The organism is Actinomadura sp. WMMA1423 (assembly GCF_006547145.1).
GTDB lineage: Bacteria > Actinomycetota > Actinomycetes > Streptosporangiales > Streptosporangiaceae > Spirillospora.
In genome coordinates this window covers 7785794-7840798 of record NZ_CP041244.1, presented here as the reverse complement: position 1 = coordinate 7840798, position 55005 = coordinate 7785794, and the positions used below count along the sequence as shown (strand labels likewise).

General features: G+C 71.5%; 57 protein-coding genes and 1 tRNA gene (2 of these 58 only partly in view). 22 read left to right on the top strand and 36 right to left on the bottom strand.

The annotated features are described in order from the left end of the window. The 3 genes from FKD65_RS36400 to FKD65_RS36390 all read left to right on the top strand — a co-directional run. Positions 1-519, top strand: partial view of a bifunctional (p)ppGpp synthetase/guanosine-3',5'-bis(diphosphate) 3'-pyrophosphohydrolase gene (locus tag FKD65_RS36400; protein WP_240809768.1) — the 3' portion only. Its footprint begins 1260 nt before the window's first position; 519 of the gene's 1779 nt are visible here — the last part of the coding sequence; its start codon lies off the left edge, out of view; its stop codon occupies positions 517-519. Positions 520-551: 32 nt separating this feature from the next. Then, complete coding sequence (locus FKD65_RS36395; protein ID WP_141583417.1) at positions 552-995, top strand: universal stress protein; 444 nt, start codon at positions 552-554, stop codon at positions 993-995. A gap of 116 nt (positions 996-1111) precedes the next feature. After that, positions 1112-1939: a hypothetical protein gene (locus FKD65_RS36390; protein WP_141583415.1), complete on the top strand. Its 828-nt coding sequence runs from the start codon at positions 1112-1114 to the stop codon at positions 1937-1939. On the opposite strand, the gene FKD65_RS36385 is transcribed toward FKD65_RS36390, so the two are convergent. Further along, entirely contained in the window at positions 1920-2555 is a 636-nt protein-coding gene (locus FKD65_RS36385; RefSeq protein ID WP_141583413.1) for a hypothetical protein, read from the bottom strand. The genes FKD65_RS36390 and FKD65_RS36385 overlap by 20 nt on opposite strands. 170 nt (positions 2556-2725) lie before the next feature. Further along, a complete protein-coding gene (gene glnII, locus FKD65_RS36380) occupies positions 2726-3739 on the bottom strand; it encodes a glutamine synthetase GlnII (protein WP_141583410.1) in 1014 nt (337 codons plus the stop codon). Between the two features lie 404 nt (positions 3740-4143). Between glnII and FKD65_RS36375 the strand changes: the two genes are divergently transcribed. Beyond that, positions 4144-5262, top strand: coding sequence for a nitrous oxide reductase family maturation protein NosD (locus FKD65_RS36375; RefSeq protein WP_141583408.1), 1119 nt, complete (start codon positions 4144-4146; stop codon positions 5260-5262). A 52-nt stretch (positions 5263-5314) separates the two neighbouring features. Here the strand turns inward: FKD65_RS36375 and FKD65_RS36370 are convergent, their stop codons facing one another. Beyond that, positions 5315-6271 (bottom strand): DUF5937 family protein, encoded by a 957-nt coding sequence (locus FKD65_RS36370; protein WP_141583406.1) that lies wholly within the window; start codon positions 6269-6271, stop codon positions 5315-5317. A 75-nt stretch (positions 6272-6346) separates the two neighbouring features. Here FKD65_RS36370 and FKD65_RS36365 point away from each other — a divergent pair, with 75 nt between their 5' ends. From FKD65_RS36365 to FKD65_RS36350, 4 genes are all read left to right on the top strand, one after another. Next, positions 6347-7726, top strand: coding sequence for a S9 family peptidase (locus FKD65_RS36365; RefSeq protein WP_141583404.1), 1380 nt, complete (start codon positions 6347-6349; stop codon positions 7724-7726). A 124-nt stretch (positions 7727-7850) separates the two neighbouring features. After that, entirely contained in the window at positions 7851-8537 is a 687-nt protein-coding gene (locus FKD65_RS36360) for a DUF899 family protein (protein WP_141583402.1), read from the top strand. A 192-nt stretch (positions 8538-8729) separates the two neighbouring features. Further along, the gene (locus FKD65_RS36355) at positions 8730-9476 is read left to right on the top strand and encodes a hypothetical protein (protein ID WP_205718373.1); all 747 of its coding nucleotides are present in this window, start codon (positions 8730-8732) and stop codon (positions 9474-9476) included. A 33-nt stretch (positions 9477-9509) separates the two neighbouring features. Next, positions 9510-10094 carry a DUF1877 family protein gene (locus tag FKD65_RS36350; RefSeq protein WP_141583400.1) on the top strand — a complete coding sequence of 195 codons (585 nt, stop codon included), beginning with the start codon at positions 9510-9512 and terminating at the stop codon, positions 10092-10094. On the opposite strand, the gene FKD65_RS36345 is transcribed toward FKD65_RS36350, so the two are convergent. Then, positions 10091-11050: a YafY family protein gene (locus FKD65_RS36345; RefSeq protein ID WP_141583398.1), complete on the bottom strand. Its 960-nt coding sequence runs from the start codon at positions 11048-11050 to the stop codon at positions 10091-10093. The genes FKD65_RS36350 and FKD65_RS36345 overlap by 4 nt on opposite strands. 61 nt (positions 11051-11111) lie before the next feature. On the opposite strand from FKD65_RS36345, the gene FKD65_RS36340 reads away from it, so the two are divergent. Next, positions 11112-12248, top strand: a complete 1137-nt coding sequence (locus FKD65_RS36340) for an epoxide hydrolase family protein (RefSeq protein ID WP_141583395.1) — start codon at positions 11112-11114, stop codon at positions 12246-12248. Positions 12249-12308: 60 nt separating this feature from the next. On the opposite strand, the gene FKD65_RS36335 is transcribed toward FKD65_RS36340, so the two are convergent. The 11 genes from FKD65_RS36335 to FKD65_RS36285 all read right to left on the bottom strand — a co-directional run bounded on the left by FKD65_RS36335 (position 12309) and on the right by FKD65_RS36285 (position 22601). After that, positions 12309-14519 (bottom strand): tetratricopeptide repeat protein, encoded by a 2211-nt coding sequence (locus FKD65_RS36335; RefSeq protein WP_141583393.1) that lies wholly within the window; start codon positions 14517-14519, stop codon positions 12309-12311. 7 nt (positions 14520-14526) lie between these two features. Beyond that, positions 14527-14910: a hypothetical protein gene (locus tag FKD65_RS36330; RefSeq protein WP_141583391.1), complete on the bottom strand. Its 384-nt coding sequence runs from the start codon at positions 14908-14910 to the stop codon at positions 14527-14529. Positions 14911-15898: 988 nt separating this feature from the next. After that, positions 15899-15973 (bottom strand) — tRNA-Val (locus FKD65_RS36325). Positions 15974-16035: 62 nt separating this feature from the next. Then, positions 16036-16428 carry a nuclear transport factor 2 family protein gene (locus FKD65_RS36320; protein ID WP_141583389.1) on the bottom strand — a complete coding sequence of 131 codons (393 nt, stop codon included), beginning with the start codon at positions 16426-16428 and terminating at the stop codon, positions 16036-16038. Between the two features lie 68 nt (positions 16429-16496). After that, on the bottom strand, positions 16497-17606 hold the full coding sequence (locus tag FKD65_RS36315; protein WP_141583386.1) for a geranylgeranyl reductase family protein: 1110 nt from the start codon (positions 17604-17606) through the stop codon (positions 16497-16499). Further along, positions 17606-18241 carry a dienelactone hydrolase family protein gene (locus FKD65_RS36310; RefSeq protein WP_141583384.1) on the bottom strand — a complete coding sequence of 212 codons (636 nt, stop codon included), beginning with the start codon at positions 18239-18241 and terminating at the stop codon, positions 17606-17608. Before FKD65_RS36310 ends, FKD65_RS36315 begins: the two co-directional genes overlap by 1 nt. Beyond that, a complete protein-coding gene (locus tag FKD65_RS36305; RefSeq protein ID WP_141583381.1) occupies positions 18238-18657 on the bottom strand; it encodes a CBS domain-containing protein in 420 nt (139 codons plus the stop codon). Before FKD65_RS36305 ends, FKD65_RS36310 begins: the two co-directional genes overlap by 4 nt. A 63-nt stretch (positions 18658-18720) precedes the next feature. Beyond that, positions 18721-19626 (bottom strand): proteasome assembly chaperone family protein, encoded by a 906-nt coding sequence (locus FKD65_RS36300; RefSeq protein ID WP_205718372.1) that lies wholly within the window; start codon positions 19624-19626, stop codon positions 18721-18723. Between the two features lie 122 nt (positions 19627-19748). Next, positions 19749-20696 (bottom strand): CbbX protein, encoded by a 948-nt coding sequence (gene cbbX / locus FKD65_RS36295; protein WP_141583377.1) that lies wholly within the window; start codon positions 20694-20696, stop codon positions 19749-19751. Positions 20697-20737: 41 nt separating this feature from the next. After that, complete coding sequence (locus tag FKD65_RS36290) at positions 20738-21166, bottom strand: ribulose bisphosphate carboxylase small subunit (RefSeq protein WP_141583375.1); 429 nt, start codon at positions 21164-21166, stop codon at positions 20738-20740. 1 nt (position 21167) lies between these two features. Next, positions 21168-22601 carry a form I ribulose bisphosphate carboxylase large subunit gene (locus tag FKD65_RS36285; protein ID WP_141583373.1) on the bottom strand — a complete coding sequence of 478 codons (1434 nt, stop codon included), beginning with the start codon at positions 22599-22601 and terminating at the stop codon, positions 21168-21170. A 209-nt stretch (positions 22602-22810) separates the two neighbouring features. On the opposite strand from FKD65_RS36285, the gene FKD65_RS36280 reads away from it, so the two are divergent. Next, on the top strand, positions 22811-23842 hold the full coding sequence (locus FKD65_RS36280) for a LysR substrate-binding domain-containing protein (RefSeq protein WP_205718371.1): 1032 nt from the start codon (positions 22811-22813) through the stop codon (positions 23840-23842). Here FKD65_RS36280 and FKD65_RS44570 read toward each other — a convergent pair. Next, positions 23799-23975: a hypothetical protein gene (locus tag FKD65_RS44570; protein ID WP_168221293.1), complete on the bottom strand. Its 177-nt coding sequence runs from the start codon at positions 23973-23975 to the stop codon at positions 23799-23801. The genes FKD65_RS36280 and FKD65_RS44570 overlap by 44 nt on opposite strands. Positions 23976-24099: 124 nt before the next feature. Here FKD65_RS44570 and FKD65_RS36270 point away from each other — a divergent pair, with 124 nt between their 5' ends. Beyond that, positions 24100-25278 carry a trans-acting enoyl reductase family protein gene (locus tag FKD65_RS36270; protein WP_141583371.1) on the top strand — a complete coding sequence of 393 codons (1179 nt, stop codon included), beginning with the start codon at positions 24100-24102 and terminating at the stop codon, positions 25276-25278. Between the two features lie 229 nt (positions 25279-25507). Here FKD65_RS36270 and FKD65_RS36265 read toward each other — a convergent pair whose 3' ends face one another. Together FKD65_RS36265 and FKD65_RS36260 are read right to left on the bottom strand one after the other, a co-directional pair. After that, complete coding sequence (locus FKD65_RS36265; protein ID WP_240809767.1) at positions 25508-26644, bottom strand: GAF domain-containing sensor histidine kinase; 1137 nt, start codon at positions 26642-26644, stop codon at positions 25508-25510. Next, positions 26641-27297: a response regulator transcription factor gene (locus FKD65_RS36260; RefSeq protein WP_141583369.1), complete on the bottom strand. Its 657-nt coding sequence runs from the start codon at positions 27295-27297 to the stop codon at positions 26641-26643. Before FKD65_RS36260 ends, FKD65_RS36265 begins: the two co-directional genes overlap by 4 nt. Before the next feature lie 159 nt (positions 27298-27456). Here FKD65_RS36260 and FKD65_RS36255 point away from each other — a divergent pair, with 159 nt between their 5' ends. Next, positions 27457-28428, top strand: coding sequence for a phosphoribulokinase (locus FKD65_RS36255; protein WP_240809766.1), 972 nt, complete (start codon positions 27457-27459; stop codon positions 28426-28428). A gap of 378 nt (positions 28429-28806) precedes the next feature. Here the strand turns inward: FKD65_RS36255 and FKD65_RS36250 are convergent, their stop codons facing one another. From FKD65_RS36250 to FKD65_RS36225, 6 genes are all read right to left on the bottom strand, one after another. Beyond that, on the bottom strand, positions 28807-29865 hold the full coding sequence (locus FKD65_RS36250; RefSeq protein WP_141583367.1) for an ion channel: 1059 nt from the start codon (positions 29863-29865) through the stop codon (positions 28807-28809). Positions 29866-30059: 194 nt separating this feature from the next. Then, on the bottom strand, positions 30060-30410 hold the full coding sequence (locus FKD65_RS36245) for a hypothetical protein (protein WP_141583365.1): 351 nt from the start codon (positions 30408-30410) through the stop codon (positions 30060-30062). A 72-nt stretch (positions 30411-30482) separates the two neighbouring features. Beyond that, entirely contained in the window at positions 30483-30950 is a 468-nt protein-coding gene (locus FKD65_RS36240) for a peroxiredoxin (protein WP_141583363.1), read from the bottom strand. Positions 30951-30968: 18 nt separating this feature from the next. Beyond that, entirely contained in the window at positions 30969-31397 is a 429-nt protein-coding gene (locus tag FKD65_RS36235; RefSeq protein WP_141583360.1) for a DUF3052 domain-containing protein, read from the bottom strand. A gap of 359 nt (positions 31398-31756) precedes the next feature. Continuing rightward, positions 31757-32164, bottom strand: a complete 408-nt coding sequence (locus FKD65_RS36230; protein ID WP_141583358.1) for a YjbQ family protein — start codon at positions 32162-32164, stop codon at positions 31757-31759. 71 nt (positions 32165-32235) lie between these two features. Continuing rightward, positions 32236-32433, bottom strand: a complete 198-nt coding sequence (locus FKD65_RS36225) for a DUF1918 domain-containing protein (protein WP_141583355.1) — start codon at positions 32431-32433, stop codon at positions 32236-32238. Positions 32434-32757: 324 nt separating this feature from the next. Here FKD65_RS36225 and aceE point away from each other — a divergent pair, with 324 nt between their 5' ends. Continuing rightward, complete coding sequence (gene aceE / locus FKD65_RS36220; protein WP_141583353.1) at positions 32758-35547, top strand: pyruvate dehydrogenase (acetyl-transferring), homodimeric type; 2790 nt, start codon at positions 32758-32760, stop codon at positions 35545-35547. A gap of 133 nt (positions 35548-35680) precedes the next feature. On the opposite strand, the gene FKD65_RS36215 is transcribed toward aceE, so the two are convergent. Both FKD65_RS36215 and FKD65_RS36210 read right to left on the bottom strand, forming a co-directional pair. Beyond that, positions 35681-36055 carry a VOC family protein gene (locus FKD65_RS36215; protein ID WP_141583351.1) on the bottom strand — a complete coding sequence of 125 codons (375 nt, stop codon included), beginning with the start codon at positions 36053-36055 and terminating at the stop codon, positions 35681-35683. Continuing rightward, on the bottom strand, positions 36052-36582 hold the full coding sequence (locus tag FKD65_RS36210; RefSeq protein WP_141583349.1) for an ATP-binding protein: 531 nt from the start codon (positions 36580-36582) through the stop codon (positions 36052-36054). The genes FKD65_RS36215 and FKD65_RS36210 overlap by 4 nt, the downstream gene beginning before the upstream one ends. A 180-nt stretch (positions 36583-36762) precedes the next feature. Between FKD65_RS36210 and FKD65_RS36205 the strand changes: the two genes are divergently transcribed. Next, positions 36763-36966 (top strand): helix-turn-helix domain-containing protein, encoded by a 204-nt coding sequence (locus FKD65_RS36205; protein ID WP_141583346.1) that lies wholly within the window; start codon positions 36763-36765, stop codon positions 36964-36966. On the opposite strand, the gene FKD65_RS36200 is transcribed toward FKD65_RS36205, so the two are convergent. Continuing rightward, positions 36955-37751 (bottom strand): IS5 family transposase gene (locus tag FKD65_RS36200; protein WP_240810296.1). Its coding sequence is split into 2 segments (ribosomal slippage): positions 36955-37409 and positions 37409-37751, totalling 798 coding nucleotides; the frame shifts between segments, so codons are not numbered across the junction. The genes FKD65_RS36205 and FKD65_RS36200 overlap by 12 nt on opposite strands. 127 nt (positions 37752-37878) lie before the next feature. Between FKD65_RS36200 and FKD65_RS36195 the strand changes: the two genes are divergently transcribed. Next, a complete protein-coding gene (locus FKD65_RS36195) occupies positions 37879-38472 on the top strand; it encodes a DUF5753 domain-containing protein (RefSeq protein ID WP_141583344.1) in 594 nt (197 codons plus the stop codon). Continuing rightward, on the top strand, positions 38469-38795 hold the full coding sequence (locus tag FKD65_RS46730) for a DUF397 domain-containing protein (RefSeq protein ID WP_141583341.1): 327 nt from the start codon (positions 38469-38471) through the stop codon (positions 38793-38795). The genes FKD65_RS36195 and FKD65_RS46730 overlap by 4 nt, the downstream gene beginning before the upstream one ends. A gap of 31 nt (positions 38796-38826) precedes the next feature. On the opposite strand, the gene FKD65_RS36185 is transcribed toward FKD65_RS46730, so the two are convergent. Then, the gene (locus tag FKD65_RS36185) at positions 38827-40107 is read right to left on the bottom strand and encodes a pentapeptide repeat-containing protein (RefSeq protein ID WP_205718370.1); all 1281 of its coding nucleotides are present in this window, start codon (positions 40105-40107) and stop codon (positions 38827-38829) included. A 285-nt stretch (positions 40108-40392) separates the two neighbouring features. After that, positions 40393-40941, bottom strand: coding sequence for a hypothetical protein (locus FKD65_RS36180; protein ID WP_141583339.1), 549 nt, complete (start codon positions 40939-40941; stop codon positions 40393-40395). A gap of 757 nt (positions 40942-41698) precedes the next feature. On the opposite strand from FKD65_RS36180, the gene FKD65_RS36175 reads away from it, so the two are divergent. Continuing rightward, positions 41699-42973: an HNH endonuclease signature motif containing protein gene (locus tag FKD65_RS36175; protein ID WP_141583336.1), complete on the top strand. Its 1275-nt coding sequence runs from the start codon at positions 41699-41701 to the stop codon at positions 42971-42973. Between the two features lie 132 nt (positions 42974-43105). On the opposite strand, the gene FKD65_RS36170 is transcribed toward FKD65_RS36175, so the two are convergent. The 3 genes from FKD65_RS36170 to FKD65_RS36160 form a co-directional block, all read right to left on the bottom strand. Beyond that, on the bottom strand, positions 43106-43906 hold the full coding sequence (locus tag FKD65_RS36170) for a VOC family protein (RefSeq protein WP_205718369.1): 801 nt from the start codon (positions 43904-43906) through the stop codon (positions 43106-43108). Positions 43907-43968: 62 nt separating this feature from the next. Next, positions 43969-44379: a VOC family protein gene (locus tag FKD65_RS36165; protein WP_141583332.1), complete on the bottom strand. Its 411-nt coding sequence runs from the start codon at positions 44377-44379 to the stop codon at positions 43969-43971. A gap of 21 nt (positions 44380-44400) precedes the next feature. After that, positions 44401-44787: a helix-turn-helix transcriptional regulator gene (locus FKD65_RS36160; protein ID WP_141587302.1), complete on the bottom strand. Its 387-nt coding sequence runs from the start codon at positions 44785-44787 to the stop codon at positions 44401-44403. Positions 44788-45813: 1026 nt separating this feature from the next. On the opposite strand from FKD65_RS36160, the gene FKD65_RS36155 reads away from it, so the two are divergent. Then, positions 45814-46278: an iron chaperone gene (locus FKD65_RS36155; RefSeq protein WP_141583330.1), complete on the top strand. Its 465-nt coding sequence runs from the start codon at positions 45814-45816 to the stop codon at positions 46276-46278. Between the two features lie 276 nt (positions 46279-46554). On the opposite strand, the gene FKD65_RS45140 is transcribed toward FKD65_RS36155, so the two are convergent. Further along, the gene (locus FKD65_RS45140) at positions 46555-47202 is read right to left on the bottom strand and encodes a response regulator transcription factor (RefSeq protein WP_141583328.1); all 648 of its coding nucleotides are present in this window, start codon (positions 47200-47202) and stop codon (positions 46555-46557) included. Further along, positions 47199-47975, bottom strand: a complete 777-nt coding sequence (locus tag FKD65_RS45135) for a sensor histidine kinase (protein WP_141583326.1) — start codon at positions 47973-47975, stop codon at positions 47199-47201. The genes FKD65_RS45140 and FKD65_RS45135 overlap by 4 nt, the downstream gene beginning before the upstream one ends. 139 nt (positions 47976-48114) lie before the next feature. Between FKD65_RS45135 and FKD65_RS36140 the strand changes: the two genes are divergently transcribed. The 3 genes from FKD65_RS36140 (at position 48115) to FKD65_RS36130 (ending at position 51857) form a co-directional block, all read left to right on the top strand. Further along, on the top strand, positions 48115-48789 hold the full coding sequence (locus tag FKD65_RS36140; RefSeq protein ID WP_141583324.1) for an ABC transporter ATP-binding protein: 675 nt from the start codon (positions 48115-48117) through the stop codon (positions 48787-48789). Next, on the top strand, positions 48786-51083 hold the full coding sequence (locus FKD65_RS36135) for an FtsX-like permease family protein (RefSeq protein ID WP_141583322.1): 2298 nt from the start codon (positions 48786-48788) through the stop codon (positions 51081-51083). The genes FKD65_RS36140 and FKD65_RS36135 overlap by 4 nt, the downstream gene beginning before the upstream one ends. A gap of 153 nt (positions 51084-51236) precedes the next feature. Beyond that, positions 51237-51857, top strand: a complete 621-nt coding sequence (locus FKD65_RS36130; RefSeq protein WP_141583319.1) for a dihydrofolate reductase family protein — start codon at positions 51237-51239, stop codon at positions 51855-51857. A 69-nt stretch (positions 51858-51926) separates the two neighbouring features. Here the strand turns inward: FKD65_RS36130 and FKD65_RS45890 are convergent, their stop codons facing one another. Both FKD65_RS45890 and FKD65_RS36120 read right to left on the bottom strand, forming a co-directional pair. Then, entirely contained in the window at positions 51927-53930 is a 2004-nt protein-coding gene (locus FKD65_RS45890; protein WP_240809765.1) for a cell wall metabolism sensor histidine kinase WalK, read from the bottom strand. Continuing rightward, positions 53920-54699, bottom strand: a complete 780-nt coding sequence (locus FKD65_RS36120) for a response regulator transcription factor (RefSeq protein ID WP_141583315.1) — start codon at positions 54697-54699, stop codon at positions 53920-53922. The genes FKD65_RS45890 and FKD65_RS36120 overlap by 11 nt, the downstream gene beginning before the upstream one ends. 93 nt (positions 54700-54792) lie before the next feature. Between FKD65_RS36120 and FKD65_RS36115 the strand changes: the two genes are divergently transcribed. Beyond that, positions 54793-55005: the beginning of a L,D-transpeptidase gene (locus FKD65_RS36115; protein ID WP_141583313.1), read on the top strand. The gene runs 543 nt beyond the window's last position; 213 of the gene's 756 nt are visible here — the first part of the coding sequence; it begins with the start codon at positions 54793-54795; its stop codon lies off the right edge, out of view.

Genomic DNA, 55005 nt, shown 5'->3' with positions numbered 1-55005 from the left:
TTCCTTGACCGGCTCCGCGCCGACCTCGCCGCCGGCAACGTCGCCGCGTTCACCACCCGGGGCGACATCGTGCCGCTGCCCGCGGGCGCGACCGCGCTCGACTTCGCCTACGCGCTCGGCCCCGGCACCGGCGACCGCTGCATCGGCGCCGTCGTCAACGGGCGGCTCGCGCCCATGTCGGTGCAGATCCGCAGCGGCAACGTCGTGCAGATCCTCACCGACCCGGCGGGCGCCCCGTCCGAGGACTGGCTCGGCTTCGCCGCGACGGTGCCCGCCCGCGTCCACATCCAGCAGCGGCTCGCGCTGCGCCGCGCCGAGGAGGACGCCGACGCCGGCCGGCGCCGCCTCGTCATGGCGCTGGCGGGGCGGGGCCTGGACCTGCTCGCCGCCGAGGCGCGCGGCGACTCGCTCGCCGTCGCCCGCGACCTCGGCTACTCCGACGTCGACGCGATGTACGGGGCGCTCGGCACCGGCGCCCTCTCCCTCGACGACCTGCTGGCCCGCTTCACCCGGCCCTGAGCCGCCGATTACGCTGGTGCCGTGATGATCACATGAAGCCGTTCGAGTACGGCGTCGACGGCCCGAAGGTGATCGTGGCGGGGGTGGACGGCTCCGAGACGTCGCTGCGCGCCGGCGCGTACGCGTGGGGGCTCGCGCGCCGCGGCGGCGCCCGGCTCGTCGTCGTGCACGTCGCGCAGGTCGCCTCGGTCGGCACCCTCACCCCGGGCGGTGCCGCCGCGCTGCGCGAGACCGCCGACGAGATCTCCGCGGAGATCCAGCGCGAACTGGAGGCCGCCGCCGGGCGCGAGCAGGTCCGCTACGACTTCGTCGCCGAGATGGGCGACCCCTACACCGTGCTCGCCCGCGTCGCCGACGAGTCCCGCGCGGACGCCGTGGTCGTCGGCGCGTCGGCGCAGGCCGGGCACCGGTTGATCGGGTCCGTCGCCGTGCGGCTGGTCAAGGCGGGGCGGTGGCCGGTGACCGTCGTGCCCTGAGCGCGCCCGGTTCGGCCGCGCCTTTGGGGGAAGGGCGGGGCAGTGACGGAGAAGGACGAGGCCGCGACGGCCAGGGCCCCGGCGGCCAGGGCCGGGACGGACGGGCGGAGGCGGCGATGCCAGACCCTCTTCTGACGGAGATCGGCTGGGAGGGGTCCGCGCTGCGGCTCGCCGGGACCCTCAAGCCCGACGGCGCCGTCTCGGAGATCGAACTGCTGCTGCGCGAGCGCGACGGCGACGGCCTGCTGCGCGTGCCCGCCTCGGTCGAGAGGCGGGGCGGGCGCGCCGCGTTCGAGGCGGAGGTCGACGTCGCCTCCGTCGTCGGCGGGCATCCGCTGCCGGGCGGGCTGTGGGACGTGAGCCTCTCGGTCGAGGCGCCGATGGAGACCTCCGTCGTCCCGCTCGGCCGGGACCGCGCGCCCGACGTGGACGCCTCGCCCCTGCGGCGGTTCCTGCCGGGCTCCTGCACGGTGGTCGCCTACTTCGGCGCCGAGGGCGCCCTGGCGATCGACGTCGGCGGCCGCCCGCACGTCGCCGGGTCCCTCGCCGCCGACGCGCTGAGCTGGAACGCCGAGCGCGAGGAGGTCGTCGTCGCCGGGCACCTGGAGCTGCGGCGCACCGGCATGCCGGTCTCCGGGACGCTGCTGATGACCGAGCGGCGCACGCGGCACGTCTACGAGGTCATCGCCGCGCTGGAGGAGCGTCCGGACCGGCTCTGCTTCAGGGCCGCGGTGCCGGCGACGCGGGCGTTCATCGACGACCCGCTGCCCCGCGGGACCTGGGACGTCTCGCTGTGCCTCGGCTTCTCCGGGATGCACCGCGAGCTGCGGCTGCTGGCGCCGGACGAGCCGGTGGACGTGCAGGTGCGGCGGCGGCTGCGGCACGTCCGAGTCGTCTCCTCGGCGGCGCCCGGCCCGCTGACGATCAGGGTCGGGCGCGTCTGAACGGGCCGTCCCACGGGAACTGCCGGGAGGACGCCGCGACCACGGCGCACAGCAGCGCCACCACGGCCGACCCGCCGGCCAGGTTGATCCCGGACGTCGCGAGCGCCGCGTCGAGCCTGCCGTGGATGGTCAGCGGCAGGATCGTCAGCAGCAGCACCGCGATCCCGCCGATCCACGCGAACGCGCGGATCGGGTGCGCCGCCGACGACAGCAGCAGGTGCATGAGCGCGGTGGCCTGGATCGTCGCCGCCGAGGCGCACAGCGCGTAGCTCGTCGCGGCGGGCGCCGCGGAGGCGTGCCCGCCCGCGAACACCGGCACCTCGACACCGAACGCCGCCCGCAGCCCCATCACCACGGCGAACGCCAGGCCCCCGCCGACCAGGGCGGCGGACACCCCCGTCCACCACAGCGGGCGCAGCGGCGGGCCGGACTCCTCCCTGGAGACCTCCTCGTGGAACGCGATGAAGTCCTCGTACCGTTTGGGCGGCGCTTCCGTCGGGCGCCGCCGCGCCGCGGAGGGGCAGCGGAACGAGCGCTCCCACGGACGCGGCGCTGGGCGGCCGGCGTGCCTGCCCGGCAGGCCACCGGAGTTCCGCCCGAAGGATGAGTCGGGCATGTTGCCTCCCCCGGTGCGAACGTAGGAGTGCTACCCGGGCCCGTAGGGAGGAACTCGCCCAACCTCACCATTTTGCAGATGTTTGGCCGCGTTCTCCCGAATGGCAGAACACGGCGGAGCCCCGGGGAGCGCCGCGCTCCCCGGGGCCTCGAACCCGCTCGGCCGGGCTGTCAGACCAGGCCGGCCTTCTCCAGCGCCGCGCAGCAGGTGCCCGTGATCAGGCGGGCCACCACGTACGGGTCGACGTTGGCGTTCGGGCGGCGGTCCTCGATGTAGCCCTTCTTCTCCACCTCGACCTGCCACGGGATCCGCACCGAGGCGCCGCGGTTCGACACGCCGTAGCTGAACTCGCTCCACGGGGCCGTCTCGTGCATGCCGGTCAGCCGCCGCTCGATGTCGGCGCCGTACCCGGTGACGTGCTCCTGCGCCTTCTCGGCGAGCGCCTCGCACGCCGCGATGATCGCGTCGTAGCCCTCGCGCATGGCCTTGGTCGAGAAGTTGGTGTGCGCGCCGGCGCCGTTCCAGTCGCCCTCGACCGGCTTCGGGTCGAGCGTCGCGGACACGTCGTGGTTCTCGGCGATGCGGTAGAGCAGCCACCGGGCGATCCACAGGTGGTCGCCGACCTCGATCGTGCCCGCCGGGCCGATCTGGAACTCCCACTGGCCGGGCATGACCTCGGCGTTGATGCCGGAGATCTTCAGGCCCGCGGCCAGGCAGGCGTCCAGGTGCTCCTCGACGATGTCGCGGCCGAACACCTCGTCCGAGCCCACGCCGCAGTAGTAGAAGCCCTGCGGGGCCGGGTAGCCGCGCTCGGGGAAGCCGAGCGGGCGGCCGTCCTTGTAGAACGTGTACTCCTGCTCGATGCCGTACCAGGAGTCCTGCGACTCGTACTGCTCGGCGACGGGCCGCAGCTTGGCCCTGGTGTTGGTCTCGTGGGGCGTGCCGTCGACGAGGTAGACCTCGCACAGCACGAGCTTGTGGTCGCCGCCCCGGATCGGGTCCGGACAGGAGAAGACCGGCTTCAGCACGCAGTCCGAGTGGTCGCCGGGCGCCTGGTTCGTGCTGGACCCGTCGAACCCCCAGTCCGGCAGGTCGGCCCCGTCGGCGAGGATCCTCGTCTTCGACCGCAGCCGGGCGGTCGGCTCGGTGCCGTCGATCCAGATGTACTCGGCCTTGTAGCTCAACGTGGGTCCCTTCGTGTCTGCCGGGCCTTGCGGGTTCGGCCTCACAGAACGTGCCAACCTGGCATTTCACACCTGTTGCCCTTTTGTGAACGGCATGTAACGCGCGACGCGGCCCGCTGAGACGTTGCTCACAGGCCCGCCGCGCACCCCGTCCGCCTGCCGCGCCCGCGCGCCGCCCCGGCGCGTCCGGCCCCGCCCTGCGCGCCATCCAGCCACCCGAAATCGCCGGAAACCCGTCAATAAAACGAAGTCCAGCCATTTAATAAACGCGATCCCCTGGCCAGGTCGAACCCTCGCATGTTTCTTTAACTCCTCCACACCGACCGAACGATCACCACTGCCCGGGATGAGTGAAGATTCTTTTCACAGGCTCCGATCATGGAGCCGAAGAACGGGGGAAAGGGATGAAGCAGATATTCGCGGCTTCGGCGGCCACCGCCGTCGCGCTGACGGGGCTCGCTTCCACGGCGCCGGCGAGCCAGGCGGCCGACGGCGGCGGCACGCGGGGACGGGTCCACGTGGTGAGGCCCGGCCATTCGATCCAGCGGGCGGTCGACCGCGCCCGGCCCGGCGACACCATCCTGCTCAAGGCGGGCCACTACGCGGGAGGCGTCCTCGTCCGCAAGCGCCTCACCATCCGCGGCGAGGGCAACAGGACCGTCCTGCGTCCGGGCCACCGCGACCACTGCGCGAGGGCCAAGGCGCCCGGCATGGGGATCTGCGTGGTCGGCAGCCCGAGGCACCCGGTCAGGGGGGTGACGATCCGGAACCTGACCGTGCGGGGCTTCGAGGAGACCGGCGTCCACGGCATCTACACCGACCGCCTCAGCGTCCTGGCCGTCCTGGCCAAGCAGAACGGCGAGTACGGCATCGCCGAGTACCGCTCCACGCGCGGCCGGTTCCAGTGGAACTGGACCCTCGACAACAGCGAGGACGCCGGGCTCTACGTCGGCGACACCGCCGACGCGCGCGGCCCGGGGGGCGCCCGCGGGGGCGACCACGCCCGCGGGACCGTCGTGGCCGAGAACCACAGCTTCGGCAACACCCTCGGCGTCCTCGTCCGGCACGCCCACCACGTCGAGGTCTACGGCAACGAGATCGCCGGCAACTGCGTCGGCGTCGCCCTGGTGGACGACGGGCAGCCGGGCGGTCAGGGCCACAACAAGGTCGTGAAGAACAAGATCTTCAAGAACAACCGGACCTGCGAGGAGCACGACCCCGTCCCGGCGCTCGGCGGCACGGGCGTGCTGCTCTTCGGCGGCGAGGGCAACATCGTCGCCAAGAACATCGTGAAGTTCAACAAGGGGGAACTGCCCTACTCGGGCGGCATCGTCCTCTTCCCGGGCGTGGCCCCGGAGAGCGGCCACGCCAGGCCCGCGCGCCACAACCTGATCGCGGCCAACGTCGCGCTGAGGAACGAGCCCTACGACATCGTCGACAAGAGCGGCAGCGGGACCAACCGCTTCCGCCGCAACCTGTGCCGGACCTCGGACCCGGACGGCCTCTGCTCAGAGCACCACTGAACGGGGACGCCGGCAGAAGGACCCCGCTCCCGCGTCCGGGAGCGGGGTCCTCTCACTCCGGCGGACCGCCGCGTAGGAACCGCTCCCCGAGCGGCGTCAGCGCGTGGTGCACCGTCTTGCCCCGGCGCTCGCTGGTGAGCAGGCCCGCTCCGCGCAGGGCGGTGGCGTGCTGGGAGGCGGACGCCGCGCTGACCCCGAGCCGGGCCGCGAGCGTCCCGGTCGTGAGCTCTCCGTCCGCGCCCACCAGCCGGATCACGGCGGCGCGGGTCCGGCCGAACACCCGCGGCAGGGTGTCGCCCGTTCCGCTGATGGGCCGGGACGAGGGGACCACCACGACCGCCGGACCGGCGCCCGAGCCCAGGACGCGCGGTCCGGTGACGAACACCGAGGGCATGAGGAGGAGCCCGCGCCCGCCCAGGCGGACGTCGCCGTCGTACAACGTCTCGACCTCCAGGACCGGGGACGTCCAGCGGATGGCGGGGTGCAGGCTCCCGAGCAGGCCGCCGATGCCGTCACGGGCCATCGTCCGGGCATGGCGGGACGCCTCGGCGCACAGGTGGTCGCCGAGGTCCTGCCACGAGTCCGCTAGCGCGGCGCGGTGGAAGTCGCGCAGCCCGCGGACCAGCGTCCGCATGGTCTCCCCGTCCCCGCCGGCGAGGCGCGGCAGCCACGAGGCGGGGGGCCGCGAGCCGTGCGACCGCTCCAGTTCGGCGCGGATCCGCCGGGCGGGCGTGGACGCGACGGCGTCGAGCTCCGACTCGATTCCGGGCACTCGCGTGTAGGGGGTCAGGAAGTCGGGGAACCAGCGTCCGGGCGGCACCAGTTCGAGCAGCAGGCGGGACGGGCCGGTGAGCCTGGCGCGCGTCCGCGCCCGCCATGCGCCGGGAATCGGCTCGGGCCCGCAAGCGCGCAGGGCCTGGGCCCCGAGAACGGTCTGGGCGAGCGGCGAGAGGCCGGGAGTGATGCGAATCCGGGTGAGGTCCTCGTAGTCGAGCCAGAGCCGGAGCATGGGTCGGAGAATACGACATTTAACCTATTTCTGAAATCATTGCACCGGGCGGGGAACGTGCTGGAAGGTGCGGGCATGAACCGACTCCGCCTGTTGTGCCGCACCGTTCCGCTGATGGTTTTCGCCGCCGTGGCCGCGGTCGCCCTCCCCGCTCGCGCCGACGACGGCACGAGCGTCCGCGAGGGCGAGCTCGACGGGGTCCCCTACCGCGTCGAGGTCCCCGCCCGCTGGAACGGGACGCTGCTGCTGTGGAGCCACGGCGCGTACAGCCTGGAGTTCCCGGCGCCGTCTCAGGTCTCGCTGACGAACCATCCGGCCACCGAGCGGTGGCTGCTCGACCACGGCTACGCGCTCGCGGCCTCGCAACTGCGCGTCTCGCGCGGCTGGGGGGTGGTCGAGTCCGGACTGAAGGACCAGATCGACCTGCTCGACTGGTTCACCGCGAACGTCGGCAAGCCCCGGCGCACCGTTTCGGCGGGCTCGTCCGCGGGCGGGCTGACGTCGGTGCTCCTGGCGGAGCGCAACCCCGGCCGCTTCGCCGGTGTCGCCTCCCTCTGCGGAGTCCTCGGCGGGACGACGGGCCACTTCAACAGCGCCCTCGACACGAACTTCGCGGTCAAGACGCTCCTCGCGCCCGACCTGGACCTGGTGCGCGTCAAGGACCCGCAGGCCAACACCTCGGGCGCGCGCCGCGCGCTCGGAACCGCGCTCGGCGACGCGGGCGGCCGCGCCCGCCTCGCCCTCGCCGCCGCCCTCGCGGACATCCCCGGCCGCTACACGGCCCGGGCACCGGCACCGGACACGGTCGCCGGCCGGGTGGAGCAGCAGGTCTACTACGCCGCCTACGACCGGGGGGCCTTCTGGGGCTCCAACCGCGCCGACATCGAGAAGCTCGCCGGGGGCAACCCGTCCTGGAACACCGGCGTGGACTACCGGACGCTCCTCGCCCGCTCCAGCCAGAAGGACCTGGTGAAGCGCGCCTACCGCGAGGCCGGCCTGAGCCTGCGCGACGACCTCGCACGCCTGAACGCGGCACCGCGCGTCAAGGCCGACCCCGCCGCCGTCCGCTACCTCGACCGGTACGGCACCCCCACCGGCCGGACGCCCGCGCCGGTCGTCACCCTGCACTCGACGGGCGACGGCAACGTCCCGCCGGAGAACCAGCGGTCCTACGCCGCGAAGGTGCGCGACCCGGCGAACCTGCGGCAGCTCTACGTCGACCGCGGCTACCACTGCTCCTTCACCGCCTCCGAGGAGATCGCGACGGTGCGGGCGCTCCTCACCCGCATGGACACCGGCCGCTGGCCGGACACCCGGCCGGCGGCCCTCAACCGCTCCGCCGGGACGCTCGCCCCCGACTACCAGACGGTGTTCGACACGGACCCCGAGCCCGGCATGTACCCCGCGACCCCGTCCTTCACCTACCACCACCCGGGCCGCTACCTGCGTCCGTGACCGGTTCCACCCGTGAAGGCCGTGGTCCGTGGGGGCGGACCACGGCTTTGCGGGCGTCCGGCGATGAGTTCGGCGGCCGGGCCGAGTCCACCTGTGGAGACCCTGCGAGAACCTGGAGGACTTCATGACCGCCAAGGCCCTGCCACCCATCGTGGACGCCAAGACCTGGCAGAACTCCCTGGACGAGCTGCGCGTCCGCGAGAAGGCCGCGACCCGCGAACTCGACGCGATCGCCGCCCAGCGCCGCCGGCTGCCGATGGTCGAGATGCCCGCCTACACCCTGGAAGGCGAGAAGGGACCGGTCAGCCTGGCCGAGGTCTTCGAAGGCAGGTCCCAGCTGATCGTCTACAACCACATGTGGTTCCCCGGCGAGAAGTGGCAGTGCCCGGGCTGCACGGGCTTCACGTCCCAGTTCACGCGGCTGGAGTTCCTGGACGCCCACGACGCCAGGTTCGTCATCGTCACCCAGGGGCCGATCGACGAGGCCCTCGCCTACAAGCGCCGCGTCGGCAACAAGATGACCTGGTACTCCACGGCGAACAGCTCCTTCGGCACCGACGTGGGCGCACCTCCCGGAGGCGGCTTCGCCGTCAACGTCTTCCTGCGCGACGGCGACACCGTCTACCGCACCTGGCACACCACCGGCCGGGGCACCGAGCAGCTCAGCCACACGTTCCCCCTGATCGACCTGCTCCCCTACGGCCGCCAGGAGGAGTGGCAGGACGTCCCCGAGGGCTGGCCCCAGTCCCCCACCTACAGCCGCTGGCCCGGCTCCGAGGAGATAGCCGCCCACTACGGCCAGGACACCTGACCCCCGTGGGCGGTGTCCGGCCGCGTGTGACCGCTCACGGTCACTGAGTCGACCACTCTCACGGGCCTGCGGGGAAGGCGGCGTCGAACGAAGGCCGACCCGCCTCCATAGTTGAAGAACGGACGTGAGGACGGCACCGGGCCGCCAGATAATGAGGTGTCCGGTGCCGCGGCCGACTATAGCCTCGTTCGCATGGCCTTGGATGTGAGAGATGTTCACCAAGCGCTGGAGAAATGGGCCGGCTTCCCGGTCGAGCGGGAGCCGAGGCCTATCGTCCTGACCCAGATGAGCGTTGCGGAGCTGGAGAGGCTCAAGCGCGACACCGCGTGGCGCTCCCTGTTCGACGTTCCGGGAGTGCCCGAAGCGGAACTCCCACCCGAACTCCGCGCGGCGGCGCTCCACTACTACCGGGGCGAGGCACAGCCGTTGCCTGCCATCATCCGAGCGCCCGGGCCGTTCGCCACTGATCGGGGTCTGCGGGAGCTCCCCGCCTGGATGATGCATCCCCGCGACCGGAGGTGGCCGTTCATCGGGCTCGATCCCGAGTTCCGGCGGCAGATGACGTGGCGGCCGGAGAACCTCGCCGACTGGAGCCCCACCGAGGAGTCGTCCCTCGCGGCGGACGGCCGGACGCTGACCTACCGGTTCACAGGCACCCCCGCGGAATACGCGGCGTATCCGCACGCTGAGGTGTACGAAACGGAAACAGCGGTCCTGATCGATCCGGTCGAAGTGGATCTGGATGGTCCCGACCATGTTCGGTTGACCTACTCGGAGCAACGCGAGGTCGTCGTCCACCTGAGCGTCCCGCTGGGCAATCGCGTCCTCATCTGTGCCCCCCGGAGCAGCGTCGACAGTGAGTACGGCGGCGCTCCCCGGACGGTCATCACCGCCGTTCAGGACGTCCAGCCGCAGGGATACCGACCCTCCGGCCTCTGAGGGCGAGGGGCGCGACATGTTCGCCGGAGGGACATGGGCTTCTGGATGTGGTCGACCAGGTACGACGGTGCCGAGGTCGCGGCTCTGCTCGATCATCCGCACGGGTTGCACGCGGGCCTCGAGCGGCTGTCCAACGTCTGGGAGGACCTGCCCGTCGGCCTCGGATACGACCCGTCCGGCTCCTTGAGAAAGCTTGAGGCGGTGGACACCCACAGGGCCTGGGACGCCCTGCACGTCCTGGTGACCGGCCAGCCGAACGAGGACTACGAGCAGGCCTCCGGAGACCCGCCCGCCTGCGATGTCGTGATGGGCGGCCTCGTCATGAACGGGACCGGGGAAGGCTCCCTTTTCCGCGTACCGCGTCTCCTGCGCCCCGACCAGGTGCGAGCGGTGGACGCTTTCCTAAGCACCCTGGACCGGGACGCGCTGATCCGTGAGCGCCACGCGTTTCTGAAAGAGGTCCGGCCCTACTCGTTCGAGAGCTGGGGACGGCTGCCGAACGGCGAGGACGGGGACATGGTGGAGATGGGCGTCCTCGGAAGGGTCTTCGACGACGTCCGCGGCTTCTACGCCCGCGCCGCCGCCGCGGGCAACGCCGTCGTCAAGGAGATCTTCTAGCGAGTCGTGGCCCGCGACGCCTGGAGCCGGTCGGCCACGACGCCGATCCGCTCGACCAGCTCAGGCGGCTCGTGCACCACGAACCCGACGTCCATCAGGCCAACCCAGATGACGATCTCATCCAGGTTGTTAGCGCCGCACAGCAGGACGCAGGTCTCCTCGTCAACGGACTTCACCGTCCCCATCGTCGGCGGCATGTGCCCCGCCACGACCTCCGCAGAGGCGTGCATCGTCAAGCGCGCCTGGTACCGGTACGGCGCACTGGACACCGCCCGGGACAGGTAGGCGGCGAGGTCCTCGTCGGGCGGGTCGCGGGGGACGAAGCGCGGCCCGTTCGGCGTCCTCAGGCTCATCCGGTCGACCCGATACGTCCGCCAGTCCTCCTTGCCGGCGTCCCAGCCCACGAGATACCACCAGCGCCCCGAGTGCACGAGCCGGTGCGGCTCGGCCGAGCGGCTGCTCTCCCGCCCCTCGTGCGACCGGTAGTCGAACCTGAGCACCTCGTGGTCCCGGCAGGCCGCGGCGACGGCGGTCAGGACCCCGGCGTCCACCGGCGACGCCGCACCCTTCATGGGCACGGTCATCGACTGCAACGCGTGGACGCGATGCCGCAGCCGCGAGGGCAGCACCCGTTCGAGCTTCGCGAGCGCCCGGGCGGACGTCTCCTCGATCCCGGCGACCGTGCCCGCGGCGGCCGTACTCAGCCCCACCGCGACCGCGACCGCCTCGTCGTCATCGAGCAACAAGGGCGGCAGAGCGGACCCGGCGCCCAACCGGTAACCCGGCGCACCGGCCGTGGCGTCCACCGGATAACCCAGTTCCCGCAACCGCTCCACATCCCGCCGCACGGTCCGCGTCGTGACACCGAGCCGCTCCGACAGCTCCGCACCAGACCACTCCCGGCGTGTCTGCAAAAGGGACAGCAGCCTGAGAAGTCGCGCCGAGGTCTCCGCCATGCCCTCAATCCTGGGCCAACCTAGGACCGAACCCGTCCTAGGCGGCTCCTAACGTCGTCCCATGGCGAAGATCAACCCGTTCCGCATCGAGATCCCCCAAGCCGACCTGGACGACCTCCACGACCGCCTGGCCCGCACCCGCTGGCCCGAAGACCTTCCCGGCACCGGCTGGTCGTACGGCGTCCCGTCCTCCTACGCGAGGGAACTGGCCGAGTACTGGCGCACCGGCTACGACTGGCGGCGGCACGAGGCGGCCCTCAACGAGTACCCGCAGTTCACCACCGAGATCGACGGCCAGAACATCCACTTCCTGCACGTCCGCTCCCCCGAGCCGGACGCGCTCCCCCTGATCCTCACCCACGGCTGGCCAGGCTCGATCGCCGAGTTCATGAAGATCCTCGGCCCCCTCACCGACCCCCGAGCCCACGGCGGCGACCCGTCCGACGCCTTCCACGTGGTCGCACCGTCCCTCCCCGGCTTCGCGTTCTCCGGCCCCACCCGCGAGACGGGCTGGACCCTGCGACGCGTAGCCCGCACCTGGGCCGAGCTGATGACCCGCCTCGGCTACGACCGCTACGGCGCCCAGGGCGGCGACACAGGCTCACTGGTCTCCCCCGAACTAGGCCGCGTAGCCCCCGACAACGTGATCGGCGTCCACGTCAACGGCGCCCTGGGCTTCCCGACCTTCACCCCCGAAGAAGCGGAGGGCCTCACAGAAGCGGAGCAGGCCCGCCTGGCCATCTACACCGACCAGGACCGCGCGGGCTACGCCATGATCCAGTCCACCCGCCCCCACACCCTGGCCTTCGGCCTGCACGACTCCCCCGCCGGCCAGATGGCCTGGATCGCGGAGAAGTTCAAGGAATGGACCGACCCCGCCCACGACCTCCCCCACCAGGCCGTAGACCGCGACCAGATGCTGACCAACATCACCATCTACTGGCTGACGGGCACCGCAGGCTCCTCCGCCCGCCTCTACAAGGAAGGCGCAGCCCACTGGGGCAAACCAACCGAAAAATCCAACGTCCCCACCGGCGTAGCCGTCTTCCCAGGCGACGCCGGCATACGCCGAATAGCCGAACGCGACCACAACGTAACCCACTGGTCAGAGTTCCCCAAAGGCGGCCACTTCGCCGCAATGGAAACCCCGGACCTACTACTAACCGACATCCGCAGTTTCTTCCACCAACTCCACTAACCCGCCCCGCGGCCCGGACATGCGGCCCCCGCGGGCAGTCCCGCTCAGGTCGGCCGACCCCTATCGGTTCGATCGGCCAGCCTTTCTAAACTCGATCGCTTTCTGCATTGCTCGTCGGGTGGCCAGCGTGCGGGGGTGTTCGGGGCCAAGGACGCGTTCTTGAATGGGCAGGAGTTCACGGTAGAGGCGTTCAGCCTCACCCGGATTGCCCTGCTCACCCACCATCCAGGCGATCTGGGCGCGCACGCTCAGAGCGTTGGGGTGTTCAGGGCCAAGGACACGCTCTTGAATGGGCAGGAGTTCACGGGAGAGGCGTTCAGCCTCACCCGGATTGCCCTGCTCACCCACCATCCAGGCGATCTGGGCGCGCACGCTCAGGCTGTCGGGGTGTTCAGGGCCAAGGACACGCTCTCGAATGGGCAGGAGTTCACGGGAGAGGCGTTCAGCCTCACCCGGATTGCCCTGCTCACCCACCATCCAGGCGATCTGGGCGCGCACGCTCAGGGTGCCGGGGTGTTCAGGGCCAAGGACACGCTCTCGAATGGGCAGGAGTTCACGGGAGAGGTGTTCAGCCTCACCCGGATTTCCCTGCTCACCCACCGTCCGGGCGATCTCGTAGCGCGTGGTCAGGGCGTTGGGGTGTTCCGGACCAAGGACGCGTTCTTGAATGGACAGGAGTTCACGGTAGAGGCGTTCGGCCTCACCCGAATTGCCCAGAAAGAAGTGAGCGCCTGCCAGCCGGTCGTTGAGATCGAGTTGTTGAGGGTGTTCAGATCCAAGGCGTTGGCAGTGCCGGATTGCCATTTCGGCAATTCCTAAAGATGTGGAGAACAGCCCTGCCCACAGCAAGGCCCTTGAGCCATCTACCGCGATTTGAGCCAGCCGGGCGAGATCATCGGCCCGCACATGGGCAGTGGCATTGATCAGCAGTTCTTCCAGGTGGGGTAGCCACGTGAGCCAGGTGATCCAATTCGTGGACTTCGTAGGGTCGAGCTTGGCCGTGGCGGATTGGAGAACGGTGATGGCGGTCGCGGCTGAGGCAGACATCGGGTGCCGGGCCAATTCACGTTCGCGAAGCGTTTCGGCGACCAAAGGGTGGACCACGATGCCGCTGCGCCCTACACCAGCAATCTCTGATCGCTGAGCGTGAGTCCGGGTGGAAATCAGCCCGGTGGACAGCAGGGCTTGCAACCCGAGAGCCACTCCCGACGCGCCAGCCTCGCTGGATACTCGGCCAAGAACCTCATGATCCAGGCCAGCTGCGGGGATCGGAACCGGCGCGGCGAACCAAGCCAGCACCTCTAGCAGCCCCCGGGCCTGGGGAGTGCCCGAGCGGTCCAGATGGGCGAGCGACAGCTCCCAGGTCCCGGCCACCACATCACGATCCGACCCTGAGGACGCAGCAAAGCCCTCCTCCCACGCCCGCAGATACGCCGCAAACGTCCGCAGCTGGGAGAACGGAAGCCCCAGATGGGACCCGGCATGATGCAACGCCAACGCAAGACCACCCAACCGCGCCGACAGAGCCTCGGCCTCAGCCGCCGTTCCCGCGTGTGGCGCTAGGTCACGCAGAACCTGACCGCCATCAGCGTCAGACAGCCATCCCACCGGATGCAGATCTACCTTCCGGCCCCAGTGCGCGGGATCGCTGTCGCGGCTGGTCACCACAAGCAGACCCGACCGGGAACCACGCACCCACCCGTTCCCATCCCGCATGACGCGGCCAGTAACCGCCAACAAATCCAGATCATCGGCGTTGTCAATGACCAGTAACCATCCCGGAGCGGCCTCCAGGAGCGGCCACAGCACATCACATGCCGGCACCTGACCCGAGCGAGCCGCCTGCACATGCCGCGCCTCAGCGCCCAGCATCTCCGCCAGGCCCAACATGCCCGCCGTCAATGAGGCCGCATCGACCGCCGAGATCCACCACACCCGCCGCCGCTGCTGCACCGCCACCTCAGCGAGCTGCAACGCCACAGTGGACTTTCCCGTACCCCCTAATCCCGACAGCACGTGCGCGCGTCCATCCGGCGCCGCCAGCAGTTCGGTCAACTGATCCAGCAACCGATCCCGGCCCCGAACCCGCTCCGGCAGCCGCCCCAAGGGTGGCCACCACACCCCATGCCCGCTCGGCAGCGGCGCCGACTTCTCCAAGGCGGCACCGTGGATGTGCAGGTCCCGGCCGGCGGCGAACGCATCACGGCCAGCAGCCGAGGACTGGTTCACCTCCCGGCCCTCCAGCCCATCGGGTTCAGACGCGGCTGCCATCGGGCGGCTACTCCGCTGTGTCAGGGCGCTGGTTGATGTTCATGTCACGACCCGCGGCATAGGCGTCCCGCCCCGCCCGCACGTTCTGCACGACCGACCCGGCCGGCGCGTACTGCTCGGCCCACCCGGCCAACTCCTGAGCGAACGCCTCATCCCGCCGGGCATACCAGGCCAACGCCGCCGCCAACTCCCGCATCCGCCCCTCATCGGCAGGCTCCTGGACCGCCTGCTCCAACGCATCGACCGACCGCGTATCCGACCCGAACACCGCTCCGATCCGCTGCCGAATCCGCTCCACCACCCCCAGCGCCGCGCTCTCCCCCAGCCCGGACACCGCCCCCGTGGCGGCGATCAAAGCCACCGCCTCCGACACCGCGGTCACATCCACCACACCCATCTCCCCGTCCAGCGGATCACCGACCTACCGGCCCAATCTAGAACGATTGTCACTGATCAACACGACAAAAACACGATCCGCAACCGTCCTGCGTCCACATCTGGCAAGCCGTAAAGCGGCGCAGCAACCCAGCCAACTCCCCTTTGCCGCTGGCCCGGATAACCGCGCTCAGGATGGCCGCGGCAGCAGCTGGGGCGACATCGGCGGCAAGCCAAACCTGACCACGCTGATGCCGATAGATCTCGGCTTTCCCTTGACCTGTCTCATTACGAAGGCGAGCAACGCCCGAAGTGCTCGGTCCCCAACTCCTCGGCGATCGGCGCATGCTCTGCGTTCACAGCCCCAACGGCACGCTGACGGCGCGGGGACGCGGCATGATCACGCCCGCACGCTCCGGGGCGGCCAGGCGAGGGACCGCGCGGCGGCCTGAGCGCCGCCGCCCTTTGACGTCAACGCCGGGACGGTCACCGCCCGGCGAGCGCAAGTCGGGTTGGACGGGGGTGAACTGGTCATCGGGCCGCCAGATCGCGGGCGGGTCTACGGACGGGGGCACTCCCCCGAGCGATCACCCCGGAACTGCGGCGTTATCTCGGCAACCTCACGGGCCCCGAACCCGAAGCGCTTTATCTTCACCGGCAAGCGAGGCGGCGTCTGTCACGTCCTGCGGCGGGCGAACTTCCGGCGCGCGTCCAAGTGGGGTGAGACGGTGGCCGATTGGGGCGTTCCCCACCTGCACTTTCACGATCTCCGAGTCCGGCGCGACGCTGCGCGACTTCGTGGAGCGGATGGACCATGACAGCGGCCGGGCCGCGTTGATCTCCCAGCACTGGGCGGCGGGCGAACGTCCCGGCGATGGACGACAAGACCAACGGCGGCACCCAGGTGACGACGATGGGGCGTCCGGGGTGCTCGCGATTGTGGGCTAGTGGCACGCGGATGGCACGAGACCCCGTTTCCGGGCTTGGAAACGGGGTCTTTCTGCTGGTGGGCGCGGCAGGTTTCGAACCTGCGGCCACTCGCTTGTAAGGCGAGTGCTCTACCCCTGAGCTACGCGCCCGCGTTGCCGGGAAAGCGTACCTGGTTCTTGGGGGCGATCGCGAAGTGGTCAGGGCCACCGGGTCAGGTCATGGCCTCGTGGACGAGGTGGGTGTCGGTGAACTGCTCGAAGTCGGTGATCGCACCGTCCTGGACCCGCCAGACGTGGACGAAGCGGACGCGCATCCCCTTGCCCGTCGCGCGGTAGGTGCCCGAGTAGTGGCCGATCGCGACCACGGTCCCGTCGCCGCCGTCGACCAGTTCGTCGGGTTCGGCGCGGAAGCCCTTCCAGTCGGCGACCAGGCGGCCGAACACGCCTGCCTTGATGGCGTCCGTCCCGACGTAGGTGCCCGCGTAGGGGAAGCCGGCCATCTCGGTCCACGCCAGGTTCTCGGCGAAGTTCTCGACCATGCCGTCCAGGTCGCCGCGGGCCGAGGCCTCGTAATGGGCCTTGACGATGTCGTATGCCTCGCTCATTTGTCCTGCCCTTCCGGTGTCGAGGAGCCCCGGCTCAGCGTCCCACAGAGGCGTTCATAGCCAGGGTCTCAGGTGGGGAGGCCGCCCAGGAGGCGCAGGGCGGCGCGCATCAGGGGTGGGTGGGACAGGCCCTGGTGGGTTGCCAGGCGCATGACCTGGGGGTTTTCCAGGGCTCGGGTGAAGGCTCGGCCTAGGGTGAAGGGCGCGTTGTTGGCGCGGGTGACCGCGGCCGGGTACTTCCTCAGGACGTGTTCGGGGAACGGGGAGCGGAAGGCCGATGTGATCACTTCGGCGGCCAGGCGGCCTGCCTCCAGGGCGTAGGAGATTCCCTCGCCGCTGGTCGGGTTGACCATGCCGCCGGAGTCGCCGGCCAGGAGGACGCCGGGCAGGTAGTGGGGGCGGCGGCTGAAGCCCATGGGCAGGGCCGCGCCGCGGAGGGGGCCGGTGGTGTTGTCTTCTGTGAAGCCCCAGGACGGCGGTAGGGAGGCCAGCCAGCGGGAGCACAAGCGGTGGTAGTCGGGGTGCTCGGTGCGCAGTAACGCGACACCGACGTTGCAGGTGCCGTCGCCCATGCCGAAGATCCAGCCGTACCCGGCGGGTGCCAGGTCCAGCCAGATTTCCAGGTGCCCGTCGTCGTGGCGGGGGCTGCGGTAGTAGCGGCGGCCGGCGATGCCGATGGGGCGGTTTCGGTTGGGCCGCAGGCCGAGGGCGACCGAGAGGCGGGACGAGGCGCCGTCCGCTGCGATGACCAGGCGCGCGGAGTGGGTTCCGGTGGAGGTCCGGACGCCTTGGACGCGGCCGTTCGCCGTTAGTGGGGCTGTCACCTTGGTGTTCTCGCGGAGGGTCGCTCCGGCGCGGATCGCTTGGCGGGCCAGGAGGTCGTCCAGGTCGGAGCGGGTGCGGGTGAGGCCGAGGGCGCCGTCCGGCCAGGGGAGTTCCAGGCGACGGCCCGCGCCCACCAGGCGGACGCCCTTGGTCGGGAACCAGCCCCCGTCGCTCGTGTTCACGCCCAGGGACTTCAGCTCCTGTACGGCCCTCGGCGTCAGGCCGTCGCCGCACACCTTCTCGCGGGGGAACGTGGACTTCTCCAGCACCAGGACGTCCAGGCCGGAGCGGGCCAGGTGGGTGGCGGCGGACGAGCCCGCCGGTCCCGCGCCCACCACGATGACGTCGTGCATCACAGGTACCGGTTGAACCAGTCGGCCGCCTGCGCGGTGACCTGTTCGAGGGCTCCGGGCTCCTCGAACAGGTGGGTCGCGCCGGGGATCACGTGGACCTCGGACGTGGGCAGGCTGCGGTGCGCCTGCTCGTTCAGCTCCAGCACCTCGGTGTCGTGCCCGCCGACGATCAGCAGGACGGGGGCGCGGACGTAGGGGAGGGACGGGCCCGCCAGGTCGGGGCGCCCGCCGCGGGACACGACCGCGGCGATCCTGGGACGGGCCGCGGCGGCGCCCAGCGCGGCGGCCGCGCCGGTGCTCGCGCCGAACAGGCCGATGGGGAGGCCCGCCGTGTGCGGGGCGGATTCGAGCCCCTCGACGAGGTCGTCTATCGCGCCGGTCAGGCGCCGGGTGAGCAGGTCGATGTCGAAGCGCAGGGCGGCGGTGACCCGATCGGCCTCCTCCTCCGGCACGGTGAGCAGGTCGATGAGCAGCGTCCCGATCCCGGCCGCGTTGAGGCCCTCGGCGACCGCGCGGTTGCGGGGGCTGTGCCGCGAACTGCCGCTGCCGTGCGCGAAGAGGACGACCCCCCGCGCCCCGTCCGGTATGACCAGGTCGCCCGCCAGCTCGGCGTCCGGGAGCCTCAGCGTGATCATATGTTCGGCGGCTCGGCGCTGATGTCGGCGAGGGCCGAGCGGTCGTCGCGCTGGACGGCGAGGTCACCGATGGACAGCATGCCGATCGGGCGGTCGCCGTCCACGACGGGGAGCCTGCGGACGGCATGGGCCCGCATCAGCCGCACGGCCTCGTCGGCGTCCGCGCCGGGCGAGATCGTGATGAGCTTGGTGCTGCAGATGTCGGCGACGGCCGTGCCGGACATGTCGCGGTGCTCGGCCACGGCGCGGACGACGATGTCGCGGTCGGTGACCAGGCCGCGCAGGCGTCCCTCGTGGACGACCAGGACGTCGCCGATTCCGTGCCGGCGCATGAGGTCCCCGACCTCGACCAGGTTCGTGTCCGGAGCGACGACCACGGGCGCGGGCGTCATGACTTCGTTCACCTTCAGGGCCATGCGAGACCTCCTCCCCCGGCTCCCTCGGGGGCTCGCGTACCCGGTGGCGGGCGGGATATGTGTCTAGGGCGAGTCGGGGCCCTCCCGCTCGGCGAGGAACCGCTCGAACTGCGCGCCGAGCTCCTCGGCGGTCGGCATGTCCTGCGACTCGGCGAGGAGGTTGTCGCGCTCGGCGGCGCCGGCGAAGGCGTCGTACTGCTGCTCCAGCGCCCGGACGACCTTCTCGACCTCGTCGTTGCCCTCGACCTGCTCGGCGATGTCGGCGTCGGTGGCGGCGGCCGCCTCGCGCAGCCGGTCGACCGGCAGGACCAGGCCCGTCGCGTTGGTGACGGCCTCCATCGCCGCGACCGCCGCGGCCGGGTAGGCGGACTGCGCCAGGTAGTGCGGGACGTGCACGGCGAACCCGATGGCGTCGTGGCCCGCCTCGCCGAGCCGCAGCTCCAGCAGCCCCGCGGCACTGCCCGGCACCTGCACCTTGTCGAACCAGGAGTTGCGGGTGATCAGCTCGGGCCGGGTGGCGTGCGAGGTGGTGCCGACCGGGCGGGTGTGCGGGACGCCCATCGGGATGCCGTGGAAGCCGACGACCACCCCGACGCCGAGCCGCTTCACCAGGTGCAGGACGGACGCGGTGAAGCCCTCCCACAGCCGGTCGGGCTCCGGGCCCGACAGCAGCAGGAACGGGCTGCCCACCTCGTCGTGCAGCAGCCGGACGACCAGCTCGGGCGCCTCGTAGGTGGCCCAGTGGTCGCGGTCGAACGTCATCGGCGGCCGGCGCGCCCGGTAGTCGATCAGCGAGTCGACGTCGAAGCGGGCGATGACCCGGTTCTCCAGTGTCTCCAGGAGGTGCTCCCGCACGAGCTGCCCGGTGGACCCCGCGTCGACGAAGCCGTCCAGGCTGTGCAGCAGCACCGGACCCGTCATCTCCGGCACGTCGGAGTCGAGCTCGTACAGATCCTCAGGGTTAAGCAACTTCTCCCCCACCTCTACTGTCCTCAGCCCAAGAGTATCCATTGGGGTGGGACGGGCGCCGGGGCCTCAGGGCCTCCGGCACCCGTCCCGCCGCGGTGGGGAAGGCGGGGCCGGCGGTCGGCTCAGGTGGCTTCCGTGAAGACTCGGCTGGTCAGGAAGTCGTCGGGATGGAGAGTGGTCAGGGCCTCCCGGTCCACCTCGCCCGGGTGGGCCAAGAGGCGGTTGGCATGGCGCAGGCGGGCGCGCTCTATCGCGTTGCGGACGGAGCGGGCGTTGGCGAACCGGGGCCGGGCCCGGCGTCGTTCCAGGTACTCGCGGAAGACCGGCTCGGTCTCAAGGGCGAGGGTGTAGCCCTCGCGGTCCATCATGAGACGGCCGATGGCCTCCAGCTCGCCGGGCTCGTAGTCGGGGAAGTCGATGTGGTGGGCGATCCGGGAGCTCATGCCGGGGTTGGACGCGAAGAAGGAGTCCATGCGGTCCTTGTAGCCGGCGAGGACGACCACGAGATCGTCGCGCTGGTTCTCCATGACCTGGAGGAGGATCTCGATGGCCTCCTGGCCGTAGTCCCGCTCGTTCTCGGCCCGGTACAGGTAGTACGCCTCGTCGATGAACAGGACGCCGCCCATGGCGCGTTTCAGGACCTCCTTGGTCTTGGGCGCGGTGTGGCCGACGTACTGGCCCACGAGGTCGTCGCGGGTGACCGAGACCAGGTGGCCGCGGCGGATGTAACCGAGGCGGTGCAGGAGCTCGGCGAGCCGGACCGCCACGGACGTCTTGCCCGTCCCGGGGCTGCCGGTGAAGCACATGTGCAGGTTGGGGCGTCCCGAGTCGATGCCGAACCGGGCCCGGACGCGGTCGACGAGCAGCAGCGCGGCGATCTCCCGGATGCGGGTCTTGACCGGCGCCAGGCCGACCAGCTCGGCATCGAGGGCCTCGAGGACGGAGTCGACCTGGGAGTCGGCGCGTTCCTTGGCCAGGTCGACGCGGGCGCCCGCGGGGAGCGGCTCGGCGGGAGGCGGCTCCGCGGCGGGCGCCTCCTGGACGTCCACCGTGGAGCCGTTCCGCAGCATCCCGAAACCCTGCCGCGTCCCGGGTCCGCCGGAGCTCTCGCTCAACGTCCCGCCCCGTAGCGGTCGCCCTCGGGACGGTCTAGGGCGTAGGGGTGCATCGTGTAGCGGACGCGCCGGTCGGAGGTCTCCGCGCGGTCGAGCCGGAAGCCGGGCTCCTCGGCCGGGCGCTGGACGATGAACGACAGCGCCGTCGTCTGCCGCCCGTAGCGGGCGTCGTAGGCGTTCAGCCGGACGTAGTGGCCGGGATAGGCCTTGCGGCACTCGTTGACCTCGTACAGGACGCCCGCCGGGTCGGTGAGGTCGAACATCGGCAGGCCCCACATCTCCCAGTAGGAGTTGCGCGGGTGGGGGTCGTCGGTGAACTCGACCGAGCAGGGCCAGCCCTGGTCCAGCGCGTAGGCGATCTGCTTGGTGATGTCCTCGTCGGTGAGGTCGGGCAGGTAGGAGAAGGTGCCTTGGGTGATCCGCATGTCACACGCTCACGGGGGTCGGGGCGGCGTCGGGGGTGTCGGTGGACTCGTAGGTGAAGGTGATGTCGCCCCAGGTGGACAGGGCGATGTCGAGCTCGCGGCTGTGCTTGGCGGCGGCGCGCAGGACGTCGGGGCCCTCGGCGAGGTAGTCGCGGCCCTCGTTGCGCGCCTTGATCATCGCCTCCAGCGCGACGCGGTTGGCGGCGGCGCCGGCGGCGATGCCCATCGGGTGGCCGATCGTCCCGCCGCCGAACTGGAGGATCGAGTCCTCGCCGAGGTAGTGCAGGAGCTGGTGCATCTGCCCGGCGTGGATGCCGCCGGACGCGACGGGCATCGTGCCCGGCATCGATGCCCACTCCTGGTCGAAGTACAGGCCCTTCACCGGGTCGGCCTCCGCGCGGTCCAGGCGGAGGGTGTCGTAGTAGCCGCGGACGCTGTTCGGGTCGCCTTCGAGCTTGCCGACGACCGTCCCGGCGTGGATGTGGTCGACGCCCGCGAGGCGCATCCACTTGGCGATGACGCGGAAGTTCACGCCGTGGGTCTTCTGCCGCGTGTAGGTGGAGTGGCCCGCGCGGTGCAGGTGCAGGATGACGCCGTTCCTGCGCGCCCACTTGGCCATCGACTGGATCGCCGTGTAGCCGATGGTGAGGTCGATCATCACGATGACGCTGCCGAGCTCCTTGGCGAACTCGGCGCGCTCGTACATGTCCTCCATCGTCGCGGCGGTGACGTTGAGGTAGTGGCCCTTGACCTCGCCCGTCGCGGCCTGCGCCCGGTTGACGCCCTCCATGCAGTACAGGAAGCGGTCGCGCCAGCGCATGAACGGCTGGGAGTTGATGTTCTCGTCGTCCTTGGTGAAGTCCAGGCCGCCGCGGAGGGCCTCGTAGACGACGCGCCCGTAGTTGCGGGCCGACAGGCCGAGCTTCGGCTTGACGGTCGCGCCCAGCAGCGGGCGGCCGAACTTGCCGAGGTACTCGCGCTCCATGACGATGCCGTGCGCCGGGCCCTGGAACGTCTTCACGTAGTGGGTCGGGATCCGCATGTCCTCCAGGCGCAGGGCCTTCAGCGCCTTGAACCCGAAGACGTTCCCGATGATGGACGACGTCAGGTTCGCGATCGAGCCCTCCTCGAACAGGTCGAGGTCGTAGGCGATGTAGGCGATGAACTGGTCGCCCTGCCCTGGGACGGGCTCCACCTTGTAGCACTTGCCCTGGTAGTTCTCGTAGGAGGTCAGCCGGTCGGTCCACACGACCGTCCAGGTCGCGGTGGACGACTCGCCCGCGACGGCCGCGCCGGCCTCCTCCGGCGGCACGCCCTGCTGGGGGGTGATGCGGAAGGCGGCGAGGATGTCGCTGTCCTTCGGCTCGTAGTCCGGACGCCAGTAGCCCATCTCCGCGTAGGGGATCACGCCCGCCGACCATCTGCCCGCGCTCATCGCCGCTCTCCTTCAGCCGAAGCCTGGAATGGGCGGGCCGCGGCGCGCCGCCCCGGTGGAGGACGGCATGTCCCAGGGGATGGGGTGGAGCGCCGCGTCCCGGCCACGTGGAACCGTGACGCGTCCGAGCTTCACCTCCCGACACTTGCGGTGTCCATCAAGTGTTCTACGGTGACCGTTGAGCATTCAGTTGAACGAGGAGGCGGGACGTGACGGAGGCGCGGTTGCGGGCGCTCGTCGCGGTCGCCGACACCGGGTCGGTGCGGGCGGCGGCGCGGCGGCTGTACGTGACGGAGTCGGCCGTGTCGGCGGCGGTCGCGGCGCTGACCCGCGAGCTCGGCGTCCCGCTCGTCCGGCGGGAGGGGCGCGGCGTGCGGCTGACCGGCGCGGGCGCGGTCTACGCCGGGTACGCGCGGCGGGTGCTCGGGCTGCTGGAGGAGGGGCGGGCGGCGGCGCGCGGCGCGGCCGACCCGGGGCGGGGGCCGCTGCGGCTGGCGGCGGTGACGACGGCCGCCGACCAGATCCTCCCCGAGCTGCTGGCCCCGTTCCGGGCGCGCTGGCCGGACGTGGAGCTGGCCCTGGAGGTGGGGCCGCGCCGCCAGGTGTGGAGCAGCCTCGCCGCGCACGAGGCCGACCTCGTGCTGGCGGGCCGGCCGCCCGCCGATGTCGCGGCGACCGTGCTGGCCAGGCGGTCGAACGAGCTGGTCGTGGTGGGCGCGCCCGACCTCGCGTCCGGGTTCGCCCTCGCCCGCACGCCGTGGGTGATGCGCGAGCCCGGGTCGGGGACGCGGGCCAGCGCGGACGCCTACCTGGCCGAGCGGGAGGCGGCGCCGCCGCGGCTCGTGCTCGGCTCGAACGGCGCGGTGATCGCGGGCGCGGCGGCGGGGCTCGGCGTCGCGCTGGTCTCGCGGGACGCCGTCGGCGCGGAACTGGACGCCGGGCGGCTCGTCGTGGTCGACGCGCCGGGGATGCCGCTGGACCGGCCCTGGCACGCGGTCGCGGGCGCCGCGCCGACCGCGACGACGCTGCTGTTCGTCAGGCACCTGCTGGAGGCCCCCGGCTGGCACCCCGCCACGGCAGGCCCGGCGCCTACGGCAGGCACAGCGCCTACGGCAGGCACAGCACCTACGGCAGGCACAGCACCTGCGGCAGGCACAGCGCCTAAGGCGGGCACCGCGCCTACGGCAGGCACAGCACCTACGGCAGGCTCCACAGGGACACCGACAGCAGGCCCAGGCTGACGGCGATCAGGACCATGGCGGCGGACCGCCCGCCCTCGGCGGCCGGGGTGGCGCTCCGCCGGGCCAGCAGGACCGCGAAGCTCACGAGGAAGCCCGCGGCGACCACGTCCATCATCACGGCGAGCCAGGTCATACCCACACCATTCGCGTCATCGGAGCAACCCTAGAGGAGTGCGGTCCCTCACATCGGCGGGCCGGTGCGCATGAACGGCCCCGAACACGACAGAATCGTGTTCGGACTCGTGAAAGGGGGCCCCATGACCGCCGACCGCCCGTACGACGTCGTCCTGTTCGGCGCCACCGGTTTCACCGGCGCCCTCACCGCCGAGTACCTCGCCCGGCACGCCGGTCCCGGCACTCGCTGGGCGCTGGCGGGGCGCAACCAGGCGAAGCTCGCGGCCGTGCGCGACAGGCTGGCGGAACTGGACGGGGCATACGCCGACCTCCCGCTACTGCACGCCGACACCACCGACACGGCGTCGATCGAGGAGATCGCACAGTCGGCGCGGGTCGTCATCACGACGGTCGGCCCCTACGTCAAGTACGGCGAGCCCCTGGTGGCGGCGTGCGCGCGCGCCGGGACCGACTACGTCGACCTCACCGGCGAACCCACGTTCGTGGACCGGATGTACGTGAAGTACCACGAGGCCGCCGTGCGCAGCGGGGCCCGGATCGTGCACGCCTGCGGGTTCGACTCGATCCCGCACGACCTCGGCGCCTACTTCACGGTCAAGCAGCTCCCCGAGGGCGTCCCCCTGCACGTCGAGGGCTTCCTGCGGGTGCGCGGGGACGCCTCGGGCGGCACCTTGCACTCGGCCGTCGGCATCTTCGGGGACGCCGCCGGCATGATGCGCGCCGAGCGCGAGCGCCGCAAGGTGGAGCAGGGGCCCGCCGGGCGCACCGTGCGGATCTCGCGCCGCCCCGCGCCGAAGGCCCGCGTCGGGGGCGGGTGGACGCTCCCGCTGCCCACCATCGACCCGCAGATCGTGGTCCGGTCGGCCGCGGCCCTCGACCGGTACGGGCCCGACTTCTCCTACGGCCACTACGTCGCGGTCAAGCGGTTCGCCACGGCGGCGGGGATGGCGGCGGGCTCGGGCGCCCTGCTCGCCCTCGCGGCCCTGCCCCCGACCCGGAACCTCCTCCTGCGGCTCCGGACGCCCGGCGAGGGCCCGTCGGAGGAGCGCCGCGCCCGCAACTGGTTCAGCGTGAAGTTCGTCGGAGAGGGCGGCGGCAGGCGCGTCGTGACCGAGGTCGCGGGCGGCGACCCCGGCTACACCGAGACGGCGAAGATGCTCGCCGAGTCGGCGCTGTGCCTCGCCCACGACGACCTGCCCAAGACGTCCGGGCAGGTCACGACGGCCGCCGCGATGGGCGACGCGCTGATCGAGCGACTCGTCAAGGCCGGGATCACCTTCCGCGTCCTCGACGCCGGCTGAGCTGTGTTTACTCAGCCCCGGCCCACTTCGCTCGCCTGGCGGCTGTGTTTACTACAGTCCCGGCCCACTTCGCTCGCCTAGCGGCTCGCTACGTGACCGTGCCTGGGCGAACGCGGCATCGCTTCGCGATCCGCCCGGCTCCGCTCGCCTCCGGCTTCGCTCCACCGGCCAGGTCACGCGTTCGCGCGCGTGGCCGAGGCCACTTCTCGAGCGTCCCTAGGACCCGGCTTCAGGGGCGGCGGCCGGGGATGGGGATCACGGCCTCCACGGTGGTGCCCCCGCCGGGGCGGCTCGTCACGGCGACCCGGCCGCCGAGCAGTTCGGCTCGCTCCCGCATGCCGCGCAGCCCGTAGGAGTCGGGCCGGCGGCCCCGACCGCCCCGCGCCAGGACGTCCCCCATCGAGAAGCCGACCCCGTCGTCCGCCACTTTGAGCCGGACACGGTCGCTGGAGTGCTCCAGCAGCAGGTCGACGCGGTTCGCCGACGCGTGCCGCAGGCTGTTGCCGACCGCCTCCTGCGCGATCCGGTACAGGGCGGTCTGGACGTGGTCGGGCAGTTCGTCCTCCAGCTCGCCCTCGACGGTCACCGTCACGTCGAGCGGCCCGGGGTCGTCCCCGGCCTCCCGGGCGAGGGTGGCGAGCGCCGCCGACAGGCCGAGGTCGTCCAGGACGGGCGGGCGCAGCCCCCCGATCGCCGCGCGGGTCTCGGCCGCGGCCAGCTCGCACAGCCGCCGCGCCATCATGATCTGCGCCAGCCCCTCGGGATGGTGCTCGGGCAGCGCCCGCTCGGCCGCCGACAGGTGGAAGCCGAGGCTGGCGAGCCGCTGGGCGATGCCGTCGTGGATCTCCCGGCTGAGCCGGGACCGCTCGGCCTCCTGCGCCTCGACGGCCCGCTCGGCGAACCGCTCGGCCGCGTGCTCGCGCTCGCGGGCCGTGCGCAGCCGGCGGCACGAGGACAGCACGGGCGCGAACAGCCCGGCGAGCGCGGTGACGAGCGCGACGTCGTCGGGCGGGCACGGGCCGGCGGACCGGACGTCCACGACGGCGATCACGATCCCGTCGCCGTGCACGGGGATCGCGGCGCCCCGGCCGTCCGGGTGGGTGCGGGCGCGGCCGTGCGCCGCGACCCAGCCGACCTCGCCCTCCCCCAGCGCGACGGGCGCGCCCCGCCATTCGAGGACGCGCTCCTCGTCGTCCAGGACGTACACGTCGCAGAAGGTCAGCGTCCGCGCGGACCGCACGACCAGTTCGGCCAGCTTCTCGGCCATCCGCGGCAGCTCGCGGTCGGAGCAGGCCACGCCCGCGACGCGGACGAGCAGGTCGGCCCCGCGCCCGGCGAGGAGTTCCAGCGGGCGGACACCGGTCACCGGAACAGCCCCTCGCGGAGCGCGACGGCGATCGCGGCCGACCGGTCGGCCACCTCCAGCTTGCGGTACAGGGCGCGCAGGTGGCTCTTGACGGTCTCCTCGCTGAGCACGAGCCGGGCGGCGATCGCCTTGTTCGACAGGCCTCCCACCAGCAGCGACAGCACCTCGCTCTCGCGCTGGGTGAGGCCGCGGTTGGCGCCGGGCCAGAACTCGCCGCGGGTGAGCCGGGCCGCGGTGACCGCCATCCGCCCGGCGAGCGTCGGGTCGATGACCGTCTCGCCCTGCGCGACCTCCTCCAGCCGCCGGACGAGCTCCGGGCCGTCCACCCGCTTGAGCAGGTAGCCGCCGGCCCCCGCGCGCAGCGCCTCGAAGACGTACTGCTCGTCGTCGTACACCGACAGGAACACCACCCGGGCCTCCGGGACGCGGCCGGTGATGAGGCGGCACAGGTCGAGGCCGCTCTCGGGGCCGAGCCGGACGTCCAGCAGGACGACGTCCGGGCGCAGCGTGGTGACCAGCCGGGTCGCCTCGTCCCCCGTCCCCGCCTGCCCGACGACGCGGACCCGACCGGAGAAACCGGCCAGCATCGCCGTCAGCCCGGCGAGGATCATCTCGTGGTCGTCGACCAGGACGACGCGTACGGGGACACCCATTCCGGCACGATAACAACCGGAAGCTACTCACCAGTAGCCGCGCCCGGGAAAGGCCTCCCGAGGTTTCACCCCCGGTCTCACCTGATTGGGGGACGAGCCGCCGCGCGAACCCGCCTAGGCTGCACAGCGAAAACTGAATTCCGCAGGACGGAGGAGCCAGTGCCCCATCGGATCGTGCATATGCTCCGGGCGCGCGGGTCGGGCCGCCGCCCCGTCATGCTCGCCATCGCGGGGGACAGCGCGGCGGGCAAGACCACCTTGACCAGGGGGCTTGTGCGGTGCCTGGGGGCGGACCGGATGACCGCGGTCTGCGTGGACGACTACCACCGCTACGACCGCGCGGAGCGGGCCGGGAAGCCGTTCACGGCGCTGCACCCCGACTGCAACCACATCGACATCATGGAGCAGCACCTCCAGCTGCTGTCGATGGGCGAGCCGATCCTGAAGCCCGTCTACGACCACGCGACCGGCGAGCTCGTCCGGCCGGAGCTGGTCGAGCCCCGCGACTTCGTGATCGTCGAGGGGCTGCTCCCGCTGCACACCCGGCTGGCGCGGGCGTGCTTCGACATCACCGTCTACCTGGACCCGCCGGAGCCGCTGCGGCACTCATGGAAGGTCAGGCGCGACTGCGAGAAGCGCGGCTACAGCCCCGAGCAGGTGATGGCGGAGCTGGACCGGCGCGAGCCCGAGAGCGCCGCCTACATCCGGCCGCAGCGCAAGCACGCCGACATCGTGGTGCGGTTCGCGCCCGTCGCCGGACGCCTCGACCCGCCCGGCACGCCGCTGTCGGCCGAGCTGCTGCTGCGCCCGACGATCGACCATCCGGAGCTGGCCGACGTCCTGGAGAGCGGCCCGAGCGACGCCGAGACCGCCATGCACCTGCGCCTCCACCGCGACACCGACGGCCGTCCCGTGGACGCCCTGCACGTCCACGGGTACGTCTCGCCGGACGAGTCGCAGGTCGTCAAGAAGGCCATCTGGGAGCGCCTCGGCCCCCGCGCCGGCGCCGCCCTGCCCGACCCGGACGCCCTCGGCCGCATCAGCGACACCGGCACCAGCGACCCGCTCGCCATCACCCAGCTGCTGCTGCTCTACCACCTGCTCGACGCCGACCACCGCCAAGCCGCATGAGCGCCGGCGAACGGGGGGCGTGGGGGTTCGCCCGCCCACAACAAACACGCATGAGCGCCAGCGAACCGGAAGGTGCGGGGGGCGTCCCCCCACAACAAACACGCATGAGCGCCAGCGAACCGGGGGGCGTGGGGGGTCGCCCCCCACAAGAAACACGCATGAGCGCGAGCGAACGGGGGGTGTGGGGGCCGCCCCCAAGAATCACGCATGAGCGCCGGCGAACCGGAAGGGGCGGGTGGCCGCCCCCGTAGGAGACACGGTTGAGACTCCGCGTGCGTGCGGGGAGGCCCCGGGGCCTTGGACCTGTGCCCCGGGCCGCACGTCCGCGGCCGCCGGGAGGGTGCCCTCAGCGGGCGCGAGGGGCGCCCTCCCGGCTCCTTACAGCTCCTGCCAGGGGATCTCGGGGCGGTCGGTGGCGACGACCGCGAGCGACTGGCCGCCCCGGATCCTCTCGTCGGGGGCGGACGTCAGCCGGAAGCGGGCGTCGGGGCGGTGCGACTCGCCCACCGCGAGGAGGGTGTTGCCCCGGCGGAGGAGGAAGACCGCGACGTCGAGGCGGGTCCACTCGCCGGCGCCCTCGGGGACGTCCACGCGGTAGAGGGTGCCGTCGCTGTCGAGCGTGCTGGCCAGGTCGTGGTAGATCGCGGCGATGCCCGGGTCGCGGATCGCGGCCGCGGTCACCGCGGGGTCGTCGATGTCGACCGGCTCGATGTTCTCGCCGACCAGCCGGAGGGCCTCGGTGATCTCGGCGCGCCGCCCGCCGTCGCGCACCCCGGCCAGCAGGTGGACCGGCGGGTCGCCGTTGCGCCGCAGGTAGGCCTCGACTGTCAGCATCACCCGCACGGTCTCGTCGTCGTTGCGGCCGACCACGAGGACGGTCCGGGCGTGCTCCAGGCAGGCCCGCTCGAAGGCGGTGTCGTCGAACACGACCACGTCGTACAGCTGCGGGTCGGGGTTCTCCCCCGCCAGTTCCCCCGGCCAGAAGACGGTCACCACCTGCGTCTTCGCGAACTGCCGGTCGGCGCGCAGCTGGCGGATGATGGCGACCAGCCCGTCGCGGTCGTAACCGACGATCACGATGTGCCGTCGCCTGTGCAGCCGCGCCTGGCCGTTGGCCCTCATGGTCCGTCCCTTCCCCATCCAGAGCGTCAGCTCGGCGAACATCACCAGCCCCGCGGTGAGCCCCGCGATCATGACGAGCACGCCGCCGATCCGGCCGCCGACCGTGCTCGGGGCCAGATCGCCGTAGCCGGTGGTCGTGCCGCTGACCAGGAAGTACCAGATGTACTGGTGGGGCTTCTTGATGTCGGCGCCCGGCTCCTCGAACACCGCGATGAGCAGCCAGCCCGCCACGAAGGCGGTGAGGAGGACGAGCGCGGGCACGCGCCACGTCCGCCCGGTGATCCGGTGCACCAGGCGCATCAGCACGATCGGCATCCGCGAAGCGTCCCAGCAGGCAAAATGCCGCGTCAAGCCTGAAATGACCGGAGTTGTAGCAGGTCGGTCCGGGCAGGCGCCGTCTCCGGATCCGGCGCGGGGCCGTCTCCGGATCCGGCGCGGGGCCGTCTCCGGATCCGGCGCGGGGCCGTGTCCGGATCCGGCCGGGCCTTTCCGAGGGGCGGGACGGCTCCTCAGAGGGCGGGACCCCGTTTCAGGACGCGCGACAGCGCCGCCGCGACCTCCTCGGACAGGCCCCCGTCGGCGGGCGGCTGGGCACCCGAGTGCACCAGGTCGGCCTCGCCCGGCTCCTCCCGGACGGCGTCGCGGGTGTGACCGCAGTCACGGCACTCCACCTCGCCGAGCCGGCACACCAGCGCGGCCGAGGCGCACTCCGAGCAGCGGTCCAGAGCGTCCGCCCAGTCGTGGGCGGTCTGGCACCGGGGGCAGATCAGGACCTGGTGGTCCGCCCGGACCCCGCGCTTCCACGGGCTCGCCCCGCGCACGGGGTCGGTCTGCCGCGCCCCGCAGCGGAAGCAGGGCATCACACCTCCAGGGGTGCGGGGGCCGGTTCCGGCCATCCGGTCCGGATGGCCGCCGGAACCGGTCCGGTTCGCTCAGAGCCCGGCGAGCGCCTTGCGGTACTCGTCGATGTCGCGTGCGTCCGGGATCGCGTTCACGACCTTCCAGCGGACCACGCCCTCGGTGTCGATGATGAAGGTGCCGCGCAACGCCACGCCCCTGGCCTCGTCGAACACGCCGTAGAGCTGGGCCGTCGCGCCGTGCGGCCAGAAGTCGGCCAGCAGCGGGAAGCCGAAGCCCTCCTGGTCGGACCAGGCCCGCAGCGCGAACATGGAGTCGACCGAGACCGCGAGCACCTGCACGTCGGCGCCCGCCCCGGCGACGAGGCCGGACAGATCGTCGCGCAGCGCGCACAGCTCGCCCGTGCACACACCGCTGAACGCCAGCGGATAGAAGACCAGGACGACGTTCTTGCCGCCCCTGAAGTCCGACAGCCTCACCGGGGCGCCGTGCTGGTCCTTCAGCTCGAAGTCCGGTGCGGCGTCGCCTGCGTTGACCGCCAAGATGCCCCCGCCCCGGCGCTACTTGCGGACCTTGGGAGCGACCAGCCGCGTGCCGGACCACTCCCTGGCGGCGCTGACGCTGCTGGTCTGCGACAGGCCGGCCGTCTGCGCGGCCTCGCCGATGTCGCTCGGCTCGACGTGCCCGTCCCGGCCCGCCTTGGGCGTCAGCAGCCAGATGTTGCCGCCGCCGGTGAGCGGGATCATGGCGTCGGTCAGGCCCTCGAACAGGTCGCCGTCCTCCTCGCGCCACCACAGCAGCACGATGTCGACCACGTCCTCGTAGTCCTCGTCGACCAGCTCGTTGCCCGTGAGCTCCTCGACGGAGCGGCGGAGCTCCTCGTCGACGTCGTCGTCGTAGCCGATCTCCTGCACCACCTGGCCCGCCTTCAGGCCGAGCCGTTCGGCCAGGCTGCGCTCAGACTGCGCCTGACCCGCGGTCGCGCTCACGAAAGTCCTCCCATTGTCGTCAGTCCGCATGGTCCGGGCCCTTGCGGCTCTCGGCCCCCCGAAGGGGACGGCCTGCCCGCACCCGTGCGGTGTTTGCCGGACAGTCCACACAAGTGAGGGCCCCTTGCGCAAGTGTCTTCCCGGCTTTTGGTGACCCCATTGGCCCGATTACGAAGATCCCCGTCACTGCACGCCCACCCACCGTGACAACCGCTCCCCCAAGTGTGTACCCGGCAGGGAGGCGGCGTCCCGCACCCGGCGGTTCACCCAGCTCAACCCCGCACCGAGCGGAAAGCCCGCTCCCACGCGCGTCCCCGCACCACGTGGAGGGACCCTCCGCGCCCGGTTCGCTTCGCTCATCATCCTTTGAGGAACGACAGCCGAACCTGCCGATCGGGATTGTCGACGTTGAGGTCGACCAGGGCCACCGACTGCCAGGTCCCCAGCTCGAGCCGCCCGCCGACGACCGGCAGCGTCGCGAACGGCGGCACGAGGGCGGGCATGACGTGCGACCGCCCGTGCCCCCGCGACCCGTGCGCGTGCCGCCAGCGGTCGTCCGCAGGCAGCAGGTCGCCCAGGGCCGCCAGCAGGTCGTCGTCGCTGCCGGAGCCCAGCTCGATGATCGCCACACCGGCGGTCGCGTGCGGGACGAAGACGTGCAGCAGCCCGTCCCCGCCCGCCGACGCGGCGAACCGCTCGCACTCCGCCGTGATGTCGTGGACGGCCTCGCCCGTACCGGTGGCCACCCGGACCACGGTGCTCTCCATGATCCCGTGTCTACCCCATCCGCGGCACCGGACGCATCCGCGCCCCGACGGATCCGCACCCGCCCGCGCGGCTAGCGGGACGCCTTCGTGCGGGGTTCGATGACCGCGTCCGGCCCCGGGTAGACGAGGGCCTCGTGGCCGTCGTCGAAGCGGACCAGGTACGGCGGGCCGCCGTCGCCGCCCCGCACCTCGATGATCTCGCCCATGCGGTCGGGCTGCCCCACCACGTTGCCGTGGACGTGCAGCCGGTCCCCGATCTTTCCGTTCATGCTTCCCCCAAGCTCGCTCGTCCGCCTCCGGGCGGGCCCTGCCGGGCGGGCGCTCGTCGCAGCGGCCCCACCCGCACCCAGCCTCATACGTTCCCCGGACCCGGTCAGGGGGAATCTCCCGGCACCGTGAAAAAGGTGGTCGCACCGGGTCGGCCCCCGCGCTGACCGGGGACAATGGTTACTGGTTGGTAGAGATGCGTTAGCCGTCATTAGCGGCGACGATGGATCACAAACCCAGGCGACGAACAGTCTGCCGGGACCGGTGGCCTCCCGTGCGGCGGCCCAGGTCTGACCAGCACAGACGGTAAGGACAGAGGGGACCCCGTGGCTTCCGGACGTCAACGCTTTTCGATCATCAGCGACGGGCTGCCGAGCCAGCTGCCCGACATCAACCCGGACGAGACCCGGGAGTGGCTGGAGTCGCTGGACACGGTCATCAAGACCGAGGGCCGCGGCAGGGCGCGCTACGTGATGCTGCGGCTCCTGGAGAGGGCGCGCGAGCTCCAGGTCGGGGTGCCCGGCCTGCGCAGCACCGACTTCATCAACACGATCCCGCCGGAGTCCGAGCCCTGGTTCCCCGGCGACGAGCACGTGGAGCGGCGCATCCGCGCCTACATCCGCTGGAACGCCGCGATCATGGTGTCGCGGGCGAACCGCCCCGAGCTGGGCGTCGGCGGCCACATCGCCACCTACGCCTCCGCCGCCTCGCTCTACGAGGTGGGCTTCAACCACTTCTTCCGCGGCAAGGACCACGGCGAGTCCGGCGACCAGGTGTTCATCCAGGGCCACGCGGCCCCCGGCATCTACGCGCGCGCGTTCCTCGAGGGACGGCTCCCCGAGGAGAAGCTCGACGGGTTCCGGCAGGAGCACTCGCACCCCGGCGGCGGCCTGTCGTCCTACCCGCACCCGCGGCTCATGCCGGACTTCTGGGAGTTCCCCACGGTCTCCATGGGACTGACCGCGATCGACTCGGTCTACCAGGCCCGGTTCAACCGGTACCTGTACAACCGCAAGATCAAGGACACGTCCCGCTCGCACGTGTGGGCGTTCCTCGGCGACGGCGAGATGGGCGAGCCGGAGTCGCTCGGCGCGATCGGCTTGGCCGCCCGCGAGGAGCTCGACAACCTCACCTTCGTCGTCAACTGCAACCTCCAGCAGCTCGACGGCCCGGTGCGCGGCAACGGGAAGATCATCCAGGAGCTGGAGTCGTACTTCCGCGGCGCCGGGTGGAACGTCATCAAGGTCATCTGGGGCCGCGACTGGGACCCGCTGCTCGCGCAGGACGTCGACGGCGTCCTGGTCAACCAGATGAACACGACGCCCGACGGCCAGTTCCAGACCTTCACCGTCGAGTCCGGCGAGTACATCCGGGAGAAGTTCTTCGGCGACGACCCGCGGCTGCGCAAGATCGTCCAGCACCTGTCGGACGACGAGCTGCGCAAGCTGTCGCGCGGCGGGCACGACTACCGCAAGGTCTACGCGGCGTTCAAGTCGGCCCGCGAGCACGTCGGGCAGCCGACCGTGATCCTCGCGCACACCATCAAGGGCTGGACGCTCGGCTCGGACTTCGAGGCCCGCAACGCCACCCACCAGATGAAGAAGCTCACCAAGGCCGAGCTGAAGGAGTTCCGGGACCGCCTCTACCTGGACATCCCCGACTCGGCGCTGGAGGCGCCGCTCCCGCCCTACTACCACCCGGGCGAGGACTCCGAAGAGATCCAGTACATGCGCGAGCGCCGCGCGGCCCTCGGCGGGTTCCTGCCGAAGCGGGTCGTGCGGGCCAAGCCGCTCAAGCTGCCCGGCGACCCCGTCTACAGCGAGCTGAAGAAGGGGTCCGGCAAGCAGAACATCGCGACGACCATGGCGTTCGTCCGGCTGCTCAAGGACCTGATCAAGGACGAGAACATCGGCGCCCGGTTCGTACCGATCGCCCCGGACGAGTACCGCACGTTCGGCATGGACTCGCTGTTCCCCACGTCCAAGATCTACTCGCCGCACGGGCAGACCTACGACGCGGTGGACCGCAAACTGCTGCTGTCGTACAAGGAGGCCGAAAGCGGCCAGATGCTCCACGAGGGCATCAGCGAGGCGGGCTCTATGGCGTCCACCATCGCGGCGGGCACCGCGTACGCCACGCACGGCGAGCACATGATCCCGGTCTACATCTTCTACTCGATGTTCGGGTTCCAGCGGACCGGCGACCAGATGTGGGCGCTCGGCGACCAGATGGGCCGCGGGTTCCTGCTCGGCGCCACCGCCGGCCGCACCACGCTCACCGGTGAGGGCCTCCAGCACGCCGACGGCCACTCCCCGCTGCTCGCGGCGTCCAACCCGGCGTGCGTCCACTACGACCCGACGTGGGCGTTCGAGCTGGCCCACATCGTGAAGGACGCGCTGCGCCGCATGTACGGGTCGTCCGAGGAGCACCCGAACGGCGAGGACGTCTTCTACTACCTCACCGTCTACAACGAGCCCTACCAGCAGCCCGCCGAGCCCGAGGACCTCGACGTCGACGGGCTCCTCAAGGGCCTGTACCGGCACAAGGCCGCCCCGGAGGTCGCCTCCGGGAACGGCGAGGCCCCGCGGGCGCAGATCCTCGCGTCCGGCGTCGGCGGCCGGTGGGCCATCGAGGCGCAGCGGCTCCTCGCCGAGGACTGGGGCGTCGCCGCGGACGTCTGGTCGGCCACCTCGTGGAACGAGCTGGCCCGCGAGGCCCGCGACTGCGACGACTGGAACCTGCTGAACCCCGACGCCGAGCAGCGCGTCCCGTACGTCAGCCGGGTCCTCGACAACGTCGCCGGGCCGATCGTCGCGGTGTCGGACTACATGCGCGCCGTGCCCGACCAGATCGCGCCGTGGGTCCACGGGGACTACACCTCGCTCGGCACAGACGGGTTCGGCTTCTCCGACACCCGCGCCGCCGCCCGCCGGTACTTCAACGTGGACGCCGCGTCGATCGTCCTCGCGGTGCTCACCCGCCTCGCCCGCCACGGCGAGGTCAAGCCGGAGACCCTCGCCGAGGCGATCCGGCGCTACAAGCTGGACTCCACCGTCAGCGACGTCTTCGCGGGCGGCGTGGGCAGCGCGGAAAGCAACACGGGCGGCGACGCCTGAGCTGTGCTAGCCCAGGGGGGCGACCCCCTGGAACCCCCGTTACGAGCCGGGCGGGGATCGCGGAGGTGTAGGCCGCGATCACCACCCGGTGAGGGCCCCGAGGTTCGCCTCGGGGCCCTCACCATGTCCGCCTCTAGGACGCGGCCGGGGTGAACACGCCGAAGGTATTGCCGGACGGGTCCTGGAGGTAGGCGAACTTGAGGCCGTTGGCGGTGGTCAGCGGCGGCATGGCGACCTTGCCGCCGGACTTCACGGTCTGGTCGCAGACGGCGTCGACGTCCTCCACGAGGACCAGGAACATCGCGTGGTTGCGGGACGCGTCCGGCTCGTGGGAGATGCCGCCGGCCGGCGCTTCGGCGCCCGGGTAGCTGACCAGGTCGTAGCCGTCGCTGTCGGGGTCGATCGCGAACTGCCAGCCGAACATGTCCCCGTAGAAGCGGCGGGCCTCCTCCGGCGCGTCGGTGCCGACCTGGAACCACGTGACGGTGTTGAACGCGGGAACAGTCATTGGTCTCCTCCTTGGAAGGCTGTTGCCAGCAGCGTGGAAGAGCCCCGCGACAGCCCCATGTCGGGGTTTCCGAACGAGTTCGCGAACCGGAATTCCGCCCACACGATCGTGCGGTCCCCGTCCGTCCGGTACCCCCAGCGGTCCGAGAGGGCTTCGACGATCCGCATCCCGCGCCCGCTCTCGGCGCCGCCCTCCGCCTTGACGCAGGGGCGCCCGCCGTCCGCCCCGTCGTCGGCGACCTCCAGGCGGTGGACGCCCTCTCCAGCCAAGAGGCTGACCGTCACCCAGCCGCCGTCACCCGAGGCCGTGTGGAGGATGGCGTTGCAGACGGTCTCGCTGCCGACCGTCATCAGGTCGTCCAGCCCGGGATGGCCCAAGGGCAGCACGTCCCGCAGGAACCGCCGCGCGTTCCCGACGGACTGGCGAACCCCCGGCAACGTGATCGCGCCGACCACGGCCAGGTCGCCGCTCATCACCCCGCCACCCACGACACGCCAGGCCGGGCCGCCGAGTGCGGCGCCTCCCATCTCGGCGGGATCCTCTTCGTCTCGGGCGCTCCCATCGTGCGCCTCCCTTCGGTTCGGAGTCGCCCGCCACACTCACCGCCCGAAGTCCTCGTGTCCTGGGGCCTGAACGTTCCCTGACTGAACGTTCAGCCGCCCGCCTTTCCGTGCACGAGCCACCACCCTCGGTGACATTCTTGGAGGATGCCTTCCGGGAACGCCCCCACCGTTCGCCAGCGCCGGATCGGCTCGGCACTCCGCAAAGCCCGCGACCGCCACAACCTGACCGTCGCCACCGTGGCCCGCCGCTTCGGCCGCTCCCAGGGCTGGGTGAGCATGGTCGAGAACGGCCTCCAGTTCGTCGCCCCCGAGGAACTCAGCGACTTAGGCGTCATCTCATTTGGCTAGTCGGCGGTGGCAGATGAGTGTGGCGGCGATGCCGACGAAGGCCAGGAAGTGTTCGGGCTTGCGTTCGTAGCGGCGGTGCAGGCGGCGGCAGCCGCTCAGCCAGGACACCGTCCGTTCCACCACCCAGCGGTGCCGTCCGAGCCGGTCGGAGGACTCGATGCCGCGGCGCGCGATGCGCGGGGTGATGCCTCGCCCGCGTAGCCAGCGCCGCAGGTCGGTGTAGTCGTAGCCTTTGTCGCCGTGCAGTTTTGCCGGGCGGCGCCGGCGCGGCCCGCGCCGGGAGCGGATCGGCGCGATGCCCCGCACCAGCGGCTCCAGAGCGAGCTTGTCGTGGGTGTTGGCCGCCGAGATCCCGACAGACAGCGGCAGTCCGGCACGATCGACCAGCAGATGGATCTTCGACCCACGTTTGCCGCGGTCGACAGGATTCGGGCCCGTCAGCTCCCCCCTTTGCTCGCGCGGACGCTGACGGAGTCGATCGCGCACCGCGACCAGTCGAGCTCGCCGCGCGCACCCAGCTCGTCCAGCACCAGGCGGTGCAGCTTGGCCCACACCCGCGCGGCCGTCCACTCGGTGAAGCGCCGGTGCGCGGTCGGGCCCGACGGCCCGAACACCGGCGGCAACTGCTGCCATGTACAACCGGTGGTCGCCACAAAGATGATTGCCGCCAGCACCTCACGATCTCCGTGCCGACGCCTGCCACCGCCCTGCGGCCGCGTCGGAGCGGGCGGCACCACCCGCTGGAACAGCTCCCACAACTCCTCTGGCACCAGCCGCTCGACCATCTCCACGACCGTAGGCTACTGCCACCAATCCAAATGAGATGACGTCTTACTCGACTTCTACGGAATCGAGGACGGCCCCCTCCGCGAATCCCTCCTCCACCTCGCCACCCACAAACCCGGCACCTGGGTGCGGGAACGCCAGGGCCGCATCTCCGCCGCCGCTCTGGACCTCGCCAGCCTGGAAGAGGACGCCGCCGAGATCCGCACCTTCGAGCCCAGCATGGTCCCAGGGCTCCTCCAGATCCCCGAGTACATGCGGGAACTCATCGCCGTCGGTCCTGCCAAGCATTCGCGCAAAGCCAAGACGCTGGTCGATTTCCGGCTGTCCCGCCAGCGGGTACTGAGCCGTTCAGACCCGCCTTGCTATATACCCATCCTCGCGGAGGCGGTTCTCCACAACCAGGCCGGCTATGATCCCGCGATCATGCGGGCCCAGCTTCAACGGCTAGCCGAAGTCGCCCGGCTTGATCACGTGGACCTGCGCGTGCTCCCCCGCACTTCTAGCCAATACCTGTGGTTTGGCAGCCCGCACCTTCTCATCTCCCTGCGTCCGCCCGGACGACTCACCGTGTCCGTGGTCGATCAGTTCGCCCAGAGCATCTTCGTGGAGGACGAGGAACAGGTCGCGGCACATGAGGAGACGTTCGAACTGTTGCGCTCGGCAGCACTGAACAGAGTCGCTTCGCTGGAACTCATCAACGAGATAGCGTCGCAATCATGAGCACCCCCGAACCGCCTCGGTCCGCTTGGCGCAAAAGCAGCCACAGCGGCGGCGACGAAGGCAATTGCGTCGAGATCGCCGTCCTCAACGACCACATCGGCATCCGCGACAGCAACAATCCCGCCGCCGGGCACCTCACCCTCACCCGCCAACGCTTCACCAGCCTCCTGGCCCATCTGGCATCCGACCGCGAGGAGGTGCGTCAGGCCATCCCCGACAAGCTCCGCAAACTCGACGGGTCGGCCGCCTCCAGCGTCTCCCTCCTGACAGAGATCCCAGCCGAGTACATCGAACGACTCGGCGGGATCAACATGGACACCTGATCGATACCAGGCCCTCACGCGTGACGCCGAGCTAACAGCGCACGAAGCGGCCCTGGGTTCCCTCCGTTGGCCCGATTCGCCAGCCGTCTGGAACCTGGTGTCCCAGCCCGGTATCCGTCACCATCGCCGCTTCCAGGTCGACCCCCTCAGACGAGAAGGCCGCCTCTCCCAATTCAACGACCCCGGAGAAGGTCGCCTCGCCGAACTTGGCGGCCCCGGAGAAGGTCACCTCGCCGAACCTGGCGGACCCGGAGAAGGTCGCCTCACCGAACCAGGCGACCCCTGAAAAGGCCGCCTGGGCGAACAGGGCGTCCCCGGAGAAGGTCGGCCGGACGAACCAGGCGTCCCTGGAGAAGGTCACCTGGGCGAACGCGGCGTCCCTGGAGAAGGTCACCTGGCCGAACACGGCGACCCCGGAGAAGGTCACCTCGTCGAACGCGGCGAACCCCGAGAAGGTCACCTGGTCGAACCTGGCGACCCCGGAGAAGGTCGCCCGGACGAACCAGGTGTCCTCGGAAAAGGTCGCCCCGTCGAACTCGGCGTCTTCGGAAAAGGTCGCCCCGTCGAAGGTGCTGACCCCGGAGAAGGTCGCGTTGGAGAAGTCGGCGTGGTGGAGGGTGCAGTTGCTCAGGGTGAAGTTGGTGAGGGTGGCGCCGGTCAGGTCCAGGGAGATGTCGGCCCAGTGGTGTTCGGCGGTGGGCTGGAGGTGGGTGGACAGGAGGCGTTGGGCGGTGAGGCGTACCTGGTGTTCTTCGTGCGGGTCGGGACTCTGGGTTTGGGGTTCGGTTGGGGTGTGGCGCAGTTCGCGGGCGGCACGGTAGCGGGCGGCGTTGCGGCGGGCCCGTTCCCGGTGTTCTTCCTCGGGGTCGGGGCGGTTGGCCGGGGGCGGGGTGTAGGGCATGCGCAGGTAGGCGCAGATGATGTTGACGATGGTCTGCTGGTGCCGAACATTGTCGTTGGCCAGCCGTTCCAGGGTGTACAGGGCGGTCAGGCGGACCGGTGCCTTGTCGGAGGCGAGTTGCTCGGCGGCCGCGTTATACAGCTCGGTGATCCGCCGCTCGGCCGCGTCCAGCTGCTCCAGCGCGGTCGCCAATTCGGCGTGCCGTTGGCGCCGGAACGCCAGCATCAGCCCGACCGCCGCGCCCGCACCGCCGCCGGCGGCCAGGCCGGTGCGGACGGCGTCCACCCGGATCTTGGCTCGGTCGGTGCCGGGTGGGGCGTCATCGGCGACGTCCAGCAACCAGGCGGTGGTCAGCCAGATCGCCAACGCCGCCGCCCCGGCGGCCGCCAGCATCCAGAACCCCGCCGCCAATGGCCGCACCTGCAACGGCCTGCCCTCACGCCGAGCTCGTGCCTGTACCCAGCACCGCCGTATCGGCTCCAGCCCCCGCCTCATACGCCCATGCGCGCCGCTCGGCGCCACCTCGCCCACAACGCTCAGACGCGGTCACTGCACCCGCCGTTCACGATGCCCCACTCAGCGGCAACGCCCGCATCCGGCCTGTAACGCATCGCGTCTGTTGACGCCCGGTGGCGAAGACGTACGCCGCAGCTCGGCTTCGGCTCCTAGGCAGAGACCGATCTGGGCGACCGAGGGTCAGTTGGAGTAGCCCGCGAACCTCCCCGGTATGCGTTTGCCATCCATGGCGGCGTCAGGACAGACGGTGCGCCAGGACTGCTCCACCCGATGGAGCTCTTCGGAGTTGAGCCCGGCCCAACGACTGGTGAACTTCCGGCCCGCGATCCGCAGCCGCAGTGTCGCGATTCCCGCTCCCGGGCCGAGCATCGACGGGTGGTCGGGGTCGTAGTCGTGCTCTCGGTGGGTGATGTGCACTGCGTTCACCATGCGGGCGTCGTGGTCGGTGGTCCGCCCGTTGACGTGGTGCACGCGGATGCGACGCAGGCCGTCATCGACCACGGTCACCCGGACCAGGCGCCGCCGGTCCCGCAGCCAGTAGGCGGTGCCCCAGACCGCGTAGAGGGACGCTCCGCAAAACAGCGCGACGAAGACGAACGTCTCGCCGCCCAGCCAGAGCAGGCCACCGAAGCCGGCGAGGGCTGCCGCTGCCACGACGTGCCGGAGCCACCGCAGGGCCCAGCCGTTCTGGTGGACGGCCTCCCAGAGCAGATCGTCCTCAAACCGCACGAGACCATCATCGCCTGGGTCCGGGCTTGGCGCTAGGAACGCTTCCGCCCCTCACGCCGTCGCCATGGGGTGCAGGACGACGACAGCGATCTACGGGGAGGGCCACGGCTCTCGGCTGCGAGATCCTCCGGTGTCACCCAATCTCATCGACACGGAACGGGCGTGGGTGCGGCCGTTGGCGGAAGTCATCGAGAACGTTGCCGGTAGACGCGACAAAGCCACCGAAAGACCGGTGGAGAACCCGCCCACCGGGGCGACCGCCAATCCCCCGCGTCCGCCTGGACGAGCTGTTCACCGATGACGCACACGCACTGCGCAAGCGGATGCTGCGGCGAATACCGTACAAGACCGCCCACCCGTGAACTCGACCAGCACGGCGGCGGCCCGAACCCATACCAGCCCCGCCATTCCGCCCTGCGGCACCGGACCGGCGCGGGCCCGCACCGCCGCCGAACTCCAGGCCAAGACGCGCCACCAGCACCGGGCCAGCCCGTCGCCCATGTCCGCCTCGGTGAACGGACACGCCTACAGATCCCCACCAGGCCACCCGAAGTGAGCCCCGTACGCCGTCAGTCAGACTGCCAGATTAAGTACCTATGGCCGTTTTTGTAGTGACGGCTACATTGAGGGAAATGCCCGACTACTGCAAGTACGGGAATCTCATTCCCTCTTCTCCAGGTCTCATCTATCCCTGCGGTAACAATAATCAGTCTGCAATCTCGCCTCTATTCGTGCACCTGCTCGATACACTCTGTGCATGTGTTCGGTCACGGATATGGATCTCGGTGAGGCGTCCACCCAGGAACTGGTGGACGCCGCTGCCGCGATCGCCGCCGAACTCGCCCAACGTTCCGCCCCCGACTCCGCTGCGGCGTGCATGAAGCTCGCCGAAACGCTAGCCGCAGCGTCAGACGCCCACGAGGCGGCGTTGGCAGGGTTCATCGCCCGGGTCGACGCAACCGGTGAGACGCACCGGTGGGGGTTTCCGTCCACGCAGACGTGGCTGCGGTCCCGGCTGGGCATGCGCGATGCGCGCGCGAAAGAACGCGTCAACCTGGCCCGCCAACTCCACCGGCTTCCCACCGTGACCGCCCTGCTTTTAAGCGGTGAGTTGTCCTACGGGTACGCCTCAACGGTGGCCGACGCCGTCAGCCGATTGAACGATGACGACTGCGCGGAGGCCGAGACGCTGCTGTTGGAGATGGTCGAGCAGGGGTTCTCGGCGGGGAAGGTGGCCGCGTTCGGCCGGCGGATCCGCGAGGTCATCGCCGAGCGCGACGGGCAGGAGACAGCCCCCGATGATGTCCAGCGCGGGTATGAGGGGTCCTGGATCACCAGTACCCGCTCCCTCGACGGCGGCCGCTACATCAACGGCTGGCTGAACGCCGAGGACGCCGCCATCTGGGACGGCACTCTGGGCCCGCTGACGAAACCGGCCGGGCCTGATGACCACCGGGACCTGGCCGAGCGGACGGCTGCCGCACTGAGCAGCGTCCTGGCCGGTGGGCACAAAGCAACCAAGGTCACCCTCATCTGCGACCTGGACACCCTCACCGGCGGCCAGGCACCCGCCCGCCTCACCGACGGCACACCGATCCCGGCAGCCCAGGCGCGTCGCGTCGCCCTGGCCGCCGGAGTCTCACCCCTCCTGCTCGGCACCGGCAACACGCCCCTGTACCTGGGGCACAAGGTCCGGTTCGCCACCGCAGCCCAGCGCCAAGTCCTGGAAACCCTCTATCCCACCTGCGCCGTCCAAGGCTGCGAAGTCCCCGGCATCCTGTGCGAAGTCGACCACGTCAACGGATGGGCCCTCGGCAAGAGCCCCACCGACATCGACAAACTCGCCCTGTGCTGCGGATGGCACAACCGCTACAAACACACCAACCCCCAGCACATCCACACCCGCCAAGACCCCACCACCGGCCGATACCTCTATCTGCTCCATCCACCCTCCGACACACCAACAGCCCACCCCCCGACCACCGACCCGCGCACTGCCTACCTGCCCACAGGTCTCGACTGGGCCGCATGACTAGCGCTGACGACCTACCTGGCGTCCCGTCGGCCCCGAACGAGCCTGGTTCAACATCATGGAATCAAAGGCCTCCGCGCAGCTCCTGGATGAGGATGCCTGAGCCCTTCGGCGCGAGATCGCCGGGCGAGGTCACGGGCGTGTGGTGATCTTCCAGACGTGGCCGTCTGGGTCGGTGAAGTGCCCGGCGTACTCGCCCTGGCCGGTCGGGGCGGCGGGGGCGGTGACCTGGCCGCCCGCCGAGCGGGCGGCGGCGAGAAGTTCGTCGACCTCGACGTGGGAGGTGACGGTGTGGGTGAGCACGAGTGCCGAGAACCCGTCGCCGTGCCGGTCGACGCCGACATCTCCGGCCAGGTCCTCAGGGGTCAGCAGACCCAACCGGCACGCGCCGCCGGCGCGGGTGAAGTCGATGAACTTGTCGCCGTAGTCGTGTTCGGTCTTCATGCCCAGCTTCTCGTAGAACACCTTGGACGTCTTGGGCCTGGCGACGGCGAGGTAGACGGCGGTCTCGGTCGGCTCGGGGGGATCGGGCACCGGAGCGGTGTCCTTCTTGGTGGCGGCGGCCAGCTTCCACACGGCTCCATCGGGGGCCTGGTAGGCGGCGGTGAACTCGCCGAACAGCGCTTTCTTGGCGGGCTTGACGACCGTCGCGCCCTGAGCCGTGGCGGTGTCCAGAAGGGCCCGGACCTCAGCGGGCCGCTGGACGATGGTCGACAGGACGTAGCCGCGGAAACCCGAGGTGGCCGGGTCGGCGCCCCCGTCGCCGGCCAGGGCGTCGAGGGGGTCGAGGGCGAGCCGGCCGGTGCCGTGCAGGTTCAGGACGGAGGTGCGGCCGTCGTCGGTGGCCGGGCAGGAGAACGCGGAGGTGTAGAAGCCGCGGGCGGCCTCCACCCGCGGAACGCCGAGCGTGATGATGTCGATCGAGAGTGCCATTGGATTGATCTTTCGTGCCGTCATCGGTCGGTCGGGAAGCGGGGTACTGCGAACGACCGGGCTCAGGTGAGCTGGTTGATGCGGATGAGGTTGCCGGCGGGGTCACGGAAGGCGCAGTCGCGGATGCCGTAGTCCTGGTCGATGGGTTCCTGGACGACCTCGGCGCCTGCGGCCTGGACGCGGTCGAAGAGCCCGTCGAGGTCGTCGGTGGCCAGCGTGATGGCGGTGTAGACGCCCTTGGCGATCAGCTCCAGGATGGTGCCGCGCTCCTCGTCGGTGATGCCCGGGTCCGCGGCCGGGGGGTGCAGCACGATGGAGGTGCCGGGCCGGCCGGGCGGGCCGACGGTGATCCACCGCATGTCCTCGTACCCGACGTCCTTACGGACCTCCAGGCCCAGCATGTCGCGGTAGAAGCCCAGTGCGGCCTCGGGATCGGTGTGCGGAAGGAAGGCATGGTGAACGGTGATCTCCATGTCCGGTCACGTTACGCAGCGCTACCGGTCGCGGGCTTCTTGATTCTTGACCGGTCTGGTCACCTGCTTGGCCAGGCATGGCGGGATCCCGGCCCCGGCCTGGGAATGGTCACGCCGGTAGGCACTGGGCGGTACGCCGACCAGCTCGGTGAACCTCGTGCTGAAGGTGCCCAGCGACCCGTAGCCGACCGCGAAGCAGATGTCGGTGACGCTGAGGTCCCCGCGGCGCAGCAGCATCATCGCGCGCTCGATGCGCCGGGTCATCAGGTACGAGTAAGGAGACTCGCCGTAGACGCGGCGGAACTCCCGGCTCAGGTGCCCGACCGACATGTGCGCCCCGCGGGCCAGCGCCTCCACGTTCAGCGGTCTGGCGTACTCGCGGTCGATCCGGTCACGGACGCGGCGCATCGCGGCGACGTCCCGCAGAGACTGCGCTTCCAAGCGCCTGGAACCCGCATGCGGCCGCGCTTGTCCGCGCCGCGCCCCACCGCCCGTGTCGTGGCCACCGCTCGTGTCGCGGCCACCGCCCGTGTCGTGGCCACCGCCCGTGTCGCGGCCACCGCCCGTGTCGCGGCCACCGCTCGTCCCCAGGGCTTCGGTCCCTGGGGTACGGCCTTGTCCTGCCGGGTCGTGCTCGCGCGCGGCCGGGGCCGGGGTGGCGGCAAGGTCGTGCTCACCGGTTTCGTCGCAGCCGACCAGGCCTGCGTCCGGATGACGAAAGGCGGCGCGGGCGGCGCGGTAGTCGGCGGCGGCGCGAGCATGCCGATCGGCCAGTTCGCCCATCTGGACGGCGGCACGGGCCAGTGCCCGGGCCGTGCCGGCCAGCTCGTCGTCCCAGTGATGGCCCTGACTCATCGGCGCGGCGTAGTGCTCGCGGGCCGACGACACCGCCTCCGCCAGAGCGCGCTCGGCGGCCTGGACCTCGCGGTAGCCGTCACCGGTGACACGGTCACGGAGGTCGGCGGCGGCCCGCAGGGCCCGCGCCGCGCCCCGGCGGGCGCGATAGGCGGCCTGCCGGCACGAGCTCGAGCACCAGATCGCGGGCCGGCCGGTGCGCCGGATGGGTGGCACCGCACCGCACACCGGGCACGGATTCGCGGTACCGCCCGGCGGGTGAGCGGTCGCTTCGTCCTGCAAGGTCATCGACCCTTTCGAGAGGTCGGTGCGGGCATTCTGCGTTGGCGACCGAGCCGGCCGATCGGACCCGCCCCGCCGCGCCTTCACACTATCGTCCCAGTTCAAGCCCCTGTTCCAGGTGCCGTGGCGATCTTCCCGCCTGATCGTAGGAAGAGCCCGGCAGCCTCCCCGGGGTCGGTGGCGGCTCGTTCGAGACAGCTGACGGGACCTGCCCGCGCGAACGATCACGATTCGAGAAGCGCCAGGTCACCGGGCACGGCAAGCTCGGAGGCGCAACGCACCGATCTGACCTGGAGAATGACAGTGAGCAGCGGCAACACCGGCGACCAGAGCACCAGCGGCTTCTCCGAGCAGGAGCGCGTCGCCATGAGACAGCGTGCGGCGGAACTGAAGAAGGAGACCGAGCGCGGGCGTGGCAACAAGGCAGCCGCCGAGGAGCTCGACGTGCTATCCAAGATCGCGGAGATGGAGGCTCCCGACCGCGCGGCGGCCGAGCGCATCCACGCCATCGTCACCGCCAACGCCCCCGAGCTGAAGCCGAAGCTGTGGTACGGACAGCCGGCCTACGCCAGGAAGGGGAAAGTGCTCTGCTTCTTCCGCAGCGGGCACGTGGACAAGGAGCGCTACTCGACCTTCGGCTTCACCCCTGAAGCCGGCCTCGATGACAGCGACGGCCTGTGGCCCACCTCCTACGCCGTCACCCGGCTGACCGCGCAGGCCGAGCAAGCGATCACCGCACTGGTCAAGCAAGCCGTGAGCTGAGAGGCGCGACCCCGCACTCCTGGAGCGCGCCGACTCCCGCCTGCGCGGCGCCCAGACCCGCATGCCCGGCTTCGCCGGGCCGCCCGCGGGCAGTGCGCTGTTCGCGCAAGGGGCAGCAGGAGTAGCCCGCGAACCTCCCCGGAATGCGTTTGCCATCCATGGGGGCCTCCGGACGGACGGTGCGCCAGGACCGGCGGTCCTGGCCGCACCGCCGCCGAAGTCCAGGCCACGTCACGCCCACCAGCACCTGGCCAAGATCAGGCTGCGCGTGTTCGGTCACTCCGGGCTGCCGGGGACTACCAGGCCTGATTCGTAGGCGACCACTACTGCTTGGGCTCGGTCGCGTAGGCCTAGTTTGGCGAAGATGCGGGCTATGTGGGTTTTGACCGTGGCCTCGCTCAGGTGGAGGTGGGCGGCCAGTTCGGTGTTGGAGAGGCCGCCGCCTACCAGGCGTAGTACCTCTTTCTCGCGTGGGGTCAGGACGTCCAGGCCCTGGGGTGCCGGGGACGGGCGGGCGAAGCGCTCGACCAGGCGGCGGGTTATGGAGGGCGCCAGCAGCGCGTCTCCGGTCTCGATGAGCTTCACCGACGCCACCAGGTGTTCGGGGGTGACGTCCTTCAGCAGGAAGCCGCTGGCGCCGGCGGCCAGGGCGGAGTACACGTACTGGTCGAGGTCGAACGTCGTCAGGATCAGGACCCGGCATGTGGGGTCGTCGGCCAGGATTCGGCGGGTGGCCTCCAGGCCGTCCATTCCGGGCATTCGGATGTCCATGAGGACCACGTCCGGTCGGAGGCGGCGTGCGGCGGTGACCGCCTCCAGGCCGTCGGCGGCCTCACCGACCACCTCGATACCGGACCGGCTGAGGATCATGCGGAAGCCGCCGCGCACCAGCGTCTGGTCGTCGGCGATCAGGACCCGGGTCACGGCCGCTCCAGGGGGATGCGCGCCCGGACGCGGTAGCCGCCGCCCAGCCGCCGCCGCGCGTCGAGGTCGCCGCCGTACACCGCGACCCGTTCGCGCAGCCCGGCCAGGCCCCGGCCGCCGCTGCCCTCGGGCGGGGCGGGGCCGGTTCCGGTCAGGACGCTCGGGCCGGTGTTGAGCACTTCCAGGCGCAGGTTCCGTCTTCCGTAGGTCACCGTCACCTCCGCCGTCGCGCCGGGAGTGCCGTGCTTCAGCGCGTTGGTGAGCGCCTCCTGGACGACGCGGTATCCGGTCGCGTCGATCCCGGCGGGCAGCGGGCACGGTTCGCCGGTCACCCGCACGTCGACGGGCAGGCCCGCGAACGCGATCCGGTCGACCAGGGTTCCTAGGTGCGCCAGCGACGGCTGCGGGGCGAACGCCTCGCCGTCGCCGTCCGGGGCGGGCGCGAGCACGCCGAGCAGGTTCCGCAGCTCGGTCATCGCCTCCCGGCCGGTCCGCTCGACGGCCAGCAGCGCGTCCTCGGCCTCGCCGTCGACGCCGTGCCGGGCCGCGCCGGCCTGGACGACCATGACGCTGACGCTGTGGCTGACGATGTCGTGCAGGTCGCGGGCCACGCGGGCCCGCTCCTCCTCGACGGCCCGGCGCGCGGCGCCCTCGCGTTCGCGTTCCAGCAGCCAGGTGCGCGCCCCGAGTTCCGCGCGGCGCCTGCGCCGCTCCCACAGGGCCCATGTGCACGGGATCGCGGCGAGGAGGGGCACGAGCCACGCGGGCAGCATCCGCCCATCCTGCCGCCAGACCGGGACGGAACGCATCACTCTGGCGGTTCACGACCGTACATCCCTCGGATGACCCGGACCCGGACTTACACCCAGGACCCGACGCGCGGGCGGTGGCGCGGCTCGTACCGTCACGGCCATGGAACCGATGGTCCAGCTGATGGACGTGCGCAAGGAGTACGGCGAGACCGCCGCGCTCGCCGGGGTGAGCCTCGACATCCAGGCCGGTCAGGCCGTCGCGGTGATGGGCCCCTCGGGGTCGGGCAAGTCGACCCTCCTCAACATGATCGCCGGGCTGGACCGGCCCACGTCGGGCACGGTGGTGGTGCGCGGCGAGGACATCACGGCGATGGGCGAGGCCGAGCTGGCCCGGTACCGGCGCCGCCGCATCGGCATGGTCTTCCAGTTCTTCAACCTCCTGGACGACCTGCCGGTGCTGGAGAACGTGATGCTGGCCGCCCAGCTGCTCGGCACCGCGCGCAAGCAGGCGCAGGCGAGGGCGCTGGAGTTGCTCGACGAGCTGGGCATCGCCGACCGCCGCAACGCCTACCCGGTGGTGCTGTCGGGCGGGGAGCGGCAGCGGGTGGGCGTCGCCCGCGCGCTGATGAACCGGCCCGCCCTGCTGCTGGCCGACGAGCCGACCGGCGCGCTGGACTCGCGGGCCGGCGAGCAGGTCATGGACCTGCTGCTGGACCTCAACCAGATCGGCCAGACCCTGCTCATCGTCACCCACGACGAGCGGCTCGCCACCCGGGTCGCCGACCGGGTCGTCGCGTTCGAGGACGGCCGCGTGGCCGCCGAGGTGACCCGGTGAGGGCCGTGTGGCAGGCCGCGCGGTTCGCGGTGCGGCGGCGCAAGCTCCAGACGTCCCTCATCACGCTGGTGCTGCTGGTCTCGACCGGGACGGTCGTGCTCGCGCTCGGCCTGCTCGCCACCGTGGACGGCCCCTACGACAAGGCGTTCGCGCGGCAGCGCGGCGCGCATCTGATGGTCTCCTACGACCCCGCGAAGGCGACGGCCGCGCAGGTCGCGGCGTCGGCGTCGCGTCCGGGCGTGACGGCGGCGGGCGGCCCCTACCGCTCGCAGGTCATGGACGTCCCAGAGGAGACCGACGCGGCGCGGCCGGGGCTGCTTCCGCCCGGCCCTCTCGCGGTCACCGAGCGGACCGGCCGCGCCGGCGACCCGGTCGACCGCCTGGCGCTCAGGAGCGGGCGCTGGGCCACCGGCCCCGGTGAGATCGTGCTGGGCACCTTCGCGAGGTTCCCGTTCGATCCGGTTGGGAAGAAGGTCAGCTTCGCCGACGGGCGGACCTTCACCGTCGTCGGGATCGGCCGGTCGATCACCCGGTCGTCCCAGGCGTGGGTGGCGCCCGGGCAGCTGACCGCTCCGGACGGCCTGCAGATGCTCTACCGGCTCGCCGACCCGGCCGCCCCGGCGGGCACGGTCACCGCGGGCCTGCCGGCGACCGCGAGCCAGAGCTATCTCGTCTCGCGGCAGCAGGCGACCGAGGCCGGGACGACCATCATCCCGTTCCTGATCGCGTTCGGGGTCGCCGGGCTGATCGTCGCGGTGCTCATCATCGGCAACGTGGTCAGCGGTGCGGTCGTGTCGGGATTCCGGCACATCGGCGTCCTGAAGTCCATCGGCTTCACCCCCGCCCAGGTCACCGGCGTCTACCTGGTGATGATCGCGATACCCGGGGTGCTGGGGAGCCTGGTCGGGATCGCCGCGGGCAACGTCCTGGCCGGGACGGTCACCACGACGCTGGGCGACTCGTTCGACCTGCCGACCGCCAGCGGCGTCTCGCCCTCGGTGGACGTCCTGGCCTTCACGGGCGTGCTCGCGGTCGTCGTCGTCACCGCGCTGGTCCCGGCCGTCCGGGCGGGCCGGATCCCGACGGCGATCGCGGTCAGCGCGGGCGCCGCGACGCGGCGGGGCCGGGCTCTGCGGGTGCAGCGGGCGCTGGGCCGGACGCGGCTGCCGCGCCCGGTCAGCCTGGGCCTGGGCCTGCCGTTCGCCCGGCCGGGCCGTACGGCGCTGACCGTCACGGCCGTCGCGTTCGGGGTGGCGGCGGTGACGTTCGCCTACGGCCTCAACCGCTCCGTCAGCGCCTACCTCGCCGACGCGGAACTCACCGAGACCGTCCAGGTCATCGTCCCCCTGGAGGGCGGCCGGCAGGTCTCGCTGGACGGCCGGCCCGGCACCGCCAAGGTCGCGGTCACGCGCTTCAAGCAGGTCCACGTGCCGGGGTTCGACCGGCCGGTGCAGTTCAAGGCCTACCAGGGGACCGTCACCGACCGGCACGGCTACCGGATGGTGCACGGCCGCTGGCTCCGCGGGCCGGGCGAGGCCGTCGTGGGCGACCCGTTCCTGAAGACCGGCGGAAAGAAGATCGGCGACACCGTCGTCGTGACCGCGGACGGCAGGAAGGCCTCTTTGCGGATCGTCGGGACGGCGCTCGTGGACGGCGGCGATACCGTCCTCACGGACTGGGCGTCCCTCACGTCGCTCGCCGACCGCGAGAAGCCCGCGCCGCCCAAGGCGTCGTCCGGCCCCCACACCGGCATGGTGACCTCGCTAGCCGAGGTGACCCTCACCCCCGGCACCTCCGTGAAGGAGTACGTCGCCGCGCTCAGGGCGGACGGAATCCCGGCCGACGCGGCCGCCGAGGGCATCGAGTCCGGCCAGGTGATCCTTCTCGGGCTCCTCACCCTGCTGACCCTGGGGCTGACCACGGTCGCCGGGCTCGGGGTGTTCAACACGGTGGTCCTCAACACCCATGACCGGGCGCGCGACTTCGGCGTCCTGAAATCGCTGGGCGCGACACCGGGGCAGGTCCTGACGCTCGTGCTCGCCTCCATGGCCGTGCTCGGCCTGGTCGGCGGACTCATCGGCCTGCCGCTGGGCCTGGCCGCCCACCATGTGGTGCTGCCGGCCATGGCCGGGACCGGCGGCCTCACCCTCCCCTACGGCCTGATGGAGACCTTCCCCTGGCCGCTGATGCTGGTGTCCGTGCTGGCGGGCGTCGCGATCGCGCTGCTCGGCGCCCTGATCCCGGCGGGCCGCGCGTCCCGGATCAGGACCGCGGCGGTCCTGCACTCCGAGTGATTGCGGGGGTAGGGATCCGGGTGGCGCCGCGGCGATGAGTCTGCCGGGCCCCGCGGGTCTGCCTTCCGGCAGATACGTGCTTCACGGCAGATACGTGCTTCACGGCAGATACGTGCTTCGCGGCAGATACGGACCATCCATCGGGAGTAGGAAATGGGCCTCATCCACATCGAGATGTTCGCGACCCTCGACCTGGTCGGGCAGGCGCCCGGCGGCCCCGAGGAGGACCCGGAGGGGTTCCCGTTCGGCGGCTGGCAGGCGCCGCTGATGAACGAGGTCACCGGAGAACAGGTGCTCGCCGCGTACGAGGGCACCGACGCCCTCCTGCTCGGCCGGCGGACGTACGACATCTTCGCCGGCTACTGGCCGCACCAGGACGGCGACATCGCCGATCTGTTCAACAGGATTCCGAAGTACGTGGCCTCTCGGGGCAAGCCCGACCTGCCGTGGGACGGGTCCGAGCAGCTCGGACCGGACCTGGCCGCCGCGGTGCGCGAGATCCGTGACCGGCACGAGCACGTGAAGGTCGTCGGGAGCCTGAACCTCGTGCAGAGCCTTCTGCGCGAGAAGCTCTTCGACCGTCTCGACCTCTGGATCCACCCGATCGTGCTCGGCGTCGGGAAGAAAGTGTTCGACGGCGGCGAGGTGCCCACGAACGTCACGCTCCTCGAACCGCCGGCGGCAAGCCCGAACGGCACCGTCCACCTGCGCTACGGCCTCGCCGAGGGCACGCCCGGGACGGGCGACATGACCGTATCCGTCCAGGAGGACTGAAACGCCCCCGCCCCGGGCGGGGGCGTTTCGCGGAGCGCCGTCGCGGGCCGGGCCTTGGCGGGCACCGGGTCACGCGCGGTCCGGTGAACCCGGCAGGCGCAGGACGAACGTCGCGCCTCGGCCCGGTTCGCTGCGCACCGCCGCGGACCCGCCGTGCGCCTCGGCCAGCTGCCGCACGATGGCCAGGCCCAGTCCGCTGCCGCCGGTCTGCCGGCTGCGCGACTTCTCGGCCCGCCAGAACCGGTCGAACACGTGCGGCAGGTGCTCGGGCGCGATGCCCGGGCCGGTGTCGGCGACCTCGATCAGCACGTCGTCGCCGTCGGCGCGGGCGCGCAGGCTCACCCGCCCGCCGGCCGGGGTGTAGCGGACCGCGTTGGCGAGCAGGTTGCCGACCGCCTGCCGCAGCCGCACCGGATCGGCGTCCAGGTGCGGGCGGCCGTTCACCTCGGCGGTCAGCGTCAGCTCGGCGGCCTCGGCCGCGGCCCGGTAGACGGTCGCGATCTGCTCGACCAGGTCGGCCACGTCGACCGGCTCGGGGTGCAGCCGCAGCTTGCCCACATCGGCGAGCGCGAGCTGCTGGAGGTCGTCGACGATGTGCTGGAGCAGCGTGGCCTCCTCGACCAGCGAGGCGGTCAGCGCCGGGCCCAGGTCGGCCACGCCGTCCTGGGCGGCCTCCAGCCAGCCCCGGATGTTGCTCAGCGGCGTGCGCAGCTCGTGCGACACGTCGCTGACCATCGCCTTGCGCTGCCGCTCCATGCGGTCCAGGTGCTCGGACATCTCGTTGAACGCGGTGCCGAGCTCGCCGACCTCGCCCTTGGCGCGCACCATGACCCGCGCCGAACCGTCACCGGCCCGCATCCGCCGGGCCGCCGCGGTGACCGCCCGCACCGGCCGCGCCAGCCGGGTGGCGACGAGGACGCTGACCCCGACCGCCAGGACGAGGATCACCGCCGTGACCCCGGCGATGCGGTACGGGTCGATGCCGGGTGCGCGCTCGTCCGACGAGCCGATGTAGAGCAGCGCGGCCGGTGCGACGTACGACTTCAGCTGGGCGCGGCGCGCGGTGGCCAGGCACTCGGCGGCCGACGCCGGAGCGGCCGGCGTGCCCGCCTCGTCCAGCCACACGTCGACCTGGCGTCCGCGGCACTGCCGGACGAGGGCGGCGAGCTGGTTGAGCGCGCGCTTCTCGGTGGTGGTGGGCCCGGGCGCGGCCGGCGAGCACGCCACGGGCGGCATCGAGGGTTCGGGCGTGGCGGGCCGGTCCGCCGGATTCCCGCCGGGCGCGCCGGGCACCGTGCTGGGCGGCGCACGGGTCGGCGCACCGGCCGTGGCCCCCGGCCGCTGCGGCGGCTCCGTCGTTTCGGGCGGCGGGGAAGGTCTCGGCGTCGGCGAGGACGCACCCGGCGCCGTCACGGCGGCGGCCGCGAGCCGGACCGTTCCGCCACCGGACGATCGCGCAGGCGCCGCTCGCGGTGGGGAGGGGGCCAGCCCGGAAGCGCCGGCGGGCGCGCCCGGAGCCGGGCTGGTCGGACCGCCCTCACGGCGGAGGTAGGGGCGGCCGCCGGGCCCGACGACGACCGTGGCGCGCTGTCCCTCGCGGCGCAGGCACGCCGCCTGCGCGCCGACCTCCCGGCGCAGCCGCACCCGCTCGGGCTCCGGGAGCCGGAACGGCCCGACCGCGCGCGCGTCGATCCGGTCGGTGGCCGCACCCGGCCCCAGCGAGACGTCGACGGCGAGCGGGTCGACGACCGCCGAGGGACGCGCCGGAAGCGGCGGGCGCCCGGCCGCCGAGTCCGCGATCCGGGCGCCGCCCTCGGTCGCCAGCGCGACCCGCTGGTCGCTCTGGCGGGCCAGCCCGCGCACGGTCTCCTCGACGCCGCCCCAGCGCGGGTGGCTCGCCGCGTAGCCGAGCAGCGCGTCGTTGATCCGGGCGTCGCGGGCGAGCGTCCGGCCCTGCCGCTGCCGGATCTCGCCGGACGTGCTGCGCGCCGCCAGCCACGCGGTCGCCACGATCGAGCACACCGCGATCAGCACCGAGCTGGCGACCAGCCGCACGAGCAGGCTATGGCGCACGTTCGGGCTCCGGCGCACGGTCGGATCGGGGCGCACGTTCGGGCTCCGGCGCACGGTCGGATCGGGACGCACGGTCAGGTGGGGGCGGACGGTCGCCGACCAGCTTGTACCCGACGCCGTACACGGTGCACAGCCGGACCGGCCGCCGCGGCTGCGGCTCGATCTTCTTGCGCAGGTTCTTCACGTGGACGTCGACCGTGCGCTCGGTGATGAAGCGGTCGAAGCCGTGCAGGTGCTCCAGGAGCTGCGCCCGAGAGAGGACCCGGCCCGGCCGCGCGGCGAGCGCTTCCAGGATGCGGAACTCGGCGGGCGTGCACTCGACCTCGCGCCCGTCCGCGAGGACCGCGTGCCGTCCGGGGTCCACCGTGATGCCGCCGACCCGGTACACCGGCTCGCCGCTCCCCCCTCCCGTCCGCCGCAGCAGCGTGCGCACCCGCGCCATCAGCTCGCGCGGGCTGTACGGCTTGGTGACGTAGTCGTCGGCGCCGAGGTCGAGGCCGCGCAGCAGGTCGTCCTCGGTCGAGCGGGCGGTCAGCATGAGCACCGGGACGTCGGACTCGGCGCGCAGCCCGCGGCACACGTCGAGGCCGTCGACCACCGGCATCATCACGTCGAGCAGGACGAGGTCGGGGCGGCGCGCGCGGGCCTCGTCGAGCGCGGCCCGCCCGTCGTGGACGACGACCACGGTGTGCCCCTCGCGCTGGAGGTAGCGGCGCAGCAGCTCCGCCTGTTTGGTGTCGTCCTCGGCGACCAGGACGTTCGCGCACATGGCTCGTGAGCGTAGCCAACCCGTGACCGGCACCACGGGATCATCACATCGGGCTCACAGGTTCTTCACAGTCCTCGGCCAGCATCTCGCGGCATGCGCCAAGTCAAGATCCATACCGGCGCCCTGCTCGCCGCCGGCCTGATCGCCGGGCTGGCGGGCTGCGGCTCGTCGGACGACGGCAGATCAGGGGACGGCCCGCCCGACACGGGCCGGCCGGCGGCCGCCGCCGAACCGCAGCCGTCGAAGCAGGGCGGTGCCGAGATAGCGACCGTGCGCGGCCGCCGGATCGCCGTGCACAGGCAGAAG

What these genes read in the sequence shown, in the direction of transcription:
- FKD65_RS36250 (WP_141583367.1), bottom strand. Translation starts at nt 29,865, where the DNA reads ATGCCGATCGTGCTGATGCGCCTGGTGCACCGGATCACCGGGCGGACG.
- FKD65_RS36395 (WP_141583417.1), top strand. Translation starts at nt 552, where the DNA reads ATGAAGCCGTTCGAGTACGGCGTCGACGGCCCGAAGGTGATCGTGGCG.
- FKD65_RS36340 (WP_141583395.1), top strand. Translation starts at nt 11,112, where the DNA reads ATGGCGAAGATCAACCCGTTCCGCATCGAGATCCCCCAAGCCGACCTG.
- FKD65_RS36155 (WP_141583330.1), top strand. Translation starts at nt 45,814, where the DNA reads ATGACAGTGAGCAGCGGCAACACCGGCGACCAGAGCACCAGCGGCTTC.
- FKD65_RS36175 (WP_141583336.1), top strand. Translation starts at nt 41,699, where the DNA reads ATGTGTTCGGTCACGGATATGGATCTCGGTGAGGCGTCCACCCAGGAA.
- FKD65_RS36350 (WP_141583400.1), top strand. Translation starts at nt 9,510, where the DNA reads ATGGGCTTCTGGATGTGGTCGACCAGGTACGACGGTGCCGAGGTCGCG.
- FKD65_RS36290 (WP_141583375.1), bottom strand. Translation starts at nt 21,166, where the DNA reads ATGCGGATCACCCAAGGCACCTTCTCCTACCTGCCCGACCTCACCGAC.
- FKD65_RS36355 (WP_205718373.1), top strand. Translation starts at nt 8,730, where the DNA reads ATGGCCTTGGATGTGAGAGATGTTCACCAAGCGCTGGAGAAATGGGCC.
- FKD65_RS36260 (WP_141583369.1), bottom strand. Translation starts at nt 27,297, where the DNA reads ATGGGTGTCCCCGTACGCGTCGTCCTGGTCGACGACCACGAGATGATC.
- FKD65_RS36160 (WP_141587302.1), bottom strand. Translation starts at nt 44,787, where the DNA reads ATGCGCCGCGTCCGTGACCGGATCGACCGCGAGTACGCCAGACCGCTG.
- FKD65_RS36305 (WP_141583381.1), bottom strand. Translation starts at nt 18,657, where the DNA reads ATGGCCCTGAAGGTGAACGAAGTCATGACGCCCGCGCCCGTGGTCGTC.
- FKD65_RS36165 (WP_141583332.1), bottom strand. Translation starts at nt 44,379, where the DNA reads ATGGAGATCACCGTTCACCATGCCTTCCTTCCGCACACCGATCCCGAG.
- FKD65_RS36385 (WP_141583413.1), bottom strand. Translation starts at nt 2,555, where the DNA reads ATGCCCGACTCATCCTTCGGGCGGAACTCCGGTGGCCTGCCGGGCAGG.
- FKD65_RS36315 (WP_141583386.1), bottom strand. Translation starts at nt 17,606, where the DNA reads ATGCACGACGTCATCGTGGTGGGCGCGGGACCGGCGGGCTCGTCCGCC.
- FKD65_RS36360 (WP_141583402.1), top strand. Translation starts at nt 7,851, where the DNA reads ATGACCGCCAAGGCCCTGCCACCCATCGTGGACGCCAAGACCTGGCAG.
- FKD65_RS36230 (WP_141583358.1), bottom strand. Translation starts at nt 32,164, where the DNA reads ATGGAGAGCACCGTGGTCCGGGTGGCCACCGGTACGGGCGAGGCCGTC.
- FKD65_RS36205 (WP_141583346.1), top strand. Translation starts at nt 36,763, where the DNA reads ATGCCTTCCGGGAACGCCCCCACCGTTCGCCAGCGCCGGATCGGCTCG.
- FKD65_RS36310 (WP_141583384.1), bottom strand. Translation starts at nt 18,241, where the DNA reads ATGATCACGCTGAGGCTCCCGGACGCCGAGCTGGCGGGCGACCTGGTC.
- FKD65_RS36170 (WP_205718369.1), bottom strand. Translation starts at nt 43,906, where the DNA reads ATGGCACTCTCGATCGACATCATCACGCTCGGCGTTCCGCGGGTGGAG.
- FKD65_RS36345 (WP_141583398.1), bottom strand. Translation starts at nt 11,050, where the DNA reads ATGGCGGAGACCTCGGCGCGACTTCTCAGGCTGCTGTCCCTTTTGCAG.
- FKD65_RS36140 (WP_141583324.1), top strand. Translation starts at nt 48,115, where the DNA reads ATGGAACCGATGGTCCAGCTGATGGACGTGCGCAAGGAGTACGGCGAG.
- FKD65_RS36225 (WP_141583355.1), bottom strand. Translation starts at nt 32,433, where the DNA reads ATGAACGGAAAGATCGGGGACCGGCTGCACGTCCACGGCAACGTGGTG.
- FKD65_RS36245 (WP_141583365.1), bottom strand. Translation starts at nt 30,410, where the DNA reads ATGCCCTGCTTCCGCTGCGGGGCGCGGCAGACCGACCCCGTGCGCGGG.
- FKD65_RS36270 (WP_141583371.1), top strand. Translation starts at nt 24,100, where the DNA reads ATGACCGCCGACCGCCCGTACGACGTCGTCCTGTTCGGCGCCACCGGT.
- cbbX (WP_141583377.1), bottom strand. Translation starts at nt 20,696, where the DNA reads ATGCTGCGGAACGGCTCCACGGTGGACGTCCAGGAGGCGCCCGCCGCG.
- FKD65_RS36210 (WP_141583349.1), bottom strand. Translation starts at nt 36,582, where the DNA reads ATGGGAGGCGCCGCACTCGGCGGCCCGGCCTGGCGTGTCGTGGGTGGC.
- FKD65_RS36335 (WP_141583393.1), bottom strand. Translation starts at nt 14,519, where the DNA reads ATGGCAGCCGCGTCTGAACCCGATGGGCTGGAGGGCCGGGAGGTGAAC.
- FKD65_RS36390 (WP_141583415.1), top strand. Translation starts at nt 1,112, where the DNA reads ATGCCAGACCCTCTTCTGACGGAGATCGGCTGGGAGGGGTCCGCGCTG.
- FKD65_RS36120 (WP_141583315.1), bottom strand. Translation starts at nt 54,699, where the DNA reads ATGTGCGCGAACGTCCTGGTCGCCGAGGACGACACCAAACAGGCGGAG.
- FKD65_RS36320 (WP_141583389.1), bottom strand. Translation starts at nt 16,428, where the DNA reads ATGAGCGAGGCATACGACATCGTCAAGGCCCATTACGAGGCCTCGGCC.
- FKD65_RS45135 (WP_141583326.1), bottom strand. Translation starts at nt 47,975, where the DNA reads ATGCTGCCCGCGTGGCTCGTGCCCCTCCTCGCCGCGATCCCGTGCACA.
- FKD65_RS36215 (WP_141583351.1), bottom strand. Translation starts at nt 36,055, where the DNA reads ATGACTGTTCCCGCGTTCAACACCGTCACGTGGTTCCAGGTCGGCACC.
- FKD65_RS36365 (WP_141583404.1), top strand. Translation starts at nt 6,347, where the DNA reads ATGAACCGACTCCGCCTGTTGTGCCGCACCGTTCCGCTGATGGTTTTC.
- FKD65_RS46730 (WP_141583341.1), top strand. Translation starts at nt 38,469, where the DNA reads ATGAGCACCCCCGAACCGCCTCGGTCCGCTTGGCGCAAAAGCAGCCAC.
- FKD65_RS36285 (WP_141583373.1), bottom strand. Translation starts at nt 22,601, where the DNA reads ATGAGCGCGGGCAGATGGTCGGCGGGCGTGATCCCCTACGCGGAGATG.
- FKD65_RS36370 (WP_141583406.1), bottom strand. Translation starts at nt 6,271, where the DNA reads ATGCTCCGGCTCTGGCTCGACTACGAGGACCTCACCCGGATTCGCATC.
- FKD65_RS36375 (WP_141583408.1), top strand. Translation starts at nt 4,144, where the DNA reads ATGAAGCAGATATTCGCGGCTTCGGCGGCCACCGCCGTCGCGCTGACG.
- FKD65_RS36130 (WP_141583319.1), top strand. Translation starts at nt 51,237, where the DNA reads ATGGGCCTCATCCACATCGAGATGTTCGCGACCCTCGACCTGGTCGGG.
- FKD65_RS44570 (WP_168221293.1), bottom strand. Translation starts at nt 23,975, where the DNA reads ATGACCTGGCTCGCCGTGATGATGGACGTGGTCGCCGCGGGCTTCCTC.